This is a genomic window from Geobacter hydrogenophilus, from assembly GCF_018501225.1.
In the GTDB taxonomy this organism is placed as follows: Bacteria; Desulfobacterota; Desulfuromonadia; order Geobacterales; family Geobacteraceae; genus Geobacter; species Geobacter hydrogenophilus.
The window spans coordinates 1-56440 of sequence record NZ_JAHCZI010000006.1; the positions used below are offsets into that span (position 1 = coordinate 1).

The following is a 56440-nucleotide window of genomic DNA, read 5'->3' on the forward strand; positions in this document are numbered from 1 at the left end:
GAGAGGGATACCATAGGTCCCAGGGTGGTACACTTTTCATTCCCGCTTTTGGGCCATTATTGCATTACCAGTGACAATTCCTCCCGGAACTTGTCGTCATCGGTGCCGTCATCGAGAAGCTCGCTTAGATATTTAATCGCCTCCTTGCGGTCCTTGATTCCGCTTTGGGCCGCAATGGAAATCATCCGTCCCTTGATGTGGGCAAGGGTGCGCTGAATCGGCTCCATGCTGTCACTGGAAAATGTCCTCTTGGCATCCCGCAAGGCCCCGAACCGTTCCCCGCATTCCTGCACCGCCAGCCACCAGGGGGTGATGGTGCGCCGTTCCGTTTTCTCGTTGTCGGGGAACCGGAGCGAGAACCATTCCCCGGTGAGATATGCCCAGATAGTGCCTATCTTCTCCCAGAGATCGTCAAGGGTCGTGATTCGGTACTGATGGAGGAAAGAGCGGCGAAGCTGGAACTCGACCCGCCAGCCCCCTTCCGGATCGTCCACGCCCCAGATAGGCAGAAACCATTGCTTGTTGCTCTTCTGAATCTCTTTCCCCTTGTCGTAGATTCTCACCTGGACAGGGGAGGAGGCGGAGCCGCAATAGTAGGTTTCCAGATCGCCGCCGTTGGTTATCATCCTGATCTTGCGACTGCGGGACACCCTGAGGATTTCGAGGAGGGAAAAGGTAAGGGGTGGGCTCAGCCTGAAGTCCGCGCAGAGGTCGCACCGGCTCGGCTGGATACGCTCGATGGTGCCGCCGAAGCTCAAAAGGTCGAACTCCAACAACTCCAAGAGGGTCGATAGGCCCACATGCCAGAGGGCTTCCGCCAGGATCGTCACATAGACGTTCGGGGAGGTGCCGGGTTTGTCGGAAATGGCGATATAGACGCGGTACTCAGGGAACTGAAGCTGATAGCGGTAATTGGGAGCCTTGCCGCTTGGCTGGTGGAGGAATTCCCGGCTGATATCGGTCTTGTCGAGAAGGCCGGTTGTTCCCTGAGAAGCTTCTTTCTTCTCGGAAAGATACTCTTTAGTGCGGTTCCAGTTGGCGTCCCACGACACGAACAGACCCAGATCAAGGGTATCAATGCCGCAGGAAAGGAACTGGAAATTTCCGGTAGGTGGGTTTTGCGCATGGCGTGTTACAGACTCCGCCATGCTGGGAGAGGCGCCCGGCGTCCCGTCCGTGGTACCGGCTAAGCCGGAAACCACGGACGAGCCGCCAGGGCTCAGTGGAGTTGATGGTTGAAGAGTGTCCAGAGATTCATTCGGTACAGATACAGAAAAAGCCACAAGTCCCCCTTTGACGCGATGCGTCAGAAGTCGCCTGTGGCTTGCCTATACCGTTTGTTCTTTCGTTTAGTGTGGGGTGGCTCTCTGGCTCTCTCTCATTTTCTAAAGGTGGGGGGTATCACCTCGTCTAAATAATTCGCACCGGATAAATGGTTGTGGTGCCTCTCTCTCACATTAACGCCCCTTCGTCTCTATTATCCCCTTGTCAAATATCTAGCTGGCAGTGCATGGCCCAGGCGAGTAATTACCGCTGTTGTCAGCAGTAAGCCCAGTATGTCCCTTGTCGGTATGCTCAGGCCGATCCATGAGCGACAAGTTGTCTCAGACTAATGGTTGATAAACGGATTGTCAATAAAAAATGTCTATTATTTAATGGTTTATATTGGATGCACTGCTTTGTACTTTGTTGTACTTGGTTGAACTGAAATATTTACGGAGCACCCACGTTACCCTTTTCAGCTTTCTCCGGCATTGCGGGTACGTGCGCATTAAACACAGAGCGGGCATTAGATTTTCTTCCCAGTGCCTAGATTTGTCTATGCTGGGGAACCAATATGGATTAGTACTATACCTAATCTGGTGTCTGGGAGGTTATTCCGGTTGAATCTTGTTGGACTTAAGACGACACCAAAAAAAGTTTTCTCTATTGAAAGTAATACAGATTTACTGGCGCATTCTTCTGGTCAGTAGGCCAACGCCTGCAAGGCCAGCGCCGAGTAAAATAAAGGAGGAGGGTTCTGGAACGGTGCTAGGGTTAATGTCGCCTTCGAGACGAAAGGCCATGTCCCTACCCAAAATATACCAAGAACCGTCATTGAATACGGTCATTTTATTATCATCAACGTTATTAAGGATAGTTTGTTCAATCTCTGAAGGATTGCCGGTCATACCGATCCAGTATGTCGTGTCCGCTGTAAGTAGGAGTGGTGTAATATCAGCGTGTTTGCGGTTATTCCCGCTGGTTGCTCCGTCATTGTCAATGATTGAGATGGTGGTATTGATGGTATCAAGTAGTATTCCTGGCTCTCCACCGTTATCTGCCCATAACCGCACGGTGACTTGTTGCCCGATAGTTCCCTTATAAGGAACGCTATAGATGTCCATGCCCGTTATAGTGGCACCAGATACAAAATTGATATTGTCGGCAAAACTTTGCAATGAGAGAAAGTTGCTAAAGCTTCCATAACCACCAAAAATAGTTGCCCCAATCCTTGATGGGCTGTTGTCCAAGATGACCTCACCATGAACTGTTCCGCCAGCGAGCAACATCAAAATCACACCGAGAGAAAAAACAATCCTTCTTGAATTTCCCACTATTTCCTCCTTCTCAATAAGATAGAAAAAATCAATTTTATGTAAACAAATAGTGTGCCTATGCCTGTAACGGGCTAATTTTTACATGTTTACTTCTGATTGTGGAATGATAACGTCAACCAAAATGTAAAATATTTTCACAAAGGATTAGTATACAATAATTGTTATCAATTTAATACTTAAAATTAAAATTTTATATGGTTTGCGCGAAGCGTAAGATTTCCCTCCACTTTTGTCCGTACTGGGGAGCCAATATTAGATTAGTGCACTGTACCCAATCTGGCTCTTATCACCTAGCTCCGGTTGAATCTTGTTGGACTTAAGACGACACCGAAGAGAGAGATAACTTGCTATATTTAAGATAATATGTTGAATTTGCAGGATTTTTAAACTTTGCTTGGAGGTCTTCGAATCCCGTTTCCCGCTCCAAAGAAATCAAGAGGTTAAGCCCGGTGGCTTAACCTCTTTTTCTTTGCGCGTGGCCTCACGCGGTTTTGCTGGGATGTTTTCCGTTCAAGAGATGTTTTCCCCCCCGACTTTCACCAAAACTTTCACTGACTTGAAAGCCGGCTAACAGCACATGGAAAAATCGGGTGTTTCTTTGATAATAAATTTATCTTGACGCAACGGAATAAAGGATGTATTTATTCTCTATAGGAATTATAGAGAAATGATTTCCAAGAAGACCAAATACGCCCTCAAGGCGCTAATCTACCTGGCTCGGGAGTACGACCGGGGGCCAATTCTCATTGCGGACCTGGCCCGTGAAGAGCGAATTCCCAAGAAATTCCTGGAGCTTATCCTGTTAGCTCTCAAAAATGCCGGGGTGCTCCAGAGCAAGAAGGGGAAGGGGGGCGGGTACTACCTGGCCCAATCTCCACGGGAGATCAGCATGGGAAAAGTGATTCGCACCCTGGAAGGACCTTTGGCACCGGTGCCGTGCGTGAGCGAGACTGCCTATGCCCGGTGCGAGGAGTGTGATGACGAATGGAGCTGCGGCATCCGCCTCGTTATGAAAGAGGTGCGTGACGCCATGGCCCAGATTCTCGACAACGCCACCCTGGCCGACGTTCTGGAGCGTATCGAGCAGGAGAAGCAGAAGAAGGACGGGGTGCTTTTTTACGCAATTTGAGAACAAAGTTTTTTTATGTCCATTAAGACTACTAAATCGATAGGCTAAAACAACAAAAAGGAGCAGACCATGAAACCGATCAGAACCATCGCCACCCTCGCCGCAGCACTCCTCGCCCTTGCCGCCCCTCTGGCGGCCCACGCCGAGGTGAACCTCCTTAACGTCTCCTACGACCCGACCCGGGAGCTTTATCAGGACTACAACGCCGCCTTCGCTAAGTACTGGAAAGGGAAAGGGGGCGATACGGTGACGGTGAAGCAGTCCCACGGTGGCTCAGGGAAACAGGCCCGGGCAGTTATCGACGGCCTGGAGGCCGATGTGGTGACCCTGGCGCTCGCCTACGACATTGACGAGATCGGCGAGAAGGCGAAACTCATCCCGGCCAACTGGCAAAAGCGGCTTCCCCACAACAGTTCTCCCTACACTTCCACCATTGTCTTCCTTGTCCGCAGGGGGAACCCCAAGAAGGTCCGCGACTGGAATGACCTGATCCGCTCCGACGTGAAGGTGATCACCCCTAATCCCAAGACCTCCGGCGGCGCCCGCTGGAACTACCTGGCCGCCTGGGGATACGCCCTGAAGCAGAAGGGGGGCAACGAGGCCAAGGCGAAGGAATTTGTGACGAAGCTCTTTAAGAACGTGCCGGTGCTTGATTCCGGCGCCCGTGGCTCCACCACCACCTTCGTCCAGCGTGGACAGGGTGATGTGCTCCTGGCTTGGGAGAACGAGGCATTCCTGGCGGTGAACGAGCTGGGCAAGGACAAGTTCCAAATTGTGGTGCCGTCGGTCAGCATCCTGGCCGAGCCGCCGGTGACGGTGGTGGACAAGGTGGTCGACCGGAAGGGGACCCGCAAGGTTGCCGAGGAGTACCTGAAGTACCTCTACACCCCGGCTGGGCAGGAGATTGCGGCCAAGCACTACTACCGCCCCATCGACAAGAAGGTTGCTGCCAAATACGCCAAAGTCTTCCCGCGCGTGAAGCTCTTCACCATTGATGACACCTTCGGTGGCTGGAAGGCGGCCCAGAAGAAGCACTTTGCCGACGGCGGGGTGTTTGACCAGATCTACGGGCCGGGTAAATAACCGGTGTAGGGGCTGCGACTTTCACGCCATCTCGCCGCCGTCCTCGTCGCTCCTTTGTGCGGCGTAGCGCTGCTACGCCTCCGCAGTCTCTCCTGCGGGTGCGACGATCTGACGCAAAATCCGCAGCCCTGCTTGGGGTTTTACAAGGGACCAACCACCATGGCGACAAAACCAATCAGACGAAACACCGTCATCCCCGGCTTCGGCCCGACCCTCGGCTACACGGTCTTCTACCTCTCCCTCATCGTGCTCCTGCCGCTCTCGGCCCTGGTGGTGAAGACGGCGAGCCTTACCTGGCCGGAGTTCCTCTCCACGGTGGCGGCGCCGCGGGTGGTGGCCTCCTACAAGGTCACCTTCGGCGCGGCCCTGGCGGCGGCGGGGGTGAACGCCATCTTCGGGCTTCTGGTGGCGTGGGTGCTCGTGCGCTACCGCCTGCCGGGCAAGCGCCTCATCGATGCCCTGGTGGATCTCCCCTTCGCGCTTCCCACCGCCGTGGCCGGCATCACCCTCTCTTCGGTCTACGCGGCCAATGGTTGGCTCGGGTCGGTCCTTGAGCCCCGAGGGATCAAGGTTGCCTTTACCCCCGTGGGGATCTTCGTGGCCATGACCTTCATCGGCCTCCCCTTCGTGGTGCGCACGGTGCAGCCGGTCCTGGAGGAGCTGGAGGAGGAGATCGAGGAGGCAGCCGCCTGCCTCGGCGCCACCCGCTGGCAGACCTTCCGGCGGGTGCTCCTGCCGGAGCTTCTCCCGGCGCTTCTCACCGGCTTTGCCCTCGCCTTCGCCCGGGGAGTGGGGGAGTACGGCTCCATCATCTTCATCGCCGGCAACATGCCGATGGTGTCGGAGATCACGCCGCTCCTCATCATCACCAAGCTGGAGCAGTATGACTACGCCGGCGCCACCGCCATCGCCACGGTGATGCTCCTCTTCTCGTTTCTGATGCTCCTCACCGTGAACCTCCTCCAGAAATGGAGCAGGCGCCACACGGCCTGACCGGGAGACTACGACATGTCCAGCACCTCTGCACAATCAGCCCGCACCCGCACCGAGCCGGCCCTGGTCCGCTGGCTCCTCATTATCGTGGCGCTCCTCTTCCTCGGCCTCTTTCTCTTCGTGCCCCTGGCGGCGGTCTTCGCCCAGGCCCTGGAGAAGGGATGGGGCGCGTATCTGGCCGCCATCCGCGAGCCCGACGCCCTGGCGGCCGTGAAGCTGACCCTCATCACCGCGGCGATCAGCGTGCCGGTGAATCTCGTCTTCGGGGTAGTGGCCGCCTGGGCCATTGCCAAGTTCGAGTTCCGGGGGAAGCAGCTCCTCATCACCCTCATCGACCTGCCGTTTTCGGTGTCGCCGGTCATCTCGGGGCTCATCTACGTGCTTCTCTTCGGGCTCCAGGGTTGGCTCGGGCCGTGGCTCCAGGAGCATGACCTGAAGATCATCTTCGCCGTGCCGGGGATCGCCCTGGCCACGGTATTCGTCACCTTCCCCTTCGTGGCCCGGGAGCTGATCCCGCTCATGGAGGCCCAGGGGAAGGACGAGGAGGAAGCGGCCATCACCCTCGGGGCGAGCGGCTTCCAGACCTTCTGGCGTGTGACGATCCCCAACATCAAGTGGGGGCTCCTCTATGGCGTGATCCTCTGCAACGCCCGGGCGATGGGGGAGTTCGGCGCCGTTTCGGTGGTCTCCGGCCATATCCGGGGGAGCACCAACACGATCCCGCTTCACGTGGAGATCCTCTACAACGAGTACAACTACGCCGCCGCCTTTGCCGTGGCCTCGCTTCTGGCGCTCCTGGCGCTGGTCACCCTGGTGGCCAAGAGCTTCGTCGAGTGGCGGATGCGTGAGAACGCATAACCTGACCTTCCATCCAATTCAAAAGGAACCATGACATGAGCATAGAGATTGTCAGTGTCAACAAGCAGTTCGGCAGCTTCACCGCCCTCAGCGACGTGAACCTCACCGTGCCGTCGGGAGAACTGACGGCGCTCCTCGGCCCCTCCGGGTCGGGGAAAACGACCCTCCTGCGGATTATCGCCGGCCTCGAAACACCCGACGCCGGGTCAATCCGCTTCGACGGCGAGGAGACCACCGACCGCCATGTGCGGGAGCGCCAGGTGGGGTTCGTGTTCCAGCACTACGCGCTTTTCCGGCACATGACCGTGGAGCAGAACGTCGCCTTCGGCCTCACGGTGAAGCCGCGCAAGGATCGGCCGTCGAAGAAGGAGATCAAGGAGCGGGTCCATGAGCTCCTGCGCCTCGTGCAGCTCGAAGGGCTTGCTGACCGCTATCCCTCCCAGCTCTCCGGCGGGCAGCGGCAGCGGGTGGCTCTCGCCCGAGCCCTGGCGGTGGAGCCGAAGGTGCTCCTCTTGGACGAGCCCTTCGGCGCCCTGGACGCCAAGGTGCGGGTGGAGCTTCGGAGATGGCTGCGGCGTCTCCACGACGAGATCCACGTGACAAGCGTTTTCGTCACCCACGATCAGGAGGAGGCCCTGGAGGTGGCCGACCGGATCGTGGTCATGAACAAGGGACGGATCGAACAGGTGGGGACTCCGGCAGAGGTCTACGACCAGCCGGCCAATCCCTTTGTCTTCGATTTCCTCGGCAGCGTAAACCTCTTCCACTGCCGGTCGGAGCAGGGTCAGGCGCGGGCGGCGGTGCCGGAACTGTCGGTGGGGTATGTCCGCTCCCACGACATCGAGGTGGAGCGGCGTCAGAACGATGGCGCCGTGGAAGCCGAGGTGCGCCACATCCAGGCCGTGGGACCGGCGGTGCGGGTGGAACTCCTCGTGCGGGGCACCGGCAAGACGGTGGAGGCGGAACTCTCCCGGGACGGTGCGGACCGGCTCGCCCTTGGGGTCGGCGAGACGGTTTATGCCCGGCCGCGGAAGATGCAGAGGTTTGTGGGGGATTACCAGATATAGGTGCGCCAGGGATGGCGAGCCTGACAGGGGAGGTGGAACATGGCAAGTACAGCAATTATCGATCAGGGCGAACAGTGGAGCAGCGAGCTTGAGGAGAGAATCCGTGCGGCGCTGCGGGAGATCCGCTTCGGCACGGTCACCCTCGTCATTCAGGACGGGAAGGTGATACAGATCGACAAGAACGAGAAGATCCGGCTCAAGTGAATCAAGGAGCATGTCATGACACCTGAACACATCGTCATAGCCGGCAGAAGCGGTGTCGGAAACACGACGACGGCGGTGAACATCTCCGCTGCCCTGGCGGAAGAACGGTATCGGGTGGCTCATGTGGGGTATGACCCGCGTCGGCTCTCGACCGCTCCACTCCGGGGGCAGGGGAAACTTGTGGCTTGCGGCGAGGGCTGCCTGAAGGGGAGTGCTGCCTGCGTTGTCGGCTATCGGGGAATCCTCTGCGTCGAGGCGGGGAATGGCGGTGAAGGGGAGGGGACGGCGGTACTCGGCAAACTCTGCCACTTCGAGGAGATTGCCCGGCATCGCCTCGATTATGTGATCCATGACATCTCGGGAGAGCCCGAGACGGTCCTTTCCTTCCTCTCGGAAACGAACGAGCCGTGGCGGCTCTTGGTGGTGACCTCGGCCGACATCGCCTCGATCCATACTCTGAACGATTACATCGCGCGATTCAACGAGTTGAAAGCCGGAAAGGGACGGTTCGGCGGCGTTATTGCCAACAACCTCTCGGGTCCCTTTTTCGAGTCGGTGGTGGGGGACTTCATTCGGGAGACGGGCGCCCATCTAGTGGCGAACATCCCCCGGTCCATGATGATCTCGGTGGGGGAGTTCTGCACCCTTCCCCTCGTGGAGGTGGCACCCCAGGGGCACGTGACGGCGGTCTACCGGAAACTTGCCCGTGCCGTGGCGGGCGGAAAGGACGCAAGAATCCCGAGCTACCTGGACGAACGTGCCTTGGCGGCATGGTCTCTCCGTTGGCGGGAGATCATCGACGAGCTTGAAGGCGGTATCGTACGGGATGGAGCTGCCATCTGAAGAAGAGCAAGAGGGGCTTTCCCCACATGATTTTGCTGTTGACGAAGCGATGCGGAAGGGGTAGGAGGAACATGGAATGTGAATCCGACATACGCGGGTGACCATGGAATGGATTGAGAGAAGGCCGTTTTCTGAAGTCGGGAGAACGGCCATTTTATTTGGGAGGGCAAACCGTGAACTCGATTACCCATACGCGAGGTTAACATCAATGCATAAACCTGAACATCCCATCGGCATCCAGACCCAGGCAGTTCACGCCGGCGAATCTCCCGACCCTGTCACTGGTGCCTCGGCCCCAAACATCGTCATGTCCACCACCTTCATCGCTCCTCCCGACGCCTCCTTTTCCGTGGAAGCGCTGGACGAGGAGACGCCGTTCATCTACACGCGCTGGGGAAACCCGACCGTTGCACAGCTGGAACTAAAACTTGCGGTCTTGGAGGAGGCGGAAGGGTGCGTCGCCTTTGCAAGCGGCATGGCGGCGATCTCCGCGCTCTTGTTCCATACCCTTGGCGCCGGCGACCACCTCGTCATGAGCGACATTGCCTATGCAGCGGCGTCGGAGATGACGAACGAACTTCTTCCTCGTATGGGGGTCCGGGTCACCAAGGTGAACATGGCGGACCTGGACGAGCTTGCGGCGGCCATCACCCCTGCTACGAAGCTCGTCTACGCGGAGACGCCGTGTAACCCCCTCCTGCGTCTGACGGACATCGCGAAGGTGGCGGAGATCGCCCATGGGGCCGGAGCGCGGTTGGCGGTGGATTCCACCTTCGCCACGCCGCTGGCGACGAAGCCGCTTGCGCTCGGGGCCGATTACGTCATTCATTCCCTCACAAAGTATCTGGGGGGCCACGGCGATGCCATCGGGGGAGCGCTTCTGGGGCCGGCCGACGAACTCGCGGTGCTGCGCAAGAAGGTTGCGATCCGCACCGGCGGAATCCTCAGCCCCTTCAATGCCTGGCTCATCATGCGGGGGGTAGCGACCCTCCCGCTCAGGATGAGGGCCCACGCCGAAGGAGCATCACAAGTCGCACAATTTCTGGAGGCGCACCCGAAGGTGACCCGCGTCATCTACCCCGGGCTTCCTTCCCACCCCCAGCATGAGCTTGCGAAACAGCAGATGAAGAACTTCTCCGGGATGCTCACCTTCCAGGTGAAGGACGGTCAAGCCGCGGCCAGGGTGCTGGCCGAGGAACTCCGGATCATCCATTACGCAGTCTCTCTCGGGCATCAGCGAAGCCTCGTATTCTACCTTCCGACGGAAGATCTCCTGAAAACCTCGTTCCATCTGACTCCGGAACAGCGCGCGTCGTACCGTGAGTTTGCAGGGGAGGGGATATTTCGGTTTTCCGTCGGGATCGAGGATTCCGACGACCTCTGCCGTGACCTGGACCAGGCGCTGGCGCGGGTACGGTGACTGACAGGCGCGATTACACACAACTCTAAGCTTCAGGGATAAAGAGGAGAGATGTTGGGACGCTGGCGGGTATAAAGACTATTAAACAAATAGACTAAGTATATTTAACTTGACGTTGATACTCCCCGTTTGCTAGAGTGCCTGAAAACGTGGGAGGGAAAACTATGGGGATTTCAGATACGCTTGAGCTTACGAGCGTTTCGTCCCTTGACGGATCGCGGGAGAATTTTCTCTTCCATCACCCGGGCGGTGCTGGTCGCGTGCCGCTGGTGGTGGGGCTTCACACCTGGAGCTACAACCGTTTCAATCAGCTGCATCACATGCTGCCGTTCTGCCGACAGCGGGGATGGGCGCTCCTTCTGCCGGAGTTTCGCGGCCCCAATCTCGCCGAGAATCCACGGGCGCGTCAGGCCTGCGCCTCTCCCCTGTCGCGCCGGGACATTCTCGACGCCGTGGAGAGAGTTGAGGCCGACTACTCCGTCGATTCGGAAAGGATATTCATCCTTGGCGGCAGCGGCGGCGGACATATGGCACTCATGATGGCGGCCTTGGCACCGAAGCGGTGGAGAGGGGTCAGCGCCTGGGTGCCCATCACCGATCTCGCGGCCTGGCACGGCGAGAATCCGGACTATGCCGGCCATGTGGCCGCCTGCTGCGGGGGAGGGCCGGGGAATGACCCTGCAACCGATCGGGAATACTTTGACCGTTCGCCGATTAACTTCATCGAGGATCTGTCGGCTGCGACACTGTCCGTGCATCACGGCCGTTACGATGAGGTCGTCCCGTACCGTCAAAGCTGGAGGCTGGCCGAAAAGCTCGAGGACGCGGGTGCGGAGCGCTTCTTCTTCGAGATCTTCAATGGCGGGCATGACATCCATTATGAGAGGGCGTTTGACTGGTTCGACGCGCTGCTGGGTGACGCAGGCGCTGAGGCGGAACGCCTTACCGGATGATTGACGGCACAGGGGCGCTTTGGTCGTTCGACGTTGTCATGTTAGGAATCGCGATGTTTTTGTGAAAAACGGCTTGACATTTTTTTAAAGAACTAATAGTCTATCTAAAAAATAGACATTATAGAAATAAGCTGACCAGACAACTGGAGGCCAAGGTTCTTTACCTTGGCCTCTTTTTTTTCGCGTACGGAGGAGGCCATGGCGACATCCTGCAGCGGCAGACGAAATATCCAGGGGCATCCCTGCTTCGGTGGGGACCATCGCAAAAACGGGCGCATCCATCTGGCGGTGGCGCCCCGCTGCACCATCAAGTGCGCCTACTGCACCCGAAAGCATGATTGCGTGAACGAGTCGCGTCCCGGTGTCGCGAGCCGTATCCTTACCCCCCAGGAGGCGCTGGAGCAGGTCCGAGGAGTGATGGCGAGCGAAACCCTCAGCTCGATCATTAAGGTGGTGGGGATCGCCGGGCCGGGGGATCCCCTGGCGAACGAGGAGACCTTCGAGACTTTTCGACTCGTGGGGGGGGAGTTTCCCCATCTGGTGAAGTGCCTCAGCACCAACGGGCTCCTCCTTCCGGAGACGGTGGACCGCCTTGGCGCTCTGGGGCTCGGGAGTCTCACGATCACGATCAATGCCCTTTATCCGGCGGTCGGCGCGAAGATTTACTCGCACGTATTCTATCAGGGGAAGCGGTATTCCGGTGCCGAAGGGGCTTCGCTCCTCATCGCCAATCAGCTTGAGGGCCTTGCCCGAGCCGCCGACCTGGGGATCGTGGTCAAGGTCAACACGGTGCTGATCCCCGGGGTGAATGACGGCCAGATCGAAGCGATCTCCCGGAAGGTGAAGGAACTAGGGGCGGCGGTCATGAACGTGATGCCCCTCATTCCCCAGGCCGACATGGCCCATGTGGCGCCGCCGTCGCCCGAGTATCTGGAGGAGGTGCGCACCATCGGCGAGCGGGTGATCGGCCAGTTCCGCAACTGCCGCCAGTGCCGGGCGGATGCGGTGGGGCTGATCGGTGAGGACGGGGTTGGGTCACGGTGCGCTGTCCCTGCGGCAGGCGGTTGAATAAATCAATATTAGCAGGCTGTTGAAAAACGTAGCGAGGAGGCTGGGATGCCAGGCGCAAGCAAACGAAAATGCGAGGCGTACCCGTTGGTACGTTGAGCTTTTGAGTGAGCGGCAACACCGCAGACCGGTCCCGCAGTAGTTATCAACAGTCTGATAAGGCGGAGGACGGCGTATGGGACAGGATAAGATAATTGTCAGAAGGCGGGATGACGTGCTTACGCCGGATACGGCCAAACGGGTGGCGGAACTGCTCCGGTCGGTCCGGTACGGTTCCATAACCATCGTCGTTCAGGAAGGGAAGATTGCCCAGATCGACAAGACGGAGAAGTTCCGGATGAACGGAAATGGACGTTGAAACATCACTCAGGAAAAGGAGAACAGACGATGTCGAAGAAAAAAGTCAAAACAATCGCAATTTACGGCAAGGGTGGAATCGGGAAATCGACCACCACTTCCAACATCAGCGCGGCGCTGTCGGCGTCGGGGCTCAAGGTGCTCCAGATCGGCTGCGACCCCAAGAGCGACTCCACCACCACCCTGCGGGGGGGCGGCTACATTCCGACCATCCTCGATACCCTCCGGGAAAAGAAAACCGTGAAATCCAACGAGGTGATCTTCGAGGGGTTCAACGGCATATATTGCGTGGAAGCGGGCGGACCTGCTCCGGGGGTCGGTTGCGCGGGGCGGGGAATCATTACCTCGGTTGAGCTTCTGAAGCAGCTTCGTGTCTTCGAAGAACTTGATCTGGATATCGTGGTCTACGATGTCCTCGGCGACGTGGTTTGCGGCGGCTTTGCGGTGCCGGTGCGCGAAGGGATCGCCGACCACGTCTTCACCGTTTCCTCGGCCGACTTCATGGCGATCTACGCCGCCAACAACCTCTTCAAGGGGATCCAGAAGTACTCCAAGAACGGTGGGGCGCTTCTGGGGGGGGTGATCGCCAACTCCATCAACACCGACTATGCCCGCGAGATCGTCGATGACTTCGTGTCCAACACCAAGACCCAGGTGGTGGAGTACGTTCCCCGTTCAGTGACGGTGACCCAGAGCGAACTCCAGGGGAAGACCACCATCGAGGCGTTCCCCGACTCGGAACAGGCAAAGGTCTACAAAACCCTGGCGAACAAGATCTGGAACCACACGGAGTCGAAGGTACCGTCACCCCTGGGGGATAAGGAGCTCCACGAATGGGCGTTCAAGTGGGCCGACACGCTTCTGGCCATGGAGACCGGCGAGGTGCGGGGCGTAGCGGCGGCCATCTGACATAGGCGGCGCCGGTTCGGAAAAGGAGGGACGGTCATGGGTGTATATCGCGATGAGCAGGCCGATGGACTTCTCCTGGGGAGGATTCTCCCGGAAGCGGGGGAAGGGCAAGACGCTAACGTGACGGCGGACCGGTCCGGCAGGGCCTGGCTTGCAAAGGCGGGATATGGCCTTTTGGCGCTCAACGACCGTCTCCTCGACTGGTACGGGCTGGCGGCGCTGGTTCTTCTCTGGGAGACGGCGCCGCGGCTTGGCTGGATAGATTTCCAGTTCTTCCCGCCCCCCTCGGCCATCGTCCGGGCGGGGTGGGAGCTGGCCGCTTCGGGGGAGCTTGCCTCCCATGTTACCGCGAGCCTCTGGCGCACCTTCCAGGGACTCGCGGCAGCCGTGGCGGCGGCTCTCACCATCGGGTTCGTGCTGGGGGGAGGTTTTCCGCGGCTCACGAATTTTCTCAGGCCACTTCTCAAGCTCCTTGGCCAGATCAACGCCTTCTCCCTCTTTCCCCTCTTTGTCCTGTTCTTCGGCATCGGAGAACTGGCCAAGTTCAGCATCATCTTCTGGTCGTGCCTCTGGCCCATCCTCTTTACCACCATTGCCGGGGTGCAGGGGGTGGAGCCGCTGCTGGTGAAGTCGGCCCGTTCCATGGGAAGCGGCCGGCTGACCCTCTTTACCAGGGTTCTTCTGCCGGCGGCGCTCCCGTCCATCTTTTCCGGAGTGCGGATCGGAGCAACGGTCGCCTTCCTCATGCTGATCGCCGCCGAGATGATCGGCGCGAGCGAGGGACTCGGCTGGCTTGTCCACAACGCCCAGGTGAACTCGCTGATCCCGCGTCTTTTCCTGGCCGCCGTCCTGATCGCCCTCTTCAGCATGACCCTGAACCACGGCATCCGCTGGCTGGAGGGACGGGTTGTCCGGTGGAGGGAAGAGGTCCGGGGTGCGTGAACGTAAGAGGCGTCGGGAAAAGGAGGCGTCAATGACGGCGGTAGACGTGAACAAATCTATTCTTTCTGCATCGCGGTGGCTCGACAAGGTATCCATCCTTCTGTTTCTTGCTGCATGGGAGCTGGCTCCCCGTCTGGGGGGGCTGTTCGAGACCTTCATCGCCCCGCCGACGGTGGTGGTGCGGACCCTGGCAGAATTCGCGGAAAACGGCGAACTGACGGGTCACATCCTCGTGAGCCTGGGGAGGGCATTGGCCGGCTTCTGTGCGGCGGCTCTTGTGGCGGTGCCGCTCGGCTTTCTGCTCGGGAGCGGGTTCCGGACCTTCGAGCGGCTCGTGAACCCGGTCCTCCGCTTCCTCGGCGAACTGAATCCGTTCTCACTCTTCCCGCTCTTTATCCTCCTCTTCGGGATCGGGGAACTCTCCAAGGGGGCCATGATCTTCTGGGTCTGCCTCTGGCCGATTCTCTTCCGCACCATCACCGGCGTGAAGGAGATCGATCCGCTCCTGGTCAAGTCAGCCCGCACCATGGGGACGGGAATCGTAACCCTCTTCTTCCGAGTGATCCTGCCGGCTGCGGCCCCTTCCATCTTCTCCGGGTTGAAAATGGGGTCGGGGACCGCCTTTTTCATGCTGATCGCGGCCGAGATGATCGGTGCGAGCCGGGGCCTTGGCTGGCTCGTCTGGAACGCCCAGGTCAACTTCCAGATACCCCGCCTCTTTGCCGCCACGGTGGTGATTGCGCTGCTGGGGCTGACCCTCGACCTGCTCTTCAGCGTTGTTGAACGGAAGGTGTTGGGGTGGAGGCAGTCTTCTCACGCGTGACGCAGGACCAGAGAAGTCATCGGAGAAAGGAGTTGCAGACAATGGGAACCGTGAGGGCATTGCGCCGCGAAGAAGAGTCCGCCCATTTCGGGGTGCTGGATGATCCTGCCGAATCAAACGGTTTGACCGATCATTCCTATGCCGGCTACGAGCGTTACCTGAAGACGGTGATCGAGGAGATTCTCGTGGAACAGCCGAGAAAGCGGAAGCTTGTCACCATCCTCGGGGTCGTGCCGCACCAGCACGTTTTCTGGAGGGGCAACCTCCGTGTCCTGAAAGAGATTCTGGCCAGGGTGGGGGTGGAAGCCAACATCATCTTCTCTGGGGAGAATGGCCCGGAAGCCCTGCGCCGGATTTCGTCGGCGGAGCTTACCCTAGTCTTCTCGGCCTCCTCCGGACTGTCGGCGGCAAAGAAGCTCGAAAGCCGTTTCGGCATCCCCTTTGCCGTTTTTGCCTCGGTGCCGGTGGGGCCGCGAGACACGAGCGCGTTCCTCCGCATCATCGGCAGAATGCTCAAGCTGCGCGAGGCGCGGGTGGAGGAGGTGATTGCCGCGGAAGAAGACAATTCCCTCCGCTCCAGTTCCTGGATGGATGATACGGCCAGGGATCTGCTTCTCAATGTCCCCGTGGGAATCGTGGCCGATTCTCCAACCGCGGTCGGCCTTGCCCGCTACGGCGCCAACGAGCTCGGCTGGCAACCCGGGATAATCGTCATAACCGACGACCCGCCTAAGGAGTCGCGCGGCTTTATCATCAAGAACCTTACCGAGGGGATCAAGTGCCCCGTCGTCCCCCGGGTGGTCTTCAAGACCGACCCGTGGCGCATCAGGCATCTGCTGCAGGAACATACACTTCAATTCATTCTGGCCAGTTCGCGGGAAAAGGCCGTCGCTGCCAGTGAACTCAACGCCATGCTGGTGAGCGTGGCATATCCGGTCCACGACCGGCTCATCATCGAAAGGACGTACGCCGGTTACCGGGGTGGGCTGGCACTGATCGAAGACGTGGCATTCGCGTACGGTCAGTCCCTCCGGAAACCATGAACAGGGAGGCTCCATATGGCAACGCTTGCGTCACCGTCAGAGACACCGGTGCTACCAAAGATCGAAGTTAAAGAACTGAACCGCATCTATCAGCTGAAGCGGAGCAAAGGGGGCGCAGCGAGTGAATTCATCGCCCTCAAGAACATAAATCTGGAGGTGCGGGACGGGGAGTTCCTCGCCCTGGTGGGGCCGTCGGGATGCGGGAAATCGACGCTTCTCGACATCCTGGCCGGGCTTGCCTTTCCGAGCTCCGGGGCGGCCTATATCGACGGGAAGAAGATCACCGGCCCGGCTCTGGACCGGGGGATCGTCCTCCAGGGGTATGCCCTGTTCCCGTGGCGGACGGTGCGGCGGAACGTGGAGTTCGGCCTGGAGGTGAAGAAGGTTCCCAAGGGGGAGCGGCGCGACATCAGCAGCCGCTTCATCAAACTGGTGGGCCTGGAGGGATTCGAGGACCGTTATCCCCACGAACTCTCCGGCGGGATGAAACAGCGGGTCGCCATTGCCCGGGCCCTGGCCTACGACCCGGAAGTCCTCCTCATGGACGAACCGTTCGCCGCCGTCGACGCCCAGACCCGCGAGGTGCTCCAGGACGAACTGCTCCGCATCTGGGGGGAGACGAAGAAGACTATCGTTTTTGTCACCCACAGCATCGAGGAGGCGGTTTTCCTTGCGGACCGCGTGGCGGTCCTCACGGCCAATCCCGGCACCCTGAAGGAGGTTGTTCCCATCAACCTTCCCCGTCCCCGCCACACCGGCGATATTCGCTCGTCGGCCGAGTTCGGCTGGGTCCGGCACAAGATCTGGGAGCTTCTCCAGAACCGGCCGGAGGAAGTGCCGACGCGCCACTCAGGAGTACCCGTGGCTGAGGCGATCTCCCCCACGGCGGCGTTATGACGATGGGGTAGGGGATGGCCAGGACTCCCGACGCCATAACCGACCGCATCCTTCGCTGGTCGGGCGTAGCCGTCTTTCTGCTTCTCTGGGAGACGGCACCGAGGGCCGGCTGGGTCGATCCGTACTTCGCGCCGCCGTTTTCGGCCGTGTTGGGGGCCTTTGGGAGGCTGGCGGCGGAGGGAACCCTCGCGTCCCATCTCCTGATAAGTGCCTGGCGCGGGCTTTCGGGGCTTGCGGTTGCGGTGGCGGTCGGCGTGCCGGCAGGGTTTCTCCTGGGGCGGCACTCCCCCCGGGCCGGTGAGGCGCTGGAACCGCTCCTGCGGCTTCTCAGCCAGGTGAACCCCTTCACGCTTCTGCCGCTCTTTCTCCTCTTTTTCGGGATCGGCGAAACGGCAAAGATTGCCGTGATCGGCTGGGTCTCGCTCTGGCCGATCCTCTTCTACACGGTTACCGGGGCCCGCACGGTGGACCCGCTCCTGGTGAAAACCGCCCGCTCCCTTGGCGTCAACGGGGGGGGCCTCTGCCGGACGGTGCTCCTTCCGGGAGCGCTGCCGACCCTCTTCACCGGCGTGCGGATCGGCGCCGGCCTTGTCTTTTTCATGCTGGTGGCGGCCGAAATGCTCGGGGCGAACGCCGGGGTGGGGTGGCTCGTCCACAACTCGGCCATGAATTTTCAGATTCCACGGCTGTACGCGGGAGCCGTCGCCATCGTCTTCCTCGGCTATGCCCTGAACCGGGGACTCCTGACCCTGGAGCAGGCGCTTTTTGCCTGGCGCGAGGCACCGTCCGAAGCGGTTACGGGGCGAGCGGCGCGACATGTCCTGCGGCCCGGCAAGGGGGGAGCGGCCCTGGCGGCGGCGCTCCTGATACTGCTCTTCGTTGCCGGAGGGTGGGAGGTCCGGCGGGTCAACCTGGCAGCCGTCTCGGGAGGGCACAGCCACCATGGCAAGCACAGCCTGCCGACGCCGGAACGGATCGAGGAAGAAAAGCAGCTTGAGCAGGATCTGAACGGGTGGGAGCCCTTCACCGATGGAGGAAAGGGAAAATGAAGCGGGATATCTCCATCATCGGGGCGATACCGCTGGCGGTGTTTCTGGCCCTCTGGGAACTCCTCCCCCGGGCCGGCGCCATCGACCCCGTCTTCCTCCCCCCGCTCTCAACGGTGGTTGAAACCGTGGTAGGGCTCTGGCATGGGGGAGATCTGCAAACCCACGCCCTCGTGAGCCTGCGGCGGGCGCTGGTGGGCTTTCTGGCGGCAGTGGCGCTGGGGCTTCCCCTGGGGCTCGTGGTCGGCGGGTGGTTCCCCCGGCTCCAGACAGCCCTGGAACCGCTCATGGAACTCTTCGCCCAGGCGAACCCAGTGGTCCTCTTTCACATCATCATCCTCTTTCTCGGCATCGGCGAGGGGGCAAAGACCTTTATCATCGGCTGGCTCTGCCTCTGGCCGGTGACGTTCAGCGCCATAAATGGCGTGCGGGGCGCCGATCCGCTTATCCTCAAGGCGGCGCGGTCCCTTGGCGTCGGCCGGCTGCGGCTCTTTGTCTCGGTGGTTATCCCGTTGGCCGCTCCTTCCATCTTCGCCGGGCTGCGTCTTTCAGCCGGCTACGCCTTCATCATGCTGATCGCCGCCGAGATGATGGGAGCGTCGTCGGGGCTCGGCTGGCTGGTGATCCAGGCCCAGGAGAGCTACCACGTGGCGCGCATCTTCGCCGGAGCGGCGGTGATAACGGTCATGGCTCTTGCCGTGGACGGCATTCTGAAACTGATCGGCCTCTGGCTCGCTCCGGCGCGGGACACGGAAGAATCCCGACCGTTGGGAGAGTTGGCTGCAAACGTCAAGGAGAGATAAGTGGGTACACTGGTATTTACCGAAACAATGACAGCGAAGGAGCGGACCGTGGCGGCCCTGACGGGGAAGCCCTACGACCGGATTCCGGTCAACCTCCTCATCAGCGACCATGCGGCCCGGGTGATCGGGGTGACGGTGGGGGAGTACAACAACTCCGCCCGGCTCATGGCCGAGGGACAGATCGCCGCCTGGCGACTTTACGGTACGGACAACGTGAACACCGGCCCAGGCCTCGCCGGCATCGCCGAGGCGATCGGCAGCAGGCTCGCCTTCCCCGACAGCACTCCCTACGTGGCCGACCATGTCGTCAAGAAAGAGTCCGACCTGGACCGGCTCACGGTTCCCGATCCGGAGCGTGACGGCAGGCTCCCCCTGTTTCTGGAGGCGGCGGCCATCGTCCTGAAGGAGATCGGCGATCAGGTGCCCCTGTCCCTGACCACCTCCGGGCCGTTCACCACTGCCGCCGGCATCCGCGGCACCGAGCAGTTCCTGCGGGATCTCCACAAGAATCCTCCCTTTGCGCATCGGCTACTGCGCCTTGCCACCGACAGCATCATCCGCTTCGCCACGGCAGCGGTGGGGGTTGGGGCCCGGATCGGCCTGGCCGACCCCACCGCCTCCGGCACCATGATCAGTGCCCGCCAGTTCCGCGAGTTCGCCCTGCCGTACCTGAAGGAGATCGCTGCAGCCATAACCGGGGTCGCCGGATTTGCGCCGTCGCTCCACATTTGCGGGAACACCAGTAAAATCTGGCCGGAGATGGCCGACACCGGCGTGTCGGTCCTGAGCCTCGACGACGCCGTAGATATTGCCGAGGCGAAGCGGCAAGTGGGCGACCGGGTGGCGCTCCTCGGCAATATCCGTCCCACGGCCACCATGTTCATGGGCACCCCCGATGATGTGCGGGCCAATGCCCGGGAATGCCTCGCCAAGGGGTGGGACAACCCGAAGGGGTATATCCTCGGCCTCGGCTGCGGCCTCCCCATCGACACGCCGCCGGACAACATCCACGCCCTGGTGGAGGCTGCCCGCACCTATGGCCGCTGGCCTCTGGACCCGGCCAAATTTTCTCTGGAGCAGGCAGCATAAGTTCGACCCCCCTGCTTCGACCCCCCTGCTTCGCTAACGCTCGCTTCCCCCCTACAGGGTAGGGGGGATTAAGGGGGGTCATTAATCCGAGGTCCGGCGATTGTCGCTGATTAAGTGTTGCCACCCGGTTCCTGTACCCGTTACACTGTGCCCCAGTGGTTACGGCAAGAGACCGCATGCATCCGCGTGCGGTCTCTTTGCTTTGCGAAACGACATTGCTGTTTCACATTCTGATTGGACCCCCCTCAGTCCCCCCTACCTTGTAGGGGGGAAGCGAGCGTTAGCGAGCAGGGGGGTGATACTTCCACACCATGTTTCCCCGAGGAGCACCATGCCCGTCATATTTCCCAAACTCGAAGAAATCCCGGAAATGTTTCTGTCCAACATCCCGATCCGCCAGGAAACCTACCTGGTCGACGGCGAACTGCGCCGGTGGGAGGGGCCGCTCCAGGAGGTGTTCTCCCCGGTTCGGGTCAGGACGGGGGAGGAAAGCGTTCCATTAAAGATCGGGATGGCCCCGCTCCTTTCCCCGGAGGCGTCCCTGGAGGCACTGGAGGCCGCGAAGCGCGCCTACGCCTACGGTCGCGGCGCCTGGCCGACCATGCCGGTGACGGAGCGAATCCGCTGCCTGCGGCAGTTTACCGATGCCATGGAACAGCGGCGGGCCGAGATCGTCCGGCTCCTGATGCTGGAGATCGGCAAGTCGCGACGGGAGGCGGAAGCGGAGTTCGACCGGGCCAGGTCCTACATCCACGACACGGTGGAGGCGCTCAAGGAGCTTGACCGCGCCTCCTCGCGGTTCCAGATCCAGCAGGGGATCATTGGCCAGATCCGTCGGGCCCCCCTGGGGGTGGTGCTCTGCATGGGGCCTTTCAACTTCCCCCTCTACGAGACCTTTTCGACCCTGGTGCCGGCCCTGGTCATGGGGAATACCATCGTGCTGAAGCCCCCCCGGTTCGGCATCCTCCTCTTTCAGCCGCTGTTGGAGGCGTTCCGCGATTCCTTCCCTCCCGGTGTGGTCAACACGGTCTATGGCGATGGCGAGGCGGTCGTCCCGCCGCTTCTCGCCTCGGGAGACGTGGACGTGCTCGCCTTCATCGGCACCAGCAGGGTCGCCGACCGGCTCCGCGCCGCCCATCCCCGGCCCCACCGGCTCCGCTGCGTGCTCGGCCTCGATGCCAAGAACCCTGCCGTTATCCTCCCCGACGCCGATCTGGACCTGGCTGCGGCTGAATGTCTCAAGGGGAGCCTCACCTTCAACGGCCAGCGCTGCACGGCCCTGAAGATCCTCTTCGTCCACCGTTCCGTCGCCGAGCCCTTCCTGGAAAAGCTGGCCCGTGGAATCAACGTGCTGCGCCACGGAATGCCCTGGGAGGAGGGGGTGACCATCACCCCGCTGCCGGAGCCGGAGAAGCCGGCCTACCTGGACGGGCTGGTGCGGGACGCCGAGGGGCTCGGCGCGCGGGTCGTGAATTTGGGGGGTGGAGAGATTGCGGGTTCGTTCTTCGCGCCGGCGCTCCTCTATCCGGTGACCCCTGCCATGCGGGTCTACCACGAGGAGCAGTTCGGCCCCGTGGTGCCGGTGGTTCCCTACGACGACATCCGGGAGGTCATCGACTACGTGGTTTCTTCCGACTATGGCCAACAGGCGAGCATCTTCGGCCAGGACCCGGACCTCATCGCCCCGGTGATGGATGCGCTGGTGAACCAGGTCTGCCGCATCAACATCAACAGCCAGTGCCAGCGCAGCCCCGACACCTTCCCGTTCAACGGGCGGAAGAACTCCGCCGAAGGGACCCAGTCCGTCGTGGATGCCCTGCGGGTCTTCTCCATCCGGACCGTGGTGGCGGCCCGGGAGACCGACACCAACCGGCAGATCATCACGACCATCGTCGAGGAGCGGAAGTCCCATTTCCTCTCCACCGACTACATCCTGTGAAACAGGGGAGGGCGGCCTTGACCATGGTGCATGCTCTGGCATCCTTTATCGGGTGACGTCAGACCACAGCCGGAGGAACAGACCATGGAACTGCGCAATACCCGCACCACCATCCTCAACGAGGGCGATCCCGAACAGAAGCGTGCCGAGATCCTGGAGTACTTCCACCGCACCTTCGACATCGACGAGAAGCTCTACGAAACCCTTAAGTACGACGATACCTTCTACCTGCGGGCCGACCGGCTGCGCCATCCGCTCATCTTCTACTTCGGCCACACCGCCACCTTCTTCATCAACAAGCTGACCATCGCCCGGGTGATCGACACCCGCATCAACCCCCACTTCGAGTCGATGTTTGCGGTGGGGGTGGATGAGATGTCGTGGGACGACCTGGACTCCACCCACTATGACTGGCCCACCCGCCAGGCGGTGAAGGAATACCGGGACAAGGCCCGCGAACTGGTGGACGGCCTGATCCGCCGCATGCCGCTGAAGCTCCCCATTACCTGGGAGGACCCCTTCTGGGCGATCATGATGGGGATCGAGCACGAGCGGATCCATCTGGAGACCTCGTCGGTGCTGATCCGCCAGCTTCCCATAGACCAGGTGGTGCAGCTCCCGTTCTGGGATATCTGCCAAGAGGCCGGGGAACCGCCGGCCAACGGGTTGCTGCCGGTGCCGGCGGGGAAGGTGGTCCTCGGCAAGCCGAAGGATCATCCCCTCTACGGCTGGGACAACGAGTACGGCCGCCACGAGGCCGAGGTGGCCGGCTTCAAGGCCGCACGCCTCCTGACCTCCAACCGGGAATATCTGGCGTTCGTGGAGGCCGGCGGCTACCGCGAAGAGCGGTGGTGGACCGACGAGGGGTGGAACTGGCGCAATTTCCGCGATGCCGAGCATCCGCTCTTCTGGCTGAAAGGGGACGGCGGCTGGAAGCTGCGGACCATGGCGTCGATCATCGACCTCCCCTGGAACTGGCCGGTGGAGGTGAACCAGTTGGAGGCCAAGGCCTTCTGCGCCTGGAAGTCCGACCAGACGGGGCTGCCAATCCGCCTCCCCACCGAGGACGAGTGGAACCGGCTGCGGGACGTCTCCGCCATCTCCGATCAGCCATGGTGGGAGAGGGCGCCGGGGAACATCAACCTGGAATACTGGTCCTCCTCCTGCCCGGTGGACCGCTTCCGTTTCGGCGATTTCTGCGACGTGATCGGCAACGTCTGGCAGTGGACCGAGACCCCCATCTACCCCTTCCACGGCTTTGAGATCCACCCCTGGTACGACGACTTCTCCACCCCCACCTTCGACACCCGTCACAACCTGATCAAGGGGGGCTCCTGGATCTCCACCGGCAACGAGGCGACCCGCGACTCCCGCTACGCCTTCCGCCGCCACTTCTTCCAGCATGCCGGGTTCCGCTACGTGGAGAGCGCCGCCTCGGTGGAGATCCACCAGGACCAGTACGAGACCGATGCCCTGGCGGCCCAGTATTGCGACGCCCACTACGGCGCGGAGCATTTCGGCGTTCCCAACTTCCCGGCGGCCTGCGCGGAAATATGCCTTGGCCTGATGGAGGGGCGGCCCAAGGGGCGCGCCCTGGATCTGGGGTGCGCCGTGGGGCGGGCCGCCTTCGAGCTGGCCCGCGGGGGATTCGAGAGGGTCACGGGCCTCGACTTCTCCACCCGGTTTTTCCGTCTGGCGGCCCGGATGCAGGAGGAGGGATACCTGCGCTACGCCTTCCCCGAGGAGGGTGAGATCCTCTCGTTCCACGAGATCGGCTTGGCCGACCTGGGGCTCGACGGCATCCGCGAACGGGTCGAATTCTTCCAGGCCGATGCCTGCAACCTGCCGGAGAAGTTCACCGGCTACGACCTGGTGCTGGCGGCCAACCTCATCGACCGGCTCTACTCGCCGCGCCGCTTTCTGACCACCATCCACGAACGGATCAATCCCGGCGGGCTGCTGGTGATCACCTCTCCCTACACCTGGCAGGAGGCATCCACCAAGAAGGAGGAATGGCTGGGGGGCTACAAGGATGCGGGGGAGAACGTCACCACCCTGGACGGGCTGAAGGAGGCGCTGGCTCCCCATTTCCGGCCGGTTGGCGAGCCGCGGGACGTCCCCTTCGTGATCCGCGAAACCCGGCGCAAGTTCCAGCACAGCATCGCCGAGCTCACCGTCTGGGAGCGGCGTTGACGAGATATTTCACGTAAAGGAAGACAGATGACGCGACACCGCTTTGACTTCGACACCATCATCGACCGCCGCAACACCGCCAGCGAAAAATGGGACAAATACCGGGGACGGGACATCATCCCCCTCTGGGTAGCCGACATGGACTTCCGCTCGCCCCCGGCCGTTATCCAGGCCCTGCACGAGCGGGTCGAGCACGGAGTCTTCGGCTACACCCATCCCCCTGCCGAACTGGTGCAGGCGGTCCGGGCGCATCTGCTGGCCGATTACGGCTGGGCGGTGGAGGAGGAGTGGATCGTCTGGCTCCCCGGCCTGGTCTGCGGCCTGAACGTCCTCTGCCGGGCCGTGGGCGGGGCAGGGGACGAGGTCGTCACCTTTACCCCGATCTACCCGCCGTTCATGTCGGCGCCGGGGCTGTCGAACCGGGGGCTGATCAAGGTTCCCCTGCAACTGCGGGAGGGGCGCTGGGTGGCCGATTTGGAGGCTCTGGAGCGGGCCATCACCCCGCGCACGAAGCTTCTCCTGCTCTGCACCCCCCACAACCCGGTGGGACGTGCCTGGTCGCGGGAAGAGCTGGCGCAGTTCGCAGAGGTTGCAGAACGGCACAACCTGGTCATCGGCTCCGACGATATCCATGCCGGCCTGGTGCTGGACGAGGACAGGCGCCACATCCCCATCGCCACCCTCTCGCCGGAGACGGCGCGGCGCACCATCACCCTCCTGGCCCCCAGCAAGACCTACAACATCCCCGGCCTCGGCTGCTCCTTCGCCGTCATCGGCGATCCCGGCCTTCGCCGGGCCTTCAGGAAGGCTATGGGTAGGATCGTCCCCCATGTGAACGCCCTGGGCTATACCGCCGCCCTGGCCGCCTATCGGGATGGCGAGGAGTGGCGCCAAGCGCTCGTTGCGTACCTGCGTGACAACCGTGACCTGGTGGCGGCGGAAGTCAACGCCATGCCCGGCTTGAGCGTGGCCCACGTGGAAGCGACCTATCTGGCCTGGATCGACGCCCGAGAGACCGGCATCCCGGACCCGGCGCGCTTTTTCGAAGAGGCCGGGGTAGGGCTCTCCGATGGGGCCGACTTCGGCGCACCCGGCTTCGTGCGGCTCAACTTCGGTTGCAGCCGCTCATTGCTTGTGGAGGCGCTGGGGCGGATGAGGAGGGCTTTGGCGGGAATGATTTCTTGACCGTGAAAGAGGATTGCATTAGCTTCTTAACATGACGCGCCGCTCGGGAATGGTGGACTGTTGCCCGCGACTTATTCTGAAGCATCTACATATAGATAATCGTCATATACTGGTAGATGTAAGCATATACATATAGATACGGGCATCTACAGGTAGATGCATCACTCTAACCGCTCAATAACGCGTTATGATGAGAAAAATGGAAACAAAAAAAATACATTTTTTAGCTCCGATCTGGAACGTGGATCGTAGCCTCCTTCATGTACGCCTTCCCGATGATTTTGCCATAGAGGCACAACCAAGCGCGAAGTTCTTTAATTTTCTTGAGCGCATTGACCCACTTCAATCAATTCTCCTCCAGAATCAGTACGAAAGCGAGTATTGGCATGCCGCGAAACCTCTGGATGAAATTTTGGCTGTTACGAAAACTTTCGAATTGCCTTCAAATTACAAAGAGGAAGAGTGGTACGACAGCGGGGAATATGAGAAATACAAATGGTGGGAGCAGGAAGTTACTGAGCGCCTCGAGCACTTCATTATGCTGCTGAGGCTTGTTAAGTCAGGCGGGTTATTTTCACCGGTTCAACTGTTTTATACGTTCGAAGAAGGTGAGCCAGAAATGGACTATATGACCTCATCATTTCATTTCCCCGAAATGGAACTTTTCACTCTCAGAAAGAATGATTTGGAGACGGCAAATGATCTTCTGGCAAAGAACACTAGCAATATAAGATCAAAGCACGTTGCGCTTGCCGCACAACAATTTGATCAATCTTATCATGTGCATAGCATACCGTTACAGTTTTTGACCTTGATGATTAGCATGGAGGTCCTTTTCAACGACGGAAAACAAGAGCTTCGAAACAAAGTCTCACGTAATGCAGCTGTTTTTCTGGGGCGGACAAGGTTACAATCTGCAAGGATATTTAAAACAGTAAAATCACTTTATGACAAGCGGTCAGTACTGGTACACACAGGTGTGGGCGATAGCATTACTGAAGTCGACGTTGCGGATCTGAGAGTATTGGCGAGAAAAGCAATAGTTGAGCTGCTTTATTTAAAGTTTTCCAAAGATGAGCTCATTCAAAGGTTAAACGAATGTGGGTTCGGTTGTTGGCATAAGTCGAAGCGCTCATAACACTCGGGTGCTGCCGCCGAACGGCAGACCCTCAAGCCGTTGAGCCAAGAAAGATGAAGATTCCAGCAATGGAAGAGAATGTCCCTATGCCCGATGATCCGGCAGAACTTTTTGACCAGTTGTACCGCAAAAACAACGAAATGTTGTACAAGCTGGCTCTGGGGCTCACCGGGAATAGCCACGACGCTGAAGAGGTAACCCAGGAAACTTTTCTCAGGGCATTTCGTTCCTTCCGTGATTTTCGAGGGGGATGTGCATTTTCCACCTGGATTTATCGCATTGCCATGAATGTTGCCAATGATTACCTGAGGCAGCGAGCCAAGTTTCCTGTTCCTGCGCTTACTGAAGATCTTGGCTATGCGCTCGAAGAAATCCTCGACCCGAATCCCGCCAACAATCCTGAAACCGAACTGCTCGCCAATCAGATCAGAATCAAGTGCCTGCACAGCTTGACGGAATGTTTACCTCTCGAACAGCGCAAGGTGTTTTGTTTGGCAATCACCTTGGGCCTACCCCACAAGCTCGTTGCTGAAATCCTCGAATGCTCGGTCAGTTCGGTAAAAACCGCCCTTCATCGGGCAAAGGCGCGATGGTTTGGCTACATGGAGGACCGGTGTCAGCTGATTAACAAATCAGGCACCTGCTCGTGCAGGCAGTGGGTTCGCTTCGGACTGTCGCAAGGGTGGATTACCCCGCAGACAGCAGTCGCTTCGCCTCCTCCGAATACCGTGCAGGCCAGGGAAGAAATCAGTGAACTGAAGGCACTGCGCACTCTCTACCAGAGCACCTGCCAGGAAGCTGCCGACCAAGCGTATGCGCAGAGGCTTAGGAACGGGATAAGAAATAAGGAATGGGCAATTTTTTCCTGATTCATGTGTAACCTTTTGCCTCCGGTGTCGTCTAACCGACATAAACCACCTGAGGAGGCAGAGGACATGACAACAAAAGGCACACAATGGGGAATGAAACAGGGCGATACTATCAGGTCGTTCACAGTGCAGTCCAATGGCCGTATGGTTCACGGCCTCGATGCAGGTGAAGGGCCACTGGTCATAGCCCTGCATGGCTTTCCCGATCAGCCGATCTCCTTCCGCCACCAGTTTCCGTTGCTGGCGGAAAACGGTTATCGAGTGGTCGCCCCCTGTCTGCGTGGCTACTCCGAGTCAGACACACCGTCCGACGGCCCTTTTGAGGTCGCTATCCTGATTCAGGATCTGCTGGCGCTGATCTGTCAGCTGTCGGATCAACCGGTCACCCTCCTCGGCCATGATTGGGGCGCCGCGGTGGTGCGTGGCGCGGCGATCATGGCGCCGGATAAAGTCGCGAAGATTGTCTGCATGTCGGTTCCGACTGCCGCGAATTTCGGGCGGGCGTTGTTAACCAATCCGACCCAGCGGCGGCGCTCCTGGTACATGTATTTTTTCCAGTTGCCGCTCGCCGAGATGGCTGTGGCGCACAATGATTTTGAGTTCATAGAGCAGTTATGGCAGGAGTGGTCGCCGGGCTGGCACTGCCCGCAAGCGGTCATGGCTGAAATAAAGGAGGCGTTCCGAAATCCTTCAGTGCTGCGGGCGGCTTTAGGGTATTATCGTTCCCAGTTCAACCCCGCTCTCCAGCAGCCCGATTTGGCCGATATTCGGAAGTGTTTGAGCGATCCCATTCCCGTTCCGGCAATGCACCTGCATGGTGCTGATGATGGCTGTATTGGCGCGGAAACTACTGCTGGGATGGAAAGTGCCTTTCTCAAACATTTTGAAAATCATATCATCCCTTCTGCCGGTCATTTCCTGCATCAGGAACAACCGGATATTGTAAATCGCCTGATCATCGGTTTTTTGAACAAACAACTGAGCTGACGGCGTTGCTCAACCATCGGGTACTGCTGTTTCCGCTACGCTTTCACCGGCGTCCAATGGGCACCGGCCTTTCTCGTTATTGTGGATTCAAGCAGTTCAGCAGGCAGGTTCTCAGGGAGCAGACCCCGCAGGAATGGCACATCTGTACCGGGATGTTCCTTGCTTTCGCCATGTTCAGCGCCTCGTTCCTGACGCGGTGGGAAACTTTGTTGGTGAAGAGGATCATCGCCTCGGCGCTGCCGATCTTCGAGGAAAGTCCCGTCTCGGATTTGGTGAATACCTTGAGCCGAACACCGCAATCCTCCGCTTCCTCCATGTAGTGCCTTTCAAGCCGGTCCATTCCCCCGATCAATACGATGTTCATGTTTCCTCCCGTCTACATTCCCATTCTCCGGGTGGTGTTATCCTTCAGACATCTTCATTTCCGGGAAATTCTCGATGTCACAAATCTATATGTTTTAGAGATACATAAAATACACAAATAAAGTCAACAATAAAAACTATTTTTTTTATAGGCTATATAAAATTTATTGTTGACTTTGCTGGTTGGGTTAGCTAGTTTGTTTTACAGCCTATCTGATAAATAGACTTAACTGATATTGGATATTGTCTGGCAGCGGAAACCATCCGCAGCTGCCGTGCTGACCAGTAAACTGGAGGCCGGGGTTTCAGGGTTCGGACGGAACCTGTTCCCTGGCCTTTTGCACATGGAGGCAACGGAATGAAGAAAATGATTGCTGTTGCAAGCAGCGATGGAAAGCGTATCGACGAGCATTTCGGCAGGGCCCGGCGATTCAGCATCTACCAATTCAGGGAGGGGGAGTGGTCTCACCTTGAAGACCGGGAGAGTCTCCCTGCGTGCAGCGGCAGAGCCCATTCCGATGACCTGCTGGATCGGGTTGTGGATGTCGTGGCCGACTGCCGCTGGGTAGTGGTGAGCCAGATCGGCCCCACCGCCATCGATGCACTCATCGCCCGCCGGGTCCTTCCCCTCGTTATCGAAGGGACGATCGACGAAGCCCTCTCCATTGTCGGCAGGCGATATCTCGGCACCGGAGATACAAGCATAGCTAAAGACTAACGCGGGGATTTACCCCACTAACCAGAATCAGGAGGAAACTCGACATGGCACGAATCTACAGCAATTTGACGGATCTTATCGGCGGCACCCCGCTCCTGCGGCTCAACCGCGTTACCGACGGCGCCCAGGCGGAAGTGGTGGCGAAACTCGAATCGTTCAACCCGGGCGGCAGCGTGAAGGACCGGATCGGTTTCGCCATGATCAAGGATGCCGAAGAGAAAGGGTATATCAAGCAAGGCACCGTTATCATCGAGCCGACGAGCGGCAACACCGGCATCGCCCTTGCCTTCGTGGCCGCGGCCCGGGGCTATCGGCTCATTCTCACCATGCCAGACACCATGAGCATCGAGCGGCGCAACCTGCTGAAGGCCTACGGTGCAGAGCTGGTTCTCACCCCCGGTGCCAAGGGGATGAAGGGAGCGGTTGAGAGGGCGGCCGAGCTGGCGTCGGAAATCCCCAATTCCTACGTTCCGCAGCAGTTCAAGAACCCGGCGAACCCCGAAATTCACCGGGCCACAACGGCGGAGGAGATCTGGAACGATACCGACGGCAAGGTGGACATCGTGGTCGGCGGGGTCGGCACCGGCGGGACCATCACCGGCGTGGGTGAAGTGCTCAAGGCGCGCAAGCCCGGCCTTAAGGTCGTGGCGGTGGAGCCCTTCGATTCGCCGGTCCTCTCCGGCGGCCAGCCGGGCCCCCACAAGATCCAGGGGATCGGTGCCGGCTTCGTCCCCGATGTTCTCAATACCGACGTGATCGACGAGATTTTCAAGGTGAAGAACGAGGAAGCCTTTGCCATCGGCCAGCGCCTTGCTCGTGAGGAAGGGCTGCTGGTGGGGATATCGGCGGGCGCGGCCGTCTTCGCCGCCGCCCAGCTGGCGAAGCGACCGGAGAACGCCGGGAAGCGGATCGTGGTGGTTCTCCCCGACACCGGTGAGCGCTACCTCTCCACGGCGTTGTTTCAGGAAGTTTAACAATATCTTCTAAGTGAATTTGCCTTTTCACCCCCCTGCTTCGCTTGCGCTCGCTTCCCCCCTACAGGGTAGGGGGGATTAAGGGGGGTCACTACCACGGCTGACCAGAAAAACTGGAGGCCGGGGCTTTGCGTTTCCCGCGAGGGGACCGGCCCCGGCCTTTTTTCGTTACGGGTGATGCAATGCATACGATTTCGATCAACAACGTTCAGTTCTCTTACGGTGCCCAGACGATCCTCGACGGGATCGACCTCGAAGTTTTGGCCGGAGAGTTTATCTGCCTTCTGGGCCCCTCCGGCTGCGGCAAGAGCACGCTGCTTCGCCTCCTGGCAGGGCTGGCGAAACCGACATTAGGGAGCATAGCCCTGGATGGCGCTCCGATAACCGCACCTGGGCTCGACCGGGGTGTGGTGTTCCAGGACTACAGCCTCTTCCCCTGGATGACCACTGGCCAGAACGTGGTCCTGGCCCTAGAGCAGGCCTTCCCCGGAAAGCCGAAGAACGAGCAGCGGGAGACCGCCCAGGCGTATCTGGAAATGGTCGGCCTGGACAATGTCTTTCACAAGCTGCCGGGGGCTCTCTCCGGAGGGATGCGGCAGCGGGCGGCCATCGCCCGCGCCTTTGCCATCAACTCGCCGGTGCTCCTCATGGACGAGCCGTTCGGTGCGCTGGATGCCATCACCCGGGCGCGCCTGCAGGACCTGCTGCTCCAGCTCTGGCAGCAGAACAAGGGTGAACGGAAGACCGTCATCTTCGTCACCCATGACGTAGAGGAAGCGATCCTCCTTGCGAGCCGGGTGGTGGTCATGGGACTGAATCCCGGGTCGGTGAGAGGAGTGTTCGACGTCTCCATCCCCCGGCCCCGCGTCCGCCAGGAACTGTACGGCACCCCGGAATTCATCGCCCTGAGGGACCGCCTCATTGGTGAGCTCCATGCGGATGTTCTTGACGAACTGGACGAGGGGCGAACGGTCCGGACCGCCGGAGAAGGGATCTGACCGTGACCGCGGCGGGGATGAATATTCTCCTTGGGGTGATTCTGCTGCTGCTGAACCTGACAGCGGCGGCCGATGCTTCATCGCAGTCATCACCGCTGCGGCTCGGCTACTTGGAGCATCCCGGCAGCGCCCTCTGCCTGGCGGCTGGTTCCAAAGGGTTTTTCCGCGCCGAAGGAGTCAGGGTTCGTCTCGTCCGGTTCCATGACACGGAGCGAGGCCTCGCGGCCTTGGCGGCGGGGGGGATTGACGCCGGTGCCTTTGCTGTCGGCGAGACCCTGCGGCAGATTGCCGAGGGCAAAGAGCTGCGGATCATCGCAGGCGGAGGGACTGCCCGAGGTGCGGACCCGCTGGCCGATCTGGATGAGGCTGCCACTCTGGAACAGGAAAGCGGCGGTATCGTGGTGGCTGTCGCTGCTCCCCCCCGCGCTCCCGGCAAGGAGGTTCTGGTCAGGCTCGTCACTGCCTTGATACGGGCCTATCAAAGCCTGCAGAAAGAGCCTGGGGGCATAGGCCACGGAGCGGTGCACTTCGACCCGAACCCCGACTATCGGCGGATCGAGCGTCTTTGGCGCTTCCATGACCTGCAGGGTGAGAAGAGGCCCCGGGATTTCCTTGCCAATCACGTTTATGAGGAGATCTACTGCGACGCCCTTGACCGGCTGATGGATAGAACCGGAACGAAGGACGGCGTACTGCAGAAGCTGTTCAGCGAGGCGGTCTGCGTTCCCGATTGCTGCCCGCCCGTTGCCAAGAAACGAGACAAGAATAAGGGAGGTTCACGATGAAACGCATCATGGCATTCGTACTGTCGTTGACGTTGCTGGCCGGCACCGCATTCGGGGCCAATCTGCCGAAACTGCGGGTCGGCTACGTGCCGGAGCCGGCCCACGGGCTGTATTTCGTGGCAAAGGAAAAAGGGTATTTCAAGGAAGAAGGCGTTGACGTGGATCTCTTCCAGTTCGGCAGCGCCGCCGAAGGGCTGGCGGCCCTGAAGGCCGAGAAGCTCGATGTGGGTACCTTCGGAACCACCGCGCCGCTCCTCTTTATCTCGAGAGGAAGCGAGTTCACCTTCATTGGCGGCATGATGATCGGCGGCCAAGCCATCATCACCCGTCCGGAGCGTCTGGCCGAGCTTTCCGGCAAGAACCTCAAGGTCTACAAGGGAAAGAAGATCGGGCTGGTCAAGCTCTCCACCGGTGATGTCATCTTCAAGGGGGCGCTGAAAAAGGCGGGGATCGATTACAAGAAAGACATTTCATTCGTTGAGTTCGGAACGGTAGCCGCCGTGGTCGAGGCGGTCAAGAAAGGTGCAGTGGACGCCGGCCTTGTCTATCCTCCCCATTTCTCCCTGGCCGAGAAGAACTACGGCCTGAAGGTGGCCCACTACATCGAGGAATTCTATCCAGACTACACCTGCTGCCGGATCGTGGCCCACACCAAAGAGGTGAACGCCCATCCGGAGACGTACCGCAAGTTCCTTGCCGCCTTGATCAAGGCATACAAGTTCTACAAGACCAACCCGGATGAAACCGTGAAGATCTATACCAGGGCGCTGAAGATCGACGAGGACATCATCCGCAACGAGACCTATGTCAAGCGGGTGGCCGAGTCGAACCCCGACCCGCTGCGCAAGGGGATTCTCGACTTCTGGAAGCATATCCAGGAGGCCGGCTACATCACCCAGGATTATCCGATCGACAGGCATATCAATACCGACATTTACAAGCAGGCCCTGGATTCGGTCATCAAACGCGAACCGAAAGATAAAATTTATCAACAGATGCTGACGTTCTACAGAAAGCAGAATTGACGAGTCTGAATATCAAGCTGAGACACAGCAGACAAGGAGCAACAATCATGAAACGAATCGTCGCACTCATCGTTACCATCGCCCTCCTCGCCCTGGGTGCGGTGGGGAGCCAGGCCGCGGAGCTGAAGAAGCTCAAGGTCGGCCACCTTCCCACCTCGGGCCACCTCCTCTATTTCGTGGCCAAGGAAAAGGGGTTCTTCAAGCAGGAAGGGCTCGATGTGGAGCTGTTTCGCTTCACCAACTCGGGCGAGGGGCTGACCGCCATCAGGAGCGGCAAGCTCGACGCCGGCTCCTTCGGCACCTCGGCGCCCCTGGCGTTCATCGCCAAGGGGGCGGACTTCACCCTGTTTGGCGGCCAGATGGGGGAGGGGCACGCCCTTATCGCCAAGCCTGAGAAGGCGGCGCGGTTCAAGGATCTGAAAAACTATCGCGGCGCCACCATCGGCGCGATCCGTCTTGCCACCGGCGACGTGGTCTTCCGGGCCGCCCTCCACGAGGCGGGGCTCGACTGGCGCAAGGATCTGACCATCAAGGAGTTCGATTCGCCGGCAGCGGTGCAGGAGGCGGTAAAGAAGGGGGCCATTGATGCCGGCCTCACCTGGATTCCCTACTACACCATGGCCGAGAAGCAGGGTCTGGTGGTGGTCAAGTACTCGGGCGACGTCATCAAGTCCCACACCTGCTGCCGGCAGGTGGCCCTGACCTCTACGCTGAAGGCCCGTCAGGCCGATTTCGAGAAGTTCATGGTGGCCCTGCTGCGCGCCTACAAGTTCTACCAGACCAACAAAAACGAGACCGTGGACATCGTGTCCAAGTACGTCCAGATCGACAAGGCTGACCTGTCCAAAGACATCTACGGCGGTCACCTCCTGGTGAGCCCCGACCCCCACAAGAAGTCGATCGTCCAGTTCTGGGATTTCATGAAAAAGGCCGACTACATCGCATCCAACGAGCCGATCGAGCAGCACGTCACTACCCGCATCTACACCGCGGCCCTGGCAAATCTGAACAAGCGTGAGCCGAAGGAGAAGCTATGGAAAGAGTTGGACAAGGACTTTCGTGCCGTCGACCCGGACCTGCACATCAAGAAACACTGACGAAGGGGCGGGTACGGCCCGCCCCCGCGGCAATCCCAAAAGACGGATACGCTATGAACTCGCTCCTCACAACAGCCAATCTGCTCTTCGTCGTGTTGCTGGGAACTCTCCTTTGGCCGGTGCCGGGCACGGAGAAGCCGTACCACCTTGTGGCCCTGGTGACGGCAATCGAGGCGATCTATCTGCTGCGCGGCATCTTCTTCCGGGGCAAGAGTTCATCATCGGGCGCCGGCGACGTGGCGGCCATCGTCTACCTGCTCCTCCTGTCATGGCACCTGGCCACGGCCCGGTTCGAGGTGCTGGACAAGATGCTTTTCCCCCAGCCCGAGGCGGTGCTGGCGCTCTTTGTGGCGGAGCTTCCCGACATGCTCAAGGGACTGGTCAATTCGTTGATTTTGCTGGTGAGCGGCTACCTGCTGGCCCTGGGGACGGCCGTGCCGCTTGGCCTCCTGGTGGGATGGCGGGGGCGGCTCTTCCGGGCCGTGAACCCGTTCACCAAGGTGCTGGGGCCGATACCCCCCATCGTCTACATCCCCTATGCCATCGCCCTGCTCCCCAGCTTCCGGGCGGCCTCGATCTTCGTCATTTTCATTGGGGCCTTCTGGCCGATCTTCATCAACACGGTGCATGGGGTCTTCAACATCCCCAAGGGGCTCATCGACTCGGCCCGGGTCCTGAACCTGCGGGAGCCGACCCTGCTCGTGCGGGTCATTCTGCCGGGCGCCATGCCGTCCATCTGCACCGGGGCCACCCTGGCGCTGGTCTTCTCCCTGGTGCTCCTGACGGCGGCGGAGCTGATCGGCGCCAACTCCGGCATCGGCTGGTATGTGAAGAACTTCGCCGACTTCGCCGACTACCAGCGGGTTATCGTCGGCATCCTCTTCATCAGCATCGTGGTGACCGCAATCACCTGGGGAACCGAGCGGCTGGAGCGGCGTCTGCTCCGGTGGCGGAACTAAACTCAACAGACCACACTTTGGGAGAAAGATTCCATGAAAGTTACAACCATCATCCGTTCCACACTTACCCTGCTGCTGGCAGTTGCTGTGGCTGTTCCCGTGTTTGCCGCCACAGGAGGGCAAAAGCTCAAAGTTGGCTATGCGCCGGGGGGCGGCAGTGTGCTGACATTCCTGGCCAAGGACCAGAAGCTGTTCGAAAAGGAGGGGGTCGAGGTTGAGCTGGTGCAGTTTGCCAGTTCGGCAGACGGGCTTAACGCCCTGAACAGCGGCAAGATCGACGTGGGGATTTCCTTCGGTACGGCCGGCCCGCTGACCTTCATCACCAAGGGGGCAGATTTCTCTATTATCGGCGGACAACTCTCAGGCGGGCACCCGGTCATCGCACTCCCTTCCAAGGCGGGCAAGATCAAGTCGATCAGGGACTTCAAGGGAAAAACGGTTGCCACGCCGCGCATCTACACGGCCGACATCGTCTGGCGGGGCGCGTTGAAGCGGGCGGGCATCGACCCGAACAAGGACGTCAACATTATCGAGCTCAAAAATCCTTCCGCCGTTCTTGAAGCGGTAAAGGCAGGCAAGGTGGACGTCGGGATCGGCGCTTCGTCCATTCTCCTGAAAGCCAAAGAGTCCGGCGTCTCCATAGTCGGGTGGAGCAACGATTTCTTTCCCCAGCACCCCTGCTGCCGCATCGTAGTCAAGGGGAAGGCCGTCAAGGAGAACCCTGAGACCTATCGGGCCTTTCTCAGGGCAATCCTTCAGGCGGAAAAAATCAAATGGGAGAAGCCTGCCCTCGCCGTTGACGTCAACAAGCGTTATCTCGGCATCGATGAAAACATGGCCCGTGAATATACCCTGGAACCGCACCAGCAGGCCCATGCCGACCCGAACCGCAAAGGGGTGAATCAGATGTGGCACGAGATGAAGTCCATTGACTATGTGCAGAGCGACCTGGATGTGAATCGCTACATCAACGTGGAACTGTACCGGGATGCTCTCAAGGAACTGCTGCGTCGTCATCCCAAGGACAAGTACTACCGTGAAGCCAAGAAACGGTTCGATAAACAGAATTGACCGGTGAAGCAGACATGATCTCAGGATTTATCAAAAAATACGGCAGGTCGATCGTACTGCTCGCGGTGCTGGTGCTGTTGTTCGAGCTTGCGACCGACCTGACCGGATGGCTGGAACCGGTTCTGTTTCCCGGCCTTTCGAAGATTTTGCCGGAACTGAAGAGATCCTCCCCGAAACTCGCGCTGGGGTTTCTCAACTCCATGGGACTGCTGCTTCCGAGCTATCTGCTGGCCCTTGTCCTCGGCATCGGCGGGGGGCTTCTGGTCGGTTCCTCGGCAACACTGCGCGCGATGCTCATGCCGATCTTCCGGGGGGTAAGCCCGATACCGCCGACCATGCTGATTCCCTATGCCATTGCGGTTCTTCCCACGTTCTGGCTCTCGTCGGCCTTCATCATCTTCGCCGGCGCCTTCTGGCCGATTCTCATGGGGACCATCCACGGCGTCGTGCTCCTGGACGCGCGCTATCTGGACAACGCGAGCACCCTGGGGCTGCGCGGCTTTCGCCTGCTGCGGAAAGTCGTCTTTCCCGGCGCCCTGCCGATGATCTTCAGCGGCGCCGGCATGGCTCTGGTTTTCAGCTTTATCCTCCTGACCGTGGCCGAGATGTTCGGCGCCAAGTCGGGGATGGGGCATTTCATCCAGTACTACGCCGACTTCTCGGATTACCCGAAGGTCCTCGCCGGCATGATCTTCATGTCGCTGGTCATCATTCTCATCATGGAACTGTTCGATCTGGTGCAGCGCCGGGCCCTGCACTGGATCGGCAAGCGATAGGGAGCTGACGATGTCCGATAACGCCGCCGCAAACAACTCACTGTTCGTCAATGAGATCCCCAAGTGGGGCGAGCCCTATCCGAACATCCTGAACCGGCAGTCGGTTCTCGAAAGCCTGACCGACTACATCGTGCAGGTGAATTTCCGCGGCTACCGGCCGGACCCGCGCAAGGTGCTGGCGGTCAGAACCTCGGACAGAACGGCAAGCCTGCGCAACGCCGCAACTCCCGTCCGCCAGGAGGTCTACTACTTCATCGAGGGAGAGATCTTCCCTGAGGAGGGGACGACCCGCCTGAGAGAGGGGCAAGCCGCCCGCGAGCTTGCCGAAGAACTGCTGGAGAAGCATTACGAGCAGCTTTACGTCTGGACCGCGTACGACTTCACCAAGGGATCGCCCCCGGGGTTCAGAAAGCCCTTTGACAACCCGTTGATCGTGAAAGGGTCGCCGAATCCGAACCCGGAAAAGAAGACCAGGAACCGTGAACCACAAGAGGGAATCAATCCCCTCTTTTTCCAGCCGGACCCGGCGCCACGGAACAGCGTCGATCCGGATTTCACGGCCGATGTCCCGACCGACGAGATCCTGGAGTACGTCGCGCAACTGGTCAGGACGGATTTCCGCAATGCGCTGCCGGAAGGGGACAATTCGCCTATCTGGGACGCGCCGCTCATCGGGATAGCCTCTGCCGACGATCCGCTCTTCGCGCGTTTCCAGGACCCGGAAGTCGTCGGCCCCGGTCACCGGCTTCCCGAGGAGTGGCTTCCCGGCGCCCGGTCGATCATCAGCGTCTTCCTGCCGTTTACCGACGCCATAACGAAACACTACACGAAGGAGCAGCGCTATTCCGCCATCGAGTTCTCGTCGGGCAAATGGAACGGTTCCAAGTTTCTCAACGTGGTGCGGCGCGCCCTGATCCGCTTTGCCGTCCAACACGGCGGCAAGGCAATCGCGCCGAATATCGATCTCCGTTACGACTCCGACGGCTGGCTGCCGTTCTGGTCCGAGCGGCATGCCGCTTTTGCCGCCGGCCTGGGCACCTTCGGGCTCCATCAGAATTTCATCACCGAAAAAGGGGTACTGGGCCGTCTCTGCAGCATCGTCACGACCCTGAAGCTCAGGCCGACGGAACGGATATATTCCGACGTCTACGGCTATTGCCTCTACGCCGTCGACGGCAGTTGCCATGCCTGCATCAAGCGCTGCCCCACCGGGGCCATTACCGATGCCGGCAAGATACCCGGCCTGTGCGAAACCCACGGCAACAAGGATCACTTCAAGGAGTGGGGGTACGGATCCTGCGGCCACTGCTCGACCTTGATCCCCTGCGCGCGGGGGATTCCGGCAACGATCAGAAGAACCTTGTAATTACAAATAACAGCAACCAAGGAGAATCCATGAGTTATTTCGATCAAAAGGTCCCCCCCAAGCGGGAGGACCGGCTTAAGGCGGTCATCGCCCATCAGGACAGCATCTGCGGGCTGGCGAAGCGGTGCGAAGGGAAGGGGGGCAAGAGCTGCCTCATCGACGACGGCGAACGGGGCTTCACCCAGGGCTCCATCTGCCTGCTGCTGCCGGCCCTGGCCATGCTCAACACCCTGCCGGACAACGTGGTGCTCCTCCACAGCGCCCTGGGATGCGGCTCCTGCACCCACTCCCAGAACGCCAACGTGCGAGTGGGGAGCGCGGTTCGCCAGGGGAAGGCGCGGGACGGCATCTGGCTCTCCACGGCCCTGGACGAGACCGACGTCATCAGCGGCGGCGAGCCGAAGCTGGAGCAGGCCATCATCGAGGCGGACCGACGCTACCGCCCGGCCACCATCGCCATCGTGGCCGGCTGCGTGCCGGGGATCATCGGTGACGATATCGACGGCGTGGCCCAGAAGCTTCAGACCCAGGTGAGCGCGAAGCTGCTGCCGGTCCACTGCGAGGGGTTCAAAACGAAGATCTGGGCCACCGCTTACGATGCGGTCTACCACACCATCGGCCGGAACCTCTTGGAGGAGAGGGGCGTTACCGATCCCAAACCCGAGGAAGCGCTGGCTGTGCTGCGGGAGCAGGAGCGGGAGGCCCGAACCGTGAACCTCATGAACGTCTCCTCCATGGGGCGGGTTGACGAGCAGGAGCTGGAGCGGCTTCTCACCGCCCTCGGCCTGGAGGTGAACGTCTTTCCGGTCTTCTCCCATCCCGATTCCTTCGTGAAGGCGACGAGGGCGGCGCTCTCCATCAGCACCTGCCCGACCCATGACGACTATTTCCTCGGTTATCTCCAGGAGCGGTTCGACGTGCCCTCCATCATCAGGCACATGCCGATCGGGATCGCCAACACGAGCCTCTGGCTTCGGGATGTTGCCGCAGTCTTCGGGGCGGAGGAGCAGGTGGAGCGGCTCATCGCCGTGGAGGAAGCAGAGTTGAGGGAGGCGCTCGAAGAATTCCGGCCCCTGTTTCAGGGGAAAAGAGTATTCATCAGCGCCGGCGAATTCCGGGCACTGGCCACCGCCAACCTCCTCCAGGAGATCGGGTTCGAGGTGGTGGGGATCCGCTCCTTTCACCACGACGAGTTCGCCGACGAGGAATACGGCAAGCTGGCAAAGGAGGCCAAGACCGACTACGTGGTGGACATCGCCAACGTGCAGCCCTTCGAGGAGGCGAACCTCCTCAATAGGCTCAAGCCGGACCTCTTCCTGGGCCACGCCAACGGCAACATGACCGCCGCCAAGTTGGGGATTCCGACCCACGTCATCTACAACACCGGTCTGGCCTACATCGGTTACCGCGGGGCCTACGAAATCGCCCGCCGGCTCCACCGCCAGCTGAAGAACCCGGCCTACAACCGGAACCTGGCGGCGAACCTCTGGCTTCCCTACACGGAGAACTGGTACGGGGCCGAGCCGTTTTCCTACCTCAACACTCGCGGGAGGGCTGAAAATGAGTGAGCATTTTGTCGAACGGCCGAGGTTCCTCTGCTCTCTTGGCGGCGCGGCGGCCACCGTCACCGCCCTGCCGGGGGGCGTCCCCATCCTCCATTCCGCCTCTGGGTGCGCCGGCAACTTCGCCTGGACCCAGAACGGCGGCAGCGGCCTCCAGGTGGGGGGGTACTGCGGCTCCCTCACGGTCCCCAGCTCCAACATGCAGGAGAACGAGGTGGTCTTCGGCGGCGAGGAGCGGCTGCGCGAGCAGATCAAGAACACCCTTGAGGTCATCGACGGCGGGCTCTACGTGGTGCTGACCGGCTGCGTGCCGGAGATGATCGGTGACGACATCTTCGCCGTGGTGAACGATTTCCGCGACGAGGGGGCGCCCATCATCGGCGCCATCACCGGGGGCTTCCGGGGCAACTCCTACTGGGGGTACGACCTGGTGCTCCAGGCCCTGGTGAAGGATTACCTGGAGCGGGGCCTGCCGAAGGTGAAGGGAAAGGTGAACCTCTGGGGAGTGGTGCCGTACATGGACCCCTTCTGGCGGGGGAATCTGGAAGGGGCGCGGCACCTGCTGGAGCTCGTCGGCCTGGAGGTCAATTCCTTCTTTACCCCGGTCGATAGCCTTGAGAGCATCCGCCGGGCCGGCGAGGCCGAGCTGAATATCGTGGTCTCCGACATCTACGGCCAGGAGGCGGCCAGGCAGTTCGAGGATCGCCACAGCACCCCGTATCTGACCCTGCCGCTTCCCATCGGCCCCTCGGCCTCGGAGGAGTTCCTCCGGTCGGTCGGTCAGGCCCTCGACCTCGAAAGCGACCGGGTGGAGGCAATCATCGCGCGGGAGAAAAGGCACTACTATCAGATCCTCGAACCGCTCACCGACTGCTGGAACGATCTCGACCTCCAGCGCTACGCCGTGGTGGTGGGGGACGGCAACTACGCCGTGGCCCTGACCCGGTTCCTGGTCGACGATCTCGGGTGGCTGCCGGAACTGACCGTCTGCACCGACCAGCTGAAGGACGAGGAGCGGGAGGCCCTTGCGGGGCGGGTGGCCGATTTCTCCTCGGGGTACCGGACGAACCTCGTGTTCGAGACCGATGCCAGCGAGGTGCTGGGGCACTTGAACCGCCACTGGCCCCGCGCCAAAGGCGAGAAGTACTACAACGCCTTCGGCCCGGCCTTCGTGGTGGGAAGCTCTCTGGAGCGGGAGCTGGCGATCCAGATCGGCGCGCCGCACCTGTCGGTGTCGTTCCCGGTGGCCAACCGGGCGGTCCTGGATCGGGGGTATACCGGCTTCCGGGGGGGATTGCGGCTGGCGGAGGACTTGCTGAGTGCGGTGGTGGTGAACAGATGAGGTGCCCCCCCTCAGTCCCCCCTACAAAGTAGGGGGGAAGCGAGCGTAAGCGAAGCAGGGGGGTCGAGCAGGGGTGAGTAGCCGAAACATTACTCATGAAGGAGGCTGAGATGTCTGAAGTGAAGGAAAAACTGTTCAAGGAACTGGCCGCCGCGGTCGTCGACATGGACGAGGACAAAGCGGTCGCCACCGCCGAAGCCGTGGTCGCCGCGAAGATCGACGCCTACGAGGCCATCGAAAAGGGACTGTCGGCCGGCATGGAGCGGGCAGGGGAGCTGTTCGACGAGGAGGAGTATTTCATCCCCGAGCTCCTCATGTGCTCCGACGCCATGTACGCCGGAATGGACGTGCTGAAACCCCACATCCGGCAGGATGCGGTGGCGGAGAAGCGGCGGGTGGTGATCGGCGTCATCGAGGGGGACACCCATGACATCGGCAAGAACCTGGTGAAGATCATGCTGGAAACCTCCGGCTTCGACGTGACCGATCTGGGGCGGGACATCCCGCCCGCCCGTTTCGTCGACACGGCCCGGGAGATCGACGCCGACATCATCGCCCTCTCCACTCTCATGACCACCACCATGGACGGCATGGGAGAGGTGGTGCGGCAGCTTAACGCCGAGGGAATCCGGGACAGCTTCAAGGTGATTGTCGGCGGCGGTCCCATCTCCCAGGGATTCGCCGACCGGATCGGCGCCGACGGCTACGCGGTCAACGCGGCCGACGCGGTTCGCCTGGCCCGGCGCCTGACCGCGGCCGAGGCGGTGGCTGCCTGATGGCCGCTGATGCCATGACGCCGCTGCAGCGGCTGGCGGCCTACGCCAAGGGGGAGCCCATCGACCGCCTGCCATGCGTCCCCATAGTCGGGAACACGGCGGCGCGGGTGATCGGCGCACGGGTGGGGGATTTCCGCGGCAACGGCAGGCTCATCGCCGAGGCCCAGGTGGCCGCCTACCGCTTGTTCGGCTACGATACCATCCGGGTCTTCACCGACCTCTACACCCAGGCCGAGGCCATGGGGGCCACGGTCCACTACCCGGCGGACGAGACCGCCTACCTGGAGGCCCCGGCCATAGCCGACCCTGCCGAGATCCAACGCCTGCAGCCGGCCGACCCGCACCGGGACGGAAACCTTCCCCATCACCTGGAGGCGATGCGCATCGCCGTCGATGCCGTGGGAGCCGAGGTGCCGGTCACCGGCGCGGTCACCTGCCCCTTCACCAACGCCTCGTTCCTCGTGGGAGCCGAGACCCTGGCGCGCCTCATGCTCCGGGAGCCGGAGACGGTCCACCGGCTCTGCGAGCTGTCGCTGGAGACGAGCATCCGCTATGCCGAGGCGATCATCGAGGCCGGCGCCATCCCGAGCCTCACCGACGCCATGTCGTCTTCCACGGTCATCAGCCCGCGCCAGTTTAGGGAGTTCTCCTATCCGTACCTGAAGCGGCTCATCGACTTCATTCACGGCCGGGGAAAGAGCGTGACCCTCCACATCTGCGGCAAGACGGCAAAGATATGGGAGGCCATGGCCGACGCGGGGGCTGACTGCATCAGCATCGACAACGACGCGAGCCTCCTCGATGCGAAACGGGAGGTGGGGGAGTGGGTTCGGCTCATGGGGAACGTCCACCCCTCGGCCGTCATGCTCCAGGGGACGCCGGAGGACGTGCGGCAGGCCACTCTGGACTGCATCCGCCAGGGCCACGATAACCCCCGAGGGTATATCGTCGCCTCCGGGTGCAGCCTGCCCACGGAGACCCCCTTTGCCAATATCCGCGCCATGCTCGATACCGTGCGGGAGGTGGGGTGGCCGGTGAACCTTGCGTGACTTGACCCCCTCAATCCCCCCCTACTTTGTAGGGGGGAAGCGAGCAAGGCGAGCAGGGGGGTGAATTGATTGAAAGGACTTTCATATGAGCTTAAGCCCAAAAGAACGCCTGCTGAACGTGCTGCACAACAAAAACGTCGACCGCCCCCCGGTCATCTGCACCGGCGGAATGATGAACGCCGCCATCGTCGACGTCATGACCCAGAGCGGGCGCACCCTCCCTGAGGCCCACTTCGAGGCGGATCTCATGGCCGGTCTCTCCCGCGACGTGCAGGAGCAGACCGGCTTCGAGAACTTCGGCATCCCCTTCTGCATGACCGTCGAGGCGGAGGTGCTCGGGAGCGAGATCGACTTCGGCACCCTGGAATGCGAGCCGAAGATCAGGCAGGAGGTCTTCCCCTCCGTCGGCACGGTAATTTACCGCGACATCCGGCAGATGCTCGACGCAGGGCGAATCCGCAAGGTGGCCGAGGCGGGGCTCCGGCTGGCAAAGGCCCACCCGGACGTGCCGGTCATCGGCAGCCTCACCGGGCCGGTCAGCACCGCCGCCTCCATCGTCGACCCGATGCAGTTTCTCCGCGAGCTCCGCAAGGACCGGGAAAACTCCCACCGGGTGCTGACCTACGTGGCCGATTTCCTCATTGCCTACGCCCGTCTCCTGGTGGATGGAGGGGCCTCCGCCATCTGCATCGGCGATCCCACCGCCACCGGCGAGATCCTCGGCCCCCGGGCCTTCGAGGAGTACGCCGTGGAATACCTGAACAAGGTAATCGACGGCATCCACGATGCGGGCGTGCCGGCGATCCTCCACATCTGCGGCGACCTGAAGGCGGTGAAACCTCTCGTCCCGAAGCTGCGGGCCGACGCCATCAGCACCGACGCCATGGTGAACCTGCGGCTCCTCAAGGAGGAGTATCCGACCCTCACCACCATGGGGAACGTGAGCACCTACCTCCTGGAGGACGGCGACTCGGAGAAGGTGGCCCGCACCACCGAGCGGCTTGTGAAGGACGGGGTCGACATCATCTCCCCGGCATGCGGCCTCAGCACCTCCAGCAGCCTGGCGGCCATCAATGCCATGACCGGCACGGTAAAGGAGAGCCGCTGAGATGCCGACCATCCGCTTTCTCCCCGACGACCGTTCGATCTTTGTTCCTGCGGGTTCCACCATTCTGGTGGCGGCCCGGCAAGGAGGGGTAACCATCGAAGCCCCCTGCAACGGCGCCGGCTCCTGCGGCAAGTGCCGAGTCCTCGTGACCGAAAGAGACCTTGCCTCGCTCCGGCTTCCAGACGGCTCTGGCCCCTTCGATGCGGGGGAGGGGATCTCCGCTGTCCTTGCCTGCCATGCGGAGGTACTGGGTGATCTGACGGTGACAGTCCCCGAGCGGAAGGAAGCGGGGCTCAAGATTGCCAGCCACGGCGTTCGGGGGGATGTGACGCTCCGTCCCTATGTGGTCAAGCGCTACGATCCGGACCGCCATGAAACCTCCATCCTGGCTGGCGACGAACTTCTCGCTGTCGAACAGGGCGACATCTCGGCAGAATGCTTCGGTCTGGTGGTCGACATCGGCACCACCACCCTCGTGGCCGCCCTCATGGACCTGGAAGACGGCCGTGAGCTCGCCACCGCGTCGGCCCTCAATCCCCAGAGCCTCCATGCCCAGGATGTCCTCTCCCGCATCAGATTCGCCTCAACCCCCGACGGGCTGGAGGAGATGCGGGGTAGCGTCGTTGAAGAGATCAACCGGCTCATCGCCTCGGTCGTCGCCCAGGTGGGCGTGGCACGAGAACGGGTCTACGAGGCGGTCCTTGCCGGCAACACGACCATGATCCACCTGGCGTGCGGGGTCGATCCTGCATCCCTCGGCAAATACCCCTACACCGTGGAGTTCACGGGCGGGTGCCACCGAAGCGCCGCCGAAACGGGGGTCGCCATCGCCCCGGCCGGGCTGGTCTACCTGCCGCCGGCAATCTCCGCCTACGTTGGGGCCGACATCACTGCCGGCATTCTCGCCACTCAGCTCCACAGCGAAGAGGGAACGACGCTCCTGGTCGACATCGGTACTAACGGCGAGATGGCCATTGTGAAGGACGGAAGGCTCTGGGCAACCTCAACCGCTGCCGGCCCCGCCTTCGAGGGGATGAACATCGCCTGCGGCATGCGGGCTGGGAAGGGGGCCATCGAACGGTTCCACGTGCGCGAGAACGGTGAAGTGGAGATCGGCGTGATCGGAGGAGGGGAGGCGACCGGCATCTGCGGCAGCGGCCTCATCGACATCGTGGCGGAACTGGTGAGAGAGGGCGTCATCGGCCCCAATGGGCGGTTCGTGAATACGGAGCGGGTTTCATTGCCGTCAACACTGCGGGAACGGCTCGTCACCATCAGTGGCAAACCGGCCTTTCACCTTGCCGATGATGTTCATCTTTCCCAGCAGGATATCCGTCAGGTCCAGCTTGCCAAGGGTGCTATCCGGGCCGGCATCGACCTGCTCCTGCGTCATCTGGGCGTCGAGGCCGGGGAGGTGCGGTCTGTCCTCATCGCCGGCTCCTTCGGCTACCACCTGCGGGCCGAGAGCCTCATAAGCCTTGGCCTGCTTCCGTCGGAGTTTGACGGGAAAATCGAGTTCGTCGGCAACACCTCCAAGACCGGCGCCGAGGCAATCCTCCTCGACCGGGAGTGCCGGCCGGAGATGGTCCGGCTTGTGGCAGGCGTTGAGGTGGTGGAGCTTGCTGCTATAGAGGGTTTTGACAAGGCATTTGTCGCATCGCTCAAATTTTAGGAACCCTTCTCATCCCTTCTCCATGGTGGCGAATCCTGCACTGCCAGCAGAATCAATGGGGGCTTGCGCCCCCATTCCGAGACTGGCGCTAGGAAATGCAACAGGGAGCAAACCCCAGATTTTCTCCGGTCGAGCGGATTTCCTTCTTCATGTCCCTTATCTCGGTTTCGAGGACCGCTGTCCTGTTGGTGTCGATGCTGTCCATGCCATATTCTTCGTGCAGTTCAATCTCCTTCTCATTCAGGCTTTTTCTCAACTGCGAAGTTTTGTCCCTGAACTGTTGAACTGCCTGCGGATCTTTGCACTTGGCCTCATTTCCGCACGAACCGCATGTTGCTGCATACGACACTCCCCCGTACATGAGCACCAGCGCTGCTACGATGCCATAAGAGACTTTCCTTTTCATGATGCGTCCTCCTTGTGGTTTGTTTTGCGAGTCTGTCGTTCGCCTGACTCAAGAATTCCAATAATCATGCCTGGATGTGAATTGTTTGCAACTATGCGAATAAACACGAGATATTTAAATATCAACTTGGTGCCGCTTCTTTTGCAAAGCTGTATGTTGAGAATATTCTACAGAAAACAACGCCGATGGATGATTATTCTACACACAATTTATGTATATTAAAATTTGTAGATAACTAGATAATTTACAAGTTTTGTCAAAAATATCTTGCCATTTTTTATAAATATATTTAGAAGTAAATCAAAAGATTGTTGACATAATTGGTGTTATAAATCTGTCCGTTATTTTGCAGCAAATTCGATGTGACTTACTTCACGTGGCCGGCAGTGACCGGCAAGGGGAAAATGAAAATGTCGCGAGAATATCGGCTCGACACCCTCTTGATTCATGGCGGGTTTGAACCTGGACCAGCAGGCGCCACGACGGTTCCCATCGTCCAATCCTCCTCCTTTGCCCACGACACCGCCGAGGATCTGGAAGACATCTTTCGGGGGCGCAAGGCTGGGCACGTCTACACCCGCATCAACAATCCGACCACCGAGAGCCTGGAGCGGCGTCTGGCTCTGCTGGAAGGGGGGATCTCCGCCATCGCCACCTCCTCGGGAATGGCAGCCATCACCCTGGCGGTGCTGACCATCGTCCGGAGCGGCGACGAGATCCTTTCCTCAGCCTCTCTGTTCGGCGGAACCTTTTCTCTTTTTCGCGACACCCTCTCCAACTACGGCATCACTACCCGTTTTGTCGACCCGAGCGATCTGCGGGCTATGCGGGACGCCGTCAACGAGCGGACCCGCCTTATCTTCGTGGAGACCATGGGGAACCCGCGGCTCGACGTCCCCGACCTGGCGGCCCTGGCTGCCATCGCCCGTGAGGCGGGGGTCCCCCTCGTGGTGGACGCCACCGTCACCACGCCGGTCCTCGGCAGGGTAAAGGAGCTGGGGGCCGACATCATCGTCCATTCCACCAGCAAGTACATCAATGGCACCGGCAGCGCCATCGGCGGCGCCATCATCGACTGCGGCACCTTCGACTGGCGGCGCGAGAGCTACCCCCACTTCGAGCCGTTCGTTAAGAAGTTCCGCCAGTTCGCCTTCTCCGCCCGGGCAAGAAAGCTCATTCACAAGGATCTCGGCGCCTGTCCCGCCCCCATGAATTCGTATCTCCTCTCCGAGGGGATTGAAACCATGGCGTTGCGGATGGAGCGCCATTGCGACAACGCCCTGCGCCTGGCAGAGTATCTGGCCGCCCATCCCAAGGTGGCGTGGGTCAACTATCCCGGCTTGGCCCCATCGCCATGGCACGAGACGGCCAAGAAGCAGTTCGGCGGCCGCTACGGCGCGCTCCTCACCTTCGGCCTTGCTGACAAGGCCGCGGCCTTCCGCTGCATTGACGGCCTGCGGCTGGCCAAGAACCTGGCCAACATCGGCGACACCAAGACGCTGGTGATCCACCCGGCCAGCACCATCTGCGCCGACTTCGGCCCCGACGAGAAGGCCCTCATGGGGGTGAGCGAGGAGATGATCCGCGTCTCCGTCGGCATCGAGGCCATCGACGACATCATCGAGGACTTTGCGGAAGCGCTCGGAGCAATTTAGCAGCCGGCGCCTACCGGCGGTTTGTAGGTGCATAGGTGGACCCCCCTCAATCTCCCCTACCTTGTAGGGGGGAAGCGAGTGCAGCGAGCAGGGGGGTGAACAGCCGGAACTCACTCAGAAGAAGGAGATCGATATGAACCTGACGGTAAACGGTAAACCCTCTACGATTGATGGCTCGGAGCGCCTGAACGTAACCGGGCTCCTGGCTGCGCTCAAGGTGGCCCAGGCCGCGTACGTGACGGTGGAGCTGAACGGCGAGGTGCTGGAGCGGGAGGCGTTCGACGCCACCATAGTCAAAGACGGTGATGCGGTAGAATTCCTCTACTTCATGGGTGGCGGAAGCGCGGCTTTTCCGCAATCTCGGCGTTGATCTTCGGGACTCCTTGTGCGGCGTACCTCTTAGTACGCCTCCGCGTCGTCCCTCGATCGCCTTGACCTTGCAGAAAATCCACGTTCCAAAAGGAGTTAAGTACTATGTTTACTGAGCAGCAGATCGAGCGCTACTCCCGCCACATCATCCTGAGAGAGGTGGGTGGCAAGGGACAGAAGAAGCTCCTGGAGGGGAAGGTGATGGTGATCGGCGCCGGCGGCCTTGGGGCACCCATCGCCCTTTACCTGGCAGCGGCCGGTGTCGGCACCATCGGCATTGCCGACGCCGACGTGGTTGACCTCTCCAACCTCCAGCGCCAGGTGATCCACTTCACCCCCGACGTGGGAAAGCCGAAGGTGGAATCGGCCCGGGAGAAGATGGAGGCCATGAACCCCGACGTGACGGTACGCACCTACCAGGAATGGATCTCCGCCGCCAACATCGCCCGGATCATCGCCGACTACGACTTCGTCATCGACGGCACCGACAACTTCGCCGCCAAGTTCCTCATAAACGACGCCTGCGTCATGGCGGGAAAACCGTACTCCCACGGCGGCATCCTCCAGTTCGTGGGCCAGACCATGACCATCAGGCCGGGGGAATCCCCCTGCTATCGCTGCATCTTCCCTGCCCCGCCACCGAAGGATGCGATTCCCACCTGCTCCCAGGCTGGTGTTATCGGTGTCCTTCCCGGAGTCATCGGCACCATCCAGGCCACCGAGGCGATCAAGTTCCTGATCGGGAAAGGTGAGCTCCTTGCCGGTCACATCATGATGTATAACGCCCTTGAGATGAACTTCCGCAAGGTGAAGATCAACCGCAACCGCAAATGCCCGGTCTGTGGCGAGAACCCCACCGTGACGGAACTGGTGGACGAACTGGACGCCCTCAACGTCTGCGACCTGGAGAAGTGACCATGCTGACGATACCCCGCGCGATCCATGACGATCTCATTGCCCACGCCCGGGCTGATTTCCCCGTTGAGGCGTGCGGCATGCTTGGCGGTGTTGACGGCGCCGTTTCGGCCATCTTCCGGATGGCCAACACTGACCAGAGCAACGAGCATTTCATGATGGACCCCAAGGAGCAGTTCGCCGTGGTGAAGGAACTGCGGAACCGGGGACTGGGGATGCTCGCCATCTACCACTCCCACCCGGAGAGCCCGGCTCGGCCCTCGGAAGAGGATATCCGTCTGGCGCTCACTCCCGGCGTCTCCTGCGTTATCGTCTCTCTGGCCGGAGCGGAGCCCGACGTGAAAGCGTTCCGCATCGCCGACGGGGTGGTGGAGCCGGAGCCCATCGAGATCGTGGAATAAAGGAGAACGAACCAATGTCTGACGAGAAGAAAAGCACCGCCGTCGACCTGAAGAACCTCAAGGCCGGCGGCTTTATCAAGGAGCGGGGGAAAGACCTCTTCACCGTGCGCCTGCGGGTCCCCGGCGGGCGGCTGCCGGTGGGGCGGCTGAAGAAGATCGCCGAGGTGGCGGAGAAGTACGGCCAGGGGATGGTGCATCTCTCGGTCCGCCAGTCGGTGGAGCTGATAAACATCAACTTCCGCGACTTCGACGCCGTGGTGGCCGAGCTGGGTGAGGGTCCCCAGAAGGTCGCCTCCTGCGGCGCCCGGGTCCGGGTCCCCACCGCCTGCGGCGGCTGCGAGTACAACCCCAACGGCCTCGTGGATACGCAAAAATCGGCCCTGGAAGTAGACGAGAAGCTCTTCGGTACCCCCACCGGCCATCACAAGTTCAAGGTAGGGTTTGCCGGCTGCCCCTTCGACTGCCCCAAGTCGGCCACTAACGACGTCGGCTTCCAGGGGGCCATCTGGCCTGTGCTCTCGGTTGAAGAGTGCATCGGCTGCGGCCTCTGCGACAAGTCGTGCACCGAAGACGCCATCACCATGGGTGAGGACGGGAAGCCCCGCTTCATCCCCGAGAACTGCCTCTATTGCGGCGATTGCCTCAAGGTCTGCCCCACCGAAGCCTGGCGGGCGGAAAAGAAGGGATACACCGTGCGGATCGGCGGCAAGTGGGGGCGGCGCCCCCTGGTCGGCACTCTCTTTGCCGAGTTCCTGCCGGAGGAGCAGGTGGTCGACTTCATCGCCGCGGTGCTGGAGTGGTACAAGGAGAAGGCCGAAGGGCAGGGGAGGATCAGGCTCGGCGACGTGATCCGCGCCGAAGGGGCCGATGCGCTCCTCGCCCGCCTGCGGGAGCGGTTCCCCGGCTTCGTGGTCGACGCGACCATTCCACCTCAGGCTATCGCCACCCAGATCGGAAAGGATAGGTGAGCACCATGACAACGGTCGATCTACGCGGGGTAACCTGCCCCACCAACTTCGTCAAGGCCAAGCTGGCGCTGGAGATGGTCGACACCGGCGAAGTGATCGAATTCCTCCTCGACGACGGCGAGCCGGTGAAGAACGTCCCCCGGAGCCTCAAGGGGGAGGGGCACAAGCTCCTTGGTCTCAAGGAGACCGACGGCTACTACGTCCTGACCCTGGAGAAGGGGGAGGAGTGAGTAATGGTTTCTGGGCAGACTCTCACAATGGGTAATGGTGTTCCAACTGCTCTGCCAGGGTTGCTCACCTGGGGATAGGTGGCGGCCATGGCCTCACAATGGGTAATGGTGTTCCAACTGCTCTGCCAGGGAGGCCGAAAGGTCCGCGGGGCTTACGCCGACGATAGTATAGAAGATGAGTCGTTACCGGCGCACCAATGACACCCATGAGTGGTGGAATGATGTAAAGGACGAATTACTTCAATCCCCGTCTGTCTAGGATCTGTCGTTTGGCTACACCGGTCCCGGACCATTCGGCGGGGCTGAAGGTGATGTTTCCCAGTACAAGCAGCTTATCCCTGAAAAATGCTCCGGTCGTGTCTGCGGTGATCAAAGCCGGCAGTATGCCACGGGCCACCGTTTCCTCTTCCCCCGCGACCGTATGCAGGTTCAGGTGCAGGTGGTCACTCCCCTCGCGCGAAACGACCTCGGCCGCAAAATTCAGGAGACCGGGGATCGGGAAGAGCGCCTCATCCAAGGCGGACATCCGGAGTCGCCTTCCCTCCTTCAACAGGACCTCGGTCTCAATCCTCCCCTGCACCCGGCCAAGGCGCTTCAAAGGGGTACCGCAGGGGCAGGGCACTGTGACGAGACGCGCCCGATCCCCTGTCCGGTACCGCACCAACGGCATCCCCCGACGGGTGAGGGTGGTAAAGACAACCTCTCCTTCCTCCCCATCGGGTAGGGGCACTCCGGTTACCGGATCAATGATCTCGGTATAGAGATCGCTCTCGCGCAGGTGGTACCCTTCACCGGCCTCGCATTCGACCCCACCCCCCAACCCGGTTTCGGTCATGCCGTAATGGGTCAGAACGCGGCAGCCCCAAAGCCGCTTCAGTTCTTCTTCAATCGCCCCGGAGACATAGTCCGTGGAGAGCAGGACGCTCTCCACCCACCCCCTCGGAATGCTCCCCGCCAGGTCACCACGGGCCAGGGCCAGGATCTGCGTGGGGATGCCCACCAGGCACGGGTTCCGGTGCTTCAGGATCTCTGTCCGCGCCGCTGCCGCGTCGTGCACCGGCCCCCATATCACCGGTTTCACGTTGGTCCTGTCCAGTGCTCGCGCCAGCAGGTCGCCGACGCTGTCCCGGACAGTGCCGGGAAGGAAAATTATGACCGTACGGCCAGGCTCTACCAGGGTCGCCATGCCGTGGGCAAAAAAGTCGATGGTGGTTTCCAGATCCTCGCCGGTAAAAAACAGCCGCTTCGGTGGGCCGGTCGTGCCCGAACTCTGGAGAGTCACCACCCGCTCGATCTCGTCCTGGGAGGTGCAGAGCATCCTGGTCCCCTCGCGCCGCAGGTCGCTGGCGGTCGTAAAGGGGATACTGGCGAAATCCCTCAGGTCCGTGACGGGGTTGTCCCCCAAAGGGGAAAGGTGATGACGGTAAAAGGGGCTGTTGTCCCTTGCGTAGGCAACTGTCTCCCGCAGTTTCCGCAGCTGATACCGCTCCAGTTGCTCCGTGAGGGTGCCGGCGCCACCAGGCAGTTTGCCGGCGATCCATGCCTCCAGCGGCGTCCTTTTCATGGCATCTCCTCCTGTCGAACGCTTCCCGGGCGGTAGAGCGCCCTTCCGCTTCGACTGGTGAGATTGTAGGCACAAAACGGCACCAGCTTCCCCTCTGGGGAGATCACCGCTATGCAGCACCCCCTGATCCGCTCCAGATCCAGGTTCTCCGCATCCTGGAAGGCCATGGCCGAGATGGTGAAGGTTCCGCCTTTGACTGCATCGAGAAAGGCATCGAGATCAAGCGGGCCTTCGGCCCGGGTCGCCTCCGGACGGTTCCCGCAGCAGCAGGGGCCACCTGACACACTCCTCGGCAGCCGCCAGCGGCGGGAGACGGTATCAACGGTCTGCTGTATCCCCCCGCTGCCGCAATCCTGGGAGCAGCAGCCTTCGCCGGCCGGTGCTCCCAGGGGACGCAATGAACCCTCGGCAGAATACAGATAGGTGCCATGGAAGGAGCAGTGGGCATGCTCGCCGCCGGGAGGGGAGAAATCGGACAGCTTCAGCAGGCCTTCGGTCTGTTCCTCCATGGCTCGCATAAGCTCGGGGAGGGTGAAGCGTCCGGCATCGGCACTTTGCCCCGGAAAACGGCCGAAATAGCTCACCGGCTGGAAATGAATGCCCCGCACCACGGGAGTCAGCTGCAGAGCCTGGCGCACGATCGCCCCGATGGCATCGGTGTTGACCCCCTTGACCACCGTCGGGACCAGGACGACACCGATTCCTGCTTCGCCGGCATTCCTGATTGCCCGGAGCTTCTGCTCCAGAAGCGCTTCTCCTCGCAGCGAACGGTAAATACAGTCGTCAACCCCGTCGAACTGGAGAAAAACCGCGGAAAGCCCTGCGTCGGCCAGCTGCCTGACATAGGCCCGGTCCGCGGCAAGGCGGATACCGTTGGAGTTGAGCTGGATGAAGGTATACCCGGTCCGGCGCGCTGCCTCGATAATCCGCGGCAGGTCATCCCGCAGGGTCGGCTCCCCCCCCGACAACTGCAGGTTGCAGGGGCCGGCCGCCGCCATGGCACGGTTCAACTGCCAGGAGATATGCTCCAGCGAGGGATCCGCGGCATTCATGCTGCCGGCATCGGCAAAGCAGACGGCGCACTGGAGATTGCAGCGCTGCGTCACCTCAAGGAGAACGGAGCAGGGCATCTGCCGGTGATCGGCGCAGAGGCCGCAGTCAAAGGGACACCCCTTGTCGACGTCGCCATAGCAGACTTCCGGGTGGACCGGTTCCTTGGGACGGCGCCATTGGGACATTGCCGGCTCGCCCCGCCAGATGACCGTCCTGAAGGAGCCATGCTCAGGGCATTCCTTGGCCAGAAACACCTCGTTCCCCTGTGTCAGCCGCGCCGCTTTGATTCCCTGCAAGCAGACGGGACAGACGCTCTCCGTTTCATGGCGGTCAGCCTGTTCCATATGGTTCACCCCCTGCCGGCGCCGGGATCGAACCCGTGGCCCACGAGGATGTCCATGCATCTGCTGTAGGTGTCGGCTACGATCAGGCCGCAGACGCTGCGGTCAGGGCATCGCTCCAGAATCTCGCTGCAGCGTCTTCCGCCATACGCTTCTTCGGCAACGTCGGCGAACCAGGTTACCAGTTCGGACATCATCGTCGGGTAGAGTTCGTGGGGTTCCTCTCCATCTTGCCCCTTGCCTCCATGGAGGGAGAGAAGGGCGGCTCCTCCCGACAGGGCGCCACACATCTCGCCGCTCCAACCAATGCCGAAGCAGAGTCCTCCCACCGCCCTTACCAGCTCGGGATTCTGTTTTCCCTGTGCCTCCAGCCCCAGCATGACGATGATCTGGGCGCAGCAGTACCCTTTCCCCTTCAGCCGTATCAGATCGAAAATAATGTCATTCATGCCGTACCGCCGATTCCGCCGCCCTTGCGGGCGACAAGAAGAAAATAGCTGATTGCGGAACGATCGACCGTCTTGCCAGTGCGTCCCTTACCGCATCCCCACGGCTCGGGCAAACAGTGGCCGGAGAAGATCATGCGGACGGCGAACTCCCTGAGGAGCCGTTCGTGGGTTTCCCACATGAGCAGGGAAAACCCATGGGAGGAGAGTAACCGCAGGAGCTCCTCCCGGCTGGGAAGGGATGCTTCTCCGCGGTTCCCTTTCCTGAACACGTCACTGAGAACCAGGTATCCCCCGTCCTTAACCACCCGCGCAAACTCGCCAAACGCCGCTCCCCTGTCCTCAAGAATCGAGATGACGCATTCGCACAAGAGGGCATCGGCGGTTTCCGCGGATGCGGGAATGGCTTCCGCCCTTCCCGGAAGAAGCCGGGCCGATTGGAGGCGTTTTGCCGCTTCGGCGAGGAGCTCTTCCGACCGGTCCACCCCCAGCAAGCGGTAGTGGCCGCTCCGCTCCAGGTGCTGCAGGGTTCCCCCGGCACCGCAACCGATGTCGGCGATGAGAGCGCCCGCAGGGAGGCTGCAGACCTTCAAAGCCCTCTCGGTCAACTCAGTCCCCCCGGGACGGATGCACGGTCCCACGGCGCCGCAGAGCTCCGGCCAGTTGAAATCAGTTTCGTTCATGGCATCTCCGTCCCTCTTTGTTCTACTTGTCTTCCAGCGCCTGCTCTGCTTCGGCCATCTTGCCAATGGCCAGTTCCTCTTCGATAAGGATGAAGCCGCATCCGGAACAGGCGGGCAGCTTGATGGGAAAAATCGACTGCATGTACTGGAGCCTGACGGTCTGAATTTCCAGCGGCACCTGGCATTGACCGCACAGCCAGTCGCTGTCGCTGCCGGACTTGACCCATTCCGACGTGCTTCCGCTCGATTTGGTCACCATTCGGTGGGAATAGGCCGTGAGGACCTGAAAGTCGTCGCCGGCCCCCTCGTATTCAACCCAATAGGTGACCGCTTTCGGACGGTGGCAGGCAAGGAAGCGCCCCGTGCCGGAATTGATCAGCTTTCGGCCGGTTGTCTCGGCATGGTTGATGACCCCGCGCACCTCGTCCGGGAGAATCATCCGATCCTCCAGAAGACGCCGGACCTCCTCGTCTATCCGCACCGGTATCTGCTCACGCGTGCTCATGTCTCCAATCCTGCCGCAGCCCTGGCCGAGCGGGCACCGGAAGTCACGCCCCTGGCATGACCAGGGGCGTTTCCTTGATAGAGGATCATTTCGGTGAAAATCTGCTGAAGGTATCCATGACCTTCTGGAAACCGTGCTTTCTCACCAGTGATTCAAGGCCGATTTCCATCTCGCTCATGGTCTGCCTTACGTCGGGTTCTTCCACTTCCTCCTCCCGCTCTTCATAGACCAGGGCATCCACGAGGCACCACTTGACGCAAACCGGCTCGTCTTCCCCGTCGCACATGTCGCATTTGAGGGGCAGGCCGGAGTCGGGCTCCTTGAAGTGTTCCCGGGCGGGACAGGCGGCGCGGCAGGAGTCGCACTCGCTGTACTCCTTGCCGTCGATGATGTACTTGTTCCGTCCCATGCATTCCGATTCGGTGTACTCCCCGGCAAATACCGGCATCCAGATGTCCTCAAGCCGGTTAGTGATGACCTGGATGCGGGAGCGGGCCGGGTTGTTGCTGCTGTACGGCGGCACCGCATGGAAGGCGGAACACATGATCTCGCAGGTCCGGCAGCCGTTGCACTTGTCGGCATTGACGGTAATTGTCCTGATCTTCTTCTTGATTTTAGCCATTTTTCAATACCCCCCTCTTTTCCAGGTCGTCGGCGACATAGCCGAGGTCCAGCTCCTCCAAGCGTTTCCTGGTGGGAATGCCGTCCTCGTTCCATCCCTTGTAGGTATAGTAGGTGGAGAGGAGCTGTTCCTCCAGTTCGGGAAAGCGCCGTTTCCAGTGGTCGGCAGGCGGTTTTTCGTCCTTCCTGGTGATTCCCTTGCGG

At 60.8% G+C, this 56440-nt stretch carries 58 protein-coding genes (1 of these 58 cut by a window edge); 47 read left to right on the top strand and 11 right to left on the bottom strand.

Annotated features, from left to right (window positions below; genetic code table 11):
- Positions 1 to 56: 56 nt before the first annotated feature.
- Entirely contained in the window at positions 57 to 1202 is a 1146-nt protein-coding gene (locus tag KI811_RS11200; protein ID WP_343213601.1) for a plasmid replication initiation factor, read from the bottom strand.
- Between the two features lie 744 nt (positions 1203 to 1946).
- Complete coding sequence (locus KI811_RS18790; RefSeq protein WP_214186563.1) at positions 1947 to 2597, bottom strand: PEP-CTERM sorting domain-containing protein; 651 nt, start codon at positions 2595 to 2597, stop codon at positions 1947 to 1949.
- Positions 2598 to 3267: 670 nt separating this feature from the next.
- Between KI811_RS18790 and KI811_RS11210 the strand changes: the two genes are divergently transcribed.
- From KI811_RS11210 to KI811_RS11330, 25 genes are all read left to right on the top strand, one after another.
- The gene (locus tag KI811_RS11210; protein WP_214186564.1) at positions 3268 to 3729 is read left to right on the top strand and encodes an RrF2 family transcriptional regulator; all 462 of its coding nucleotides are present in this window, start codon (positions 3268 to 3270) and stop codon (positions 3727 to 3729) included.
- A 69-nt stretch (positions 3730 to 3798) separates the two neighbouring features.
- Entirely contained in the window at positions 3799 to 4812 is a 1014-nt protein-coding gene (locus KI811_RS11215) for a sulfate ABC transporter substrate-binding protein (protein ID WP_246551699.1), read from the top strand.
- A gap of 159 nt (positions 4813 to 4971) precedes the next feature.
- Complete coding sequence (gene cysT, locus KI811_RS11220) at positions 4972 to 5805, top strand: sulfate ABC transporter permease subunit CysT (RefSeq protein ID WP_214186565.1); 834 nt, start codon at positions 4972 to 4974, stop codon at positions 5803 to 5805.
- Between the two features lie 15 nt (positions 5806 to 5820).
- Positions 5821 to 6663, top strand: a complete 843-nt coding sequence (gene cysW / locus KI811_RS11225; RefSeq protein ID WP_214186566.1) for a sulfate ABC transporter permease subunit CysW — start codon at positions 5821 to 5823, stop codon at positions 6661 to 6663.
- A gap of 35 nt (positions 6664 to 6698) precedes the next feature.
- Positions 6699 to 7730 (top strand): sulfate/molybdate ABC transporter ATP-binding protein, encoded by a 1032-nt coding sequence (locus tag KI811_RS11230; RefSeq protein ID WP_214186567.1) that lies wholly within the window; start codon positions 6699 to 6701, stop codon positions 7728 to 7730.
- A 39-nt stretch (positions 7731 to 7769) separates the two neighbouring features.
- Positions 7770 to 7934, top strand: a complete 165-nt coding sequence (locus KI811_RS11235; RefSeq protein WP_214186568.1) for a YezD family protein — start codon at positions 7770 to 7772, stop codon at positions 7932 to 7934.
- Between the two features lie 15 nt (positions 7935 to 7949).
- Positions 7950 to 8777 (top strand): nucleotide-binding protein, encoded by an 828-nt coding sequence (locus tag KI811_RS11240; RefSeq protein ID WP_214186569.1) that lies wholly within the window; start codon positions 7950 to 7952, stop codon positions 8775 to 8777.
- Positions 8778 to 8985: 208 nt separating this feature from the next.
- Positions 8986 to 10197: a trans-sulfuration enzyme family protein gene (locus tag KI811_RS11245; RefSeq protein ID WP_214186570.1), complete on the top strand. Its 1212-nt coding sequence runs from the start codon at positions 8986 to 8988 to the stop codon at positions 10195 to 10197.
- A 164-nt stretch (positions 10198 to 10361) separates the two neighbouring features.
- Positions 10362 to 11150 (top strand): alpha/beta hydrolase family protein, encoded by a 789-nt coding sequence (locus KI811_RS11250; RefSeq protein ID WP_214186571.1) that lies wholly within the window; start codon positions 10362 to 10364, stop codon positions 11148 to 11150.
- Positions 11151 to 11348: 198 nt separating this feature from the next.
- Positions 11349 to 12218, top strand: coding sequence for a radical SAM protein (locus KI811_RS11255; RefSeq protein ID WP_214186572.1), 870 nt, complete (start codon positions 11349 to 11351; stop codon positions 12216 to 12218).
- A 175-nt stretch (positions 12219 to 12393) separates the two neighbouring features.
- Positions 12394 to 12576, top strand: coding sequence for a YezD family protein (locus KI811_RS11260; protein WP_214186573.1), 183 nt, complete (start codon positions 12394 to 12396; stop codon positions 12574 to 12576).
- 29 nt (positions 12577 to 12605) lie between these two features.
- On the top strand, positions 12606 to 13484 hold the full coding sequence (gene nifH, locus KI811_RS11265; protein ID WP_214186574.1) for a nitrogenase iron protein: 879 nt from the start codon (positions 12606 to 12608) through the stop codon (positions 13482 to 13484).
- 36 nt (positions 13485 to 13520) lie between these two features.
- A complete protein-coding gene (locus KI811_RS11270; protein WP_214186575.1) occupies positions 13521 to 14426 on the top strand; it encodes an ABC transporter permease in 906 nt (301 codons plus the stop codon).
- Positions 14427 to 14457: 31 nt separating this feature from the next.
- Positions 14458 to 15249, top strand: coding sequence for an ABC transporter permease (locus KI811_RS11275; RefSeq protein WP_214186576.1), 792 nt, complete (start codon positions 14458 to 14460; stop codon positions 15247 to 15249).
- A gap of 41 nt (positions 15250 to 15290) precedes the next feature.
- Positions 15291 to 16292 carry a nitrogenase component 1 gene (locus KI811_RS11280; protein ID WP_214186577.1) on the top strand — a complete coding sequence of 334 codons (1002 nt, stop codon included), beginning with the start codon at positions 15291 to 15293 and terminating at the stop codon, positions 16290 to 16292.
- A 15-nt stretch (positions 16293 to 16307) separates the two neighbouring features.
- On the top strand, positions 16308 to 17189 hold the full coding sequence (locus tag KI811_RS11285) for an ABC transporter ATP-binding protein (protein WP_214186578.1): 882 nt from the start codon (positions 16308 to 16310) through the stop codon (positions 17187 to 17189).
- Positions 17190 to 17203: 14 nt separating this feature from the next.
- Complete coding sequence (locus KI811_RS11290; protein WP_214186579.1) at positions 17204 to 18238, top strand: ABC transporter permease; 1035 nt, start codon at positions 17204 to 17206, stop codon at positions 18236 to 18238.
- Entirely contained in the window at positions 18235 to 19038 is an 804-nt protein-coding gene (locus KI811_RS11295; RefSeq protein WP_214186580.1) for an ABC transporter permease, read from the top strand. The genes KI811_RS11290 and KI811_RS11295 overlap by 4 nt, the downstream gene beginning before the upstream one ends.
- Complete coding sequence (locus KI811_RS11300) at positions 19039 to 20127, top strand: uroporphyrinogen decarboxylase family protein (RefSeq protein WP_281875830.1); 1089 nt, start codon at positions 19039 to 19041, stop codon at positions 20125 to 20127.
- Between the two features lie 331 nt (positions 20128 to 20458).
- Positions 20459 to 22066, top strand: coding sequence for an NADP-dependent glyceraldehyde-3-phosphate dehydrogenase (locus tag KI811_RS11305; RefSeq protein ID WP_214186581.1), 1608 nt, complete (start codon positions 20459 to 20461; stop codon positions 22064 to 22066).
- An 84-nt stretch (positions 22067 to 22150) separates the two neighbouring features.
- On the top strand, positions 22151 to 24259 hold the full coding sequence (gene ovoA, locus KI811_RS11310; protein WP_214186582.1) for a 5-histidylcysteine sulfoxide synthase: 2109 nt from the start codon (positions 22151 to 22153) through the stop codon (positions 24257 to 24259).
- Positions 24260 to 24286: 27 nt separating this feature from the next.
- Positions 24287 to 25444, top strand: coding sequence for a MalY/PatB family protein (locus tag KI811_RS11315; RefSeq protein WP_214186583.1), 1158 nt, complete (start codon positions 24287 to 24289; stop codon positions 25442 to 25444).
- 199 nt (positions 25445 to 25643) lie between these two features.
- The gene (locus KI811_RS11320; RefSeq protein WP_214186584.1) at positions 25644 to 26582 is read left to right on the top strand and encodes a HEPN domain-containing protein; all 939 of its coding nucleotides are present in this window, start codon (positions 25644 to 25646) and stop codon (positions 26580 to 26582) included.
- Between the two features lie 53 nt (positions 26583 to 26635).
- Positions 26636 to 27451 carry an RNA polymerase sigma factor gene (locus KI811_RS11325; protein ID WP_246551700.1) on the top strand — a complete coding sequence of 272 codons (816 nt, stop codon included), beginning with the start codon at positions 26636 to 26638 and terminating at the stop codon, positions 27449 to 27451.
- Positions 27452 to 27517: 66 nt separating this feature from the next.
- Complete coding sequence (locus KI811_RS11330; protein ID WP_214186585.1) at positions 27518 to 28438, top strand: alpha/beta fold hydrolase; 921 nt, start codon at positions 27518 to 27520, stop codon at positions 28436 to 28438.
- A gap of 76 nt (positions 28439 to 28514) precedes the next feature.
- On the opposite strand, the gene KI811_RS11335 is transcribed toward KI811_RS11330, so the two are convergent.
- A complete protein-coding gene (locus tag KI811_RS11335; protein ID WP_214186586.1) occupies positions 28515 to 28802 on the bottom strand; it encodes a DUF2325 domain-containing protein in 288 nt (95 codons plus the stop codon).
- 357 nt (positions 28803 to 29159) lie between these two features.
- On the opposite strand from KI811_RS11335, the gene KI811_RS11340 reads away from it, so the two are divergent.
- The 16 genes from KI811_RS11340 to KI811_RS11415 all read left to right on the top strand — a co-directional run bounded on the left by KI811_RS11340 (position 29160) and on the right by KI811_RS11415 (position 46079).
- Positions 29160 to 29519 carry a NifB/NifX family molybdenum-iron cluster-binding protein gene (locus tag KI811_RS11340; protein WP_214186587.1) on the top strand — a complete coding sequence of 120 codons (360 nt, stop codon included), beginning with the start codon at positions 29160 to 29162 and terminating at the stop codon, positions 29517 to 29519.
- A 44-nt stretch (positions 29520 to 29563) separates the two neighbouring features.
- Positions 29564 to 30493 (top strand): cysteine synthase A, encoded by a 930-nt coding sequence (gene cysK / locus KI811_RS11345; RefSeq protein ID WP_214186588.1) that lies wholly within the window; start codon positions 29564 to 29566, stop codon positions 30491 to 30493.
- A 182-nt stretch (positions 30494 to 30675) separates the two neighbouring features.
- Complete coding sequence (locus KI811_RS11350) at positions 30676 to 31491, top strand: ABC transporter ATP-binding protein (RefSeq protein WP_214186589.1); 816 nt, start codon at positions 30676 to 30678, stop codon at positions 31489 to 31491.
- Between the two features lie 17 nt (positions 31492 to 31508).
- Complete coding sequence (locus KI811_RS11355; RefSeq protein ID WP_214186590.1) at positions 31509 to 32276, top strand: ABC transporter substrate-binding protein; 768 nt, start codon at positions 31509 to 31511, stop codon at positions 32274 to 32276.
- A complete protein-coding gene (locus KI811_RS11360; protein ID WP_214186591.1) occupies positions 32273 to 33301 on the top strand; it encodes an ABC transporter substrate-binding protein in 1029 nt (342 codons plus the stop codon). The genes KI811_RS11355 and KI811_RS11360 overlap by 4 nt, the downstream gene beginning before the upstream one ends.
- Positions 33302 to 33348: 47 nt before the next feature.
- Positions 33349 to 34398 (top strand): ABC transporter substrate-binding protein, encoded by a 1050-nt coding sequence (locus tag KI811_RS11365; protein WP_214186592.1) that lies wholly within the window; start codon positions 33349 to 33351, stop codon positions 34396 to 34398.
- 53 nt (positions 34399 to 34451) lie between these two features.
- The gene (locus KI811_RS11370; RefSeq protein ID WP_214186593.1) at positions 34452 to 35357 is read left to right on the top strand and encodes an ABC transporter permease; all 906 of its coding nucleotides are present in this window, start codon (positions 34452 to 34454) and stop codon (positions 35355 to 35357) included.
- Positions 35358 to 35390: 33 nt separating this feature from the next.
- A complete protein-coding gene (locus tag KI811_RS11375) occupies positions 35391 to 36428 on the top strand; it encodes an ABC transporter substrate-binding protein (RefSeq protein WP_214186594.1) in 1038 nt (345 codons plus the stop codon).
- Between the two features lie 14 nt (positions 36429 to 36442).
- Complete coding sequence (locus tag KI811_RS11380) at positions 36443 to 37204, top strand: ABC transporter permease (RefSeq protein WP_214186595.1); 762 nt, start codon at positions 36443 to 36445, stop codon at positions 37202 to 37204.
- Between the two features lie 10 nt (positions 37205 to 37214).
- Positions 37215 to 38570, top strand: a complete 1356-nt coding sequence (locus KI811_RS11385) for a hypothetical protein (protein WP_214186596.1) — start codon at positions 37215 to 37217, stop codon at positions 38568 to 38570.
- Positions 38571 to 38599: 29 nt separating this feature from the next.
- On the top strand, positions 38600 to 40138 hold the full coding sequence (locus KI811_RS11390) for a nitrogenase component 1 (RefSeq protein ID WP_214186597.1): 1539 nt from the start codon (positions 38600 to 38602) through the stop codon (positions 40136 to 40138).
- Positions 40131 to 41474: a nitrogenase component 1 gene (locus KI811_RS11395; RefSeq protein ID WP_214186598.1), complete on the top strand. Its 1344-nt coding sequence runs from the start codon at positions 40131 to 40133 to the stop codon at positions 41472 to 41474. Before KI811_RS11390 ends, KI811_RS11395 begins: the two co-directional genes overlap by 8 nt.
- A gap of 110 nt (positions 41475 to 41584) precedes the next feature.
- On the top strand, positions 41585 to 42250 hold the full coding sequence (locus tag KI811_RS11400) for a corrinoid protein (RefSeq protein ID WP_214186599.1): 666 nt from the start codon (positions 41585 to 41587) through the stop codon (positions 42248 to 42250).
- Positions 42250 to 43299, top strand: a complete 1050-nt coding sequence (locus KI811_RS11405; protein ID WP_246551701.1) for a uroporphyrinogen decarboxylase family protein — start codon at positions 42250 to 42252, stop codon at positions 43297 to 43299. Before KI811_RS11400 ends, KI811_RS11405 begins: the two co-directional genes overlap by 1 nt.
- Before the next feature lie 85 nt (positions 43300 to 43384).
- Complete coding sequence (locus tag KI811_RS11410; protein WP_214186600.1) at positions 43385 to 44407, top strand: uroporphyrinogen decarboxylase family protein; 1023 nt, start codon at positions 43385 to 43387, stop codon at positions 44405 to 44407.
- Between the two features lies 1 nt (position 44408).
- Positions 44409 to 46079, top strand: a complete 1671-nt coding sequence (locus tag KI811_RS11415) for an ASKHA domain-containing protein (RefSeq protein WP_214186601.1) — start codon at positions 44409 to 44411, stop codon at positions 46077 to 46079.
- Between the two features lie 88 nt (positions 46080 to 46167).
- Here the strand turns inward: KI811_RS11415 and KI811_RS11420 are convergent, their stop codons facing one another.
- The gene (locus tag KI811_RS11420) at positions 46168 to 46485 is read right to left on the bottom strand and encodes a hypothetical protein (protein ID WP_214186602.1); all 318 of its coding nucleotides are present in this window, start codon (positions 46483 to 46485) and stop codon (positions 46168 to 46170) included.
- Between the two features lie 410 nt (positions 46486 to 46895).
- On the opposite strand from KI811_RS11420, the gene KI811_RS11425 reads away from it, so the two are divergent.
- The 6 genes from KI811_RS11425 to KI811_RS11450 all read left to right on the top strand — a co-directional run bounded on the left by KI811_RS11425 (position 46896) and on the right by KI811_RS11450 (position 51023).
- Positions 46896 to 48140, top strand: coding sequence for an O-acetylhomoserine aminocarboxypropyltransferase/cysteine synthase family protein (locus tag KI811_RS11425; protein WP_214186603.1), 1245 nt, complete (start codon positions 46896 to 46898; stop codon positions 48138 to 48140).
- 133 nt (positions 48141 to 48273) lie between these two features.
- Positions 48274 to 48510, top strand: coding sequence for a sulfur carrier protein ThiS (gene thiS / locus KI811_RS11430; protein ID WP_214186604.1), 237 nt, complete (start codon positions 48274 to 48276; stop codon positions 48508 to 48510).
- Between the two features lie 104 nt (positions 48511 to 48614).
- Positions 48615 to 49424, top strand: coding sequence for a HesA/MoeB/ThiF family protein (locus tag KI811_RS11435; protein WP_214186605.1), 810 nt, complete (start codon positions 48615 to 48617; stop codon positions 49422 to 49424).
- 2 nt (positions 49425 to 49426) lie between these two features.
- Positions 49427 to 49825: a M67 family metallopeptidase gene (locus tag KI811_RS11440; RefSeq protein WP_214186606.1), complete on the top strand. Its 399-nt coding sequence runs from the start codon at positions 49427 to 49429 to the stop codon at positions 49823 to 49825.
- Between the two features lie 14 nt (positions 49826 to 49839).
- The gene (locus tag KI811_RS11445; RefSeq protein ID WP_214186607.1) at positions 49840 to 50793 is read left to right on the top strand and encodes a 4Fe-4S dicluster domain-containing protein; all 954 of its coding nucleotides are present in this window, start codon (positions 49840 to 49842) and stop codon (positions 50791 to 50793) included.
- 5 nt (positions 50794 to 50798) lie between these two features.
- Positions 50799 to 51023 carry a sulfurtransferase TusA family protein gene (locus KI811_RS11450; protein ID WP_214186608.1) on the top strand — a complete coding sequence of 75 codons (225 nt, stop codon included), beginning with the start codon at positions 50799 to 50801 and terminating at the stop codon, positions 51021 to 51023.
- Positions 51024 to 51258: 235 nt separating this feature from the next.
- Here the strand turns inward: KI811_RS11450 and KI811_RS11455 are convergent, their stop codons facing one another.
- From KI811_RS11455 to KI811_RS11485, 7 genes are all read right to left on the bottom strand, one after another.
- Positions 51259 to 52587: a DVU_1553 family AMP-dependent CoA ligase gene (locus KI811_RS11455; protein WP_214186609.1), complete on the bottom strand. Its 1329-nt coding sequence runs from the start codon at positions 52585 to 52587 to the stop codon at positions 51259 to 51261.
- Complete coding sequence (gene trsS, locus KI811_RS11460; protein ID WP_214186610.1) at positions 52584 to 53984, bottom strand: radical SAM (seleno)protein TrsS; 1401 nt, start codon at positions 53982 to 53984, stop codon at positions 52584 to 52586. Before trsS ends, KI811_RS11455 begins: the two co-directional genes overlap by 4 nt.
- Before the next feature lie 5 nt (positions 53985 to 53989).
- The gene (locus KI811_RS11465) at positions 53990 to 54430 is read right to left on the bottom strand and encodes a DVU_1555 family C-GCAxxG-C-C protein (protein ID WP_214186611.1); all 441 of its coding nucleotides are present in this window, start codon (positions 54428 to 54430) and stop codon (positions 53990 to 53992) included.
- Entirely contained in the window at positions 54427 to 55110 is a 684-nt protein-coding gene (gene trsM / locus KI811_RS11470) for a DVU_1556 family methyltransferase (RefSeq protein WP_214186612.1), read from the bottom strand. The genes KI811_RS11465 and trsM overlap by 4 nt, the downstream gene beginning before the upstream one ends.
- A 22-nt stretch (positions 55111 to 55132) precedes the next feature.
- The gene (locus KI811_RS11475) at positions 55133 to 55615 is read right to left on the bottom strand and encodes a DVU_1557 family redox protein (RefSeq protein ID WP_214186613.1); all 483 of its coding nucleotides are present in this window, start codon (positions 55613 to 55615) and stop codon (positions 55133 to 55135) included.
- A gap of 85 nt (positions 55616 to 55700) precedes the next feature.
- The gene (locus tag KI811_RS11480; protein ID WP_214186614.1) at positions 55701 to 56237 is read right to left on the bottom strand and encodes a 4Fe-4S dicluster domain-containing protein; all 537 of its coding nucleotides are present in this window, start codon (positions 56235 to 56237) and stop codon (positions 55701 to 55703) included.
- Positions 56230 to 56440, bottom strand: partial view of an aldehyde ferredoxin oxidoreductase C-terminal domain-containing protein gene (locus KI811_RS11485; protein WP_214186615.1) — the 3' portion only. It continues 1754 nt past the right edge of the window; 211 of the gene's 1965 nt are visible here — the last part of the coding sequence; its start codon lies off the right edge, out of view — the gene reads right to left on this strand; it ends in the stop codon at positions 56230 to 56232. Before KI811_RS11485 ends, KI811_RS11480 begins: the two co-directional genes overlap by 8 nt.

Excerpts from the sequence above, each read along its gene's own strand:
- KI811_RS11445 (WP_214186607.1), top strand. The coding sequence starts at position 49,840 with ATGTCTGACGAGAAGAAAAGCACCGCCGTCGACCTGAAGAACCTCAAG.
- KI811_RS11440 (WP_214186606.1), top strand. The coding sequence starts at position 49,427 with ATGCTGACGATACCCCGCGCGATCCATGACGATCTCATTGCCCACGCC.
- thiS (WP_214186604.1), top strand. The coding sequence starts at position 48,274 with ATGAACCTGACGGTAAACGGTAAACCCTCTACGATTGATGGCTCGGAG.
- trsS (WP_214186610.1), bottom strand. The coding sequence starts at position 53,984 with ATGGAACAGGCTGACCGCCATGAAACGGAGAGCGTCTGTCCCGTCTGC.
- KI811_RS11360 (WP_214186591.1), top strand. The coding sequence starts at position 32,273 with ATGAAACGCATCATGGCATTCGTACTGTCGTTGACGTTGCTGGCCGGC.
- KI811_RS11315 (WP_214186583.1), top strand. The coding sequence starts at position 24,287 with ATGACGCGACACCGCTTTGACTTCGACACCATCATCGACCGCCGCAAC.
- KI811_RS11250 (WP_214186571.1), top strand. The coding sequence starts at position 10,362 with ATGGGGATTTCAGATACGCTTGAGCTTACGAGCGTTTCGTCCCTTGAC.
- KI811_RS11340 (WP_214186587.1), top strand. The coding sequence starts at position 29,160 with ATGAAGAAAATGATTGCTGTTGCAAGCAGCGATGGAAAGCGTATCGAC.
- KI811_RS11435 (WP_214186605.1), top strand. The coding sequence starts at position 48,615 with ATGTTTACTGAGCAGCAGATCGAGCGCTACTCCCGCCACATCATCCTG.
- KI811_RS11350 (WP_214186589.1), top strand. The coding sequence starts at position 30,676 with ATGCATACGATTTCGATCAACAACGTTCAGTTCTCTTACGGTGCCCAG.
- KI811_RS11215 (WP_246551699.1), top strand. The coding sequence starts at position 3,799 with ATGAAACCGATCAGAACCATCGCCACCCTCGCCGCAGCACTCCTCGCC.
- KI811_RS11395 (WP_214186598.1), top strand. The coding sequence starts at position 40,131 with ATGAGTGAGCATTTTGTCGAACGGCCGAGGTTCCTCTGCTCTCTTGGC.
- KI811_RS11415 (WP_214186601.1), top strand. The coding sequence starts at position 44,409 with ATGCCGACCATCCGCTTTCTCCCCGACGACCGTTCGATCTTTGTTCCT.
- KI811_RS11255 (WP_214186572.1), top strand. The coding sequence starts at position 11,349 with ATGGCGACATCCTGCAGCGGCAGACGAAATATCCAGGGGCATCCCTGC.
- KI811_RS11375 (WP_214186594.1), top strand. The coding sequence starts at position 35,391 with ATGAAAGTTACAACCATCATCCGTTCCACACTTACCCTGCTGCTGGCA.
- ovoA (WP_214186582.1), top strand. The coding sequence starts at position 22,151 with ATGGAACTGCGCAATACCCGCACCACCATCCTCAACGAGGGCGATCCC.
- KI811_RS11330 (WP_214186585.1), top strand. The coding sequence starts at position 27,518 with ATGACAACAAAAGGCACACAATGGGGAATGAAACAGGGCGATACTATC.
- nifH (WP_214186574.1), top strand. The coding sequence starts at position 12,606 with ATGTCGAAGAAAAAAGTCAAAACAATCGCAATTTACGGCAAGGGTGGA.
- KI811_RS11390 (WP_214186597.1), top strand. The coding sequence starts at position 38,600 with ATGAGTTATTTCGATCAAAAGGTCCCCCCCAAGCGGGAGGACCGGCTT.
- KI811_RS11335 (WP_214186586.1), bottom strand. The coding sequence starts at position 28,802 with ATGAACATCGTATTGATCGGGGGAATGGACCGGCTTGAAAGGCACTAC.
- KI811_RS11365 (WP_214186592.1), top strand. The coding sequence starts at position 33,349 with ATGAAACGAATCGTCGCACTCATCGTTACCATCGCCCTCCTCGCCCTG.
- KI811_RS11235 (WP_214186568.1), top strand. The coding sequence starts at position 7,770 with ATGGCAAGTACAGCAATTATCGATCAGGGCGAACAGTGGAGCAGCGAG.
- cysW (WP_214186566.1), top strand. The coding sequence starts at position 5,821 with ATGTCCAGCACCTCTGCACAATCAGCCCGCACCCGCACCGAGCCGGCC.
- KI811_RS11425 (WP_214186603.1), top strand. The coding sequence starts at position 46,896 with ATGTCGCGAGAATATCGGCTCGACACCCTCTTGATTCATGGCGGGTTT.
- KI811_RS11285 (WP_214186578.1), top strand. The coding sequence starts at position 16,308 with ATGGCAACGCTTGCGTCACCGTCAGAGACACCGGTGCTACCAAAGATC.
- KI811_RS11290 (WP_214186579.1), top strand. The coding sequence starts at position 17,204 with ATGGCCAGGACTCCCGACGCCATAACCGACCGCATCCTTCGCTGGTCG.
- KI811_RS11380 (WP_214186595.1), top strand. The coding sequence starts at position 36,443 with ATGATCTCAGGATTTATCAAAAAATACGGCAGGTCGATCGTACTGCTC.
- KI811_RS11275 (WP_214186576.1), top strand. The coding sequence starts at position 14,458 with ATGACGGCGGTAGACGTGAACAAATCTATTCTTTCTGCATCGCGGTGG.
- KI811_RS11305 (WP_214186581.1), top strand. The coding sequence starts at position 20,459 with ATGCCCGTCATATTTCCCAAACTCGAAGAAATCCCGGAAATGTTTCTG.
- KI811_RS11475 (WP_214186613.1), bottom strand. The coding sequence starts at position 55,615 with ATGAGCACGCGTGAGCAGATACCGGTGCGGATAGACGAGGAGGTCCGG.
- KI811_RS11400 (WP_214186599.1), top strand. The coding sequence starts at position 41,585 with ATGTCTGAAGTGAAGGAAAAACTGTTCAAGGAACTGGCCGCCGCGGTC.
- KI811_RS11210 (WP_214186564.1), top strand. The coding sequence starts at position 3,268 with ATGATTTCCAAGAAGACCAAATACGCCCTCAAGGCGCTAATCTACCTG.
- KI811_RS11320 (WP_214186584.1), top strand. The coding sequence starts at position 25,644 with ATGGAAACAAAAAAAATACATTTTTTAGCTCCGATCTGGAACGTGGAT.
- KI811_RS11450 (WP_214186608.1), top strand. The coding sequence starts at position 50,799 with ATGACAACGGTCGATCTACGCGGGGTAACCTGCCCCACCAACTTCGTC.
- cysT (WP_214186565.1), top strand. The coding sequence starts at position 4,972 with ATGGCGACAAAACCAATCAGACGAAACACCGTCATCCCCGGCTTCGGC.
- KI811_RS11245 (WP_214186570.1), top strand. The coding sequence starts at position 8,986 with ATGCATAAACCTGAACATCCCATCGGCATCCAGACCCAGGCAGTTCAC.
- KI811_RS11260 (WP_214186573.1), top strand. The coding sequence starts at position 12,394 with ATGGGACAGGATAAGATAATTGTCAGAAGGCGGGATGACGTGCTTACG.
- KI811_RS11240 (WP_214186569.1), top strand. The coding sequence starts at position 7,950 with ATGACACCTGAACACATCGTCATAGCCGGCAGAAGCGGTGTCGGAAAC.
- KI811_RS11325 (WP_246551700.1), top strand. The coding sequence starts at position 26,636 with ATGAAGATTCCAGCAATGGAAGAGAATGTCCCTATGCCCGATGATCCG.
- KI811_RS11385 (WP_214186596.1), top strand. The coding sequence starts at position 37,215 with ATGTCCGATAACGCCGCCGCAAACAACTCACTGTTCGTCAATGAGATC.
- KI811_RS11270 (WP_214186575.1), top strand. The coding sequence starts at position 13,521 with ATGGGTGTATATCGCGATGAGCAGGCCGATGGACTTCTCCTGGGGAGG.
- KI811_RS11480 (WP_214186614.1), bottom strand. The coding sequence starts at position 56,237 with ATGGCTAAAATCAAGAAGAAGATCAGGACAATTACCGTCAATGCCGAC.
- KI811_RS11280 (WP_214186577.1), top strand. The coding sequence starts at position 15,291 with ATGGGAACCGTGAGGGCATTGCGCCGCGAAGAAGAGTCCGCCCATTTC.
- KI811_RS11410 (WP_214186600.1), top strand. The coding sequence starts at position 43,385 with ATGAGCTTAAGCCCAAAAGAACGCCTGCTGAACGTGCTGCACAACAAA.
- KI811_RS11370 (WP_214186593.1), top strand. The coding sequence starts at position 34,452 with ATGAACTCGCTCCTCACAACAGCCAATCTGCTCTTCGTCGTGTTGCTG.
- KI811_RS11295 (WP_214186580.1), top strand. The coding sequence starts at position 18,235 with ATGAAGCGGGATATCTCCATCATCGGGGCGATACCGCTGGCGGTGTTT.
- KI811_RS11420 (WP_214186602.1), bottom strand. The coding sequence starts at position 46,485 with ATGAAAAGGAAAGTCTCTTATGGCATCGTAGCAGCGCTGGTGCTCATG.
- KI811_RS11230 (WP_214186567.1), top strand. The coding sequence starts at position 6,699 with ATGAGCATAGAGATTGTCAGTGTCAACAAGCAGTTCGGCAGCTTCACC.
- trsM (WP_214186612.1), bottom strand. The coding sequence starts at position 55,110 with ATGAACGAAACTGATTTCAACTGGCCGGAGCTCTGCGGCGCCGTGGGA.
- KI811_RS11355 (WP_214186590.1), top strand. The coding sequence starts at position 31,509 with ATGAATATTCTCCTTGGGGTGATTCTGCTGCTGCTGAACCTGACAGCG.
- cysK (WP_214186588.1), top strand. The coding sequence starts at position 29,564 with ATGGCACGAATCTACAGCAATTTGACGGATCTTATCGGCGGCACCCCG.
- KI811_RS11405 (WP_246551701.1), top strand. The coding sequence starts at position 42,250 with ATGGCCGCTGATGCCATGACGCCGCTGCAGCGGCTGGCGGCCTACGCC.
- KI811_RS11465 (WP_214186611.1), bottom strand. The coding sequence starts at position 54,430 with ATGAATGACATTATTTTCGATCTGATACGGCTGAAGGGGAAAGGGTAC.
- KI811_RS11455 (WP_214186609.1), bottom strand. The coding sequence starts at position 52,587 with ATGAAAAGGACGCCGCTGGAGGCATGGATCGCCGGCAAACTGCCTGGT.